The sequence below is a fragment of the Paenibacillus sp. EKM301P genome, from assembly GCF_011800295.1.
Classification (GTDB): Bacteria; Bacillota; Bacilli; order Paenibacillales; family Paenibacillaceae; genus Paenibacillus; species Paenibacillus polymyxa.
Genome location: NZ_JAALFM010000009.1, coordinates 1 through 57,671 on the forward strand (window position 1 = coordinate 1; position 57,671 = coordinate 57,671).

The window sequence follows — 57,671 nt, forward strand, 5'->3', positions numbered from 1 at the left end:
GCTCATTTTAACTATACCACATGATTTAGAATCACTTTACTGGTAATCTTGACAAGCTATTAGCTGGTATAGCTTAACGTCGCGGTTCAGCCTACAGTTTTCAGCAGGCGACCGTAGGATGCTGCTATGAAGGATCTGGAGATGAGACGGAGGGACTTGAGACCATTAAGGCATCTGCCTTGTACTTGTTGCCTCAATTATTTTCTTCTACCAAATCTTCTACCGAAATACGGATATCTGTAATACGTGATGGAACCCTATTTATTGTTGGACAGGCTATAGGAGCTTTGTAAAAACCCATCAAAACTCTATTTCAACGCACTCGTAATGCGTAGGCCGGGGGTTCAATTTCCTTCACCAGCATCAAACATGTATAGATAGACCCTATTTATTAACTCTAATTGATTTAAAGGTACCAGATAGATATTATCTGGTACCTTATTCTTTTATATATTAATTTAGTAAGAAAGGTGTTCCCCTTTTAATGAGAAGCACCTTTTCAAAATACTTTAAAACTTTTTAAATTTGTGGCTCTTCCAAACCGTTTTTATCAATCCGGAGGTTCAGCAGTGATTCCTTTATCAAGTGTCTCCTCAACAAAGGATAGAACAGCCTTTCACTTTATTTATTTACTAAAGCAGACAATTCACCTTCAAAGACTTTCTCTTCTTTGTCATTAAAAGTGGTCAGCAAAACAGTAACTATTCCTGTTTCACTTCGTTTTTCCCTAAGCTCAGTCACCTCCACAATTGTATGTAATTCATCTTCCGGGTACACGGGTTTTATAAATCTGATATTGTTAAAAGCAGTTCCCGCAATGACATCGTCACCATAAATACCTGTTTCAACCCAAAGCTTAAAAGAAACTGCTAGCGTTTGGATTCCTGAGGCGATGATTCCATTAAATCTTCCTTGCATTGCTTTATCTTCGTCCAAGTGCATGTATTGCGGGTCGAACTCAGCTGCAAATCTCGTGATATTCTCTTTAGTTATCTTTATGGACTTGGTTTTAAATGTTTGTCCGACAAAAAAATCATTAAATTTCATAAATGTACTCCTTTGCTGAGATTATGTGCTGGGTGGACTCCATTAAAATTTATGGCTTGATTATAACACTTGATAATAGTACTTAGTACTAATTATAAAAATATGCCCATTTAGAAAAAACACTAGAATATATTGTAGCGACATCAGCGACTAACGAAAACGAGAAGATATCAAATCTGCTCAATGTTATAATTGCCGTAAACCAATATAGCATAGATGTAGAGATATACTCCCCGATTTGAAGCGGAGATTAATTCGTTTTCTGAACAGCCTTTATGATTATCGCGGCTAGCTTTTTGTTGTGTATTGTAACTGTGCCTAATCAAGCCTTTAACCACCACCATCGTATCCAGCCTCAAGTTACCGTTGGAGGAGTTTAAACGTAAGCAAAGCAAATCCCCGCTAACCTGAACTGGTCGGCGGGGATTTTTGTTGAACAATCTAAGGACAGTATGTTGTACAGTACCCCTTGTACAAATTTATGATTTCCAGAAGTGAAAAATTTATGTGTAATTAAAAGCAATGCTGCATTACAAATAATACAAAATAAGCTGTCTGGTGCACTTCAATGATATGAAGGTCTTTTAGTTTTATTTTAGAACAGAAACAGCTACAATTATCGGCTGCTATCTCCTTGTGCTTATTGAGCATCGTTTCCCGCAAGCCCAATAGTTATGGTTATTAACCCCGCTTATTAACCTGCTTATTAACCAAAGGGAAAAATAAGTAACTTCTCGAAGTCTGGTCTTTAGTGCACTGATATGCTTGACCTCTGGTATAGGCATGCATGTTTCTATTTCTACTGACCACTTCTACCGTTGCGGCAAATTAACATGTTCGTAACTAGAACAGCTGCTAATTATAAGCCCTTTTCTTCTTCTTCCGGATTAGCATGGTCAGGAAAAGGAGGACAGGCAGTGCAATCTGAAAGATAGGCCAGATCTGAATCAAAGCTACATGGAGACCGAACCACAAAAATTCAGTTAACCTTGGGGAGAGAAACGTAAGAGCATATATGATGATGCTTAGCAACAGTAACGCAGGCTTATATCTAAAGGGGGTTATCGTTTGAAGCCCTATGACGGCACCAAACATAAAACCCGCCGTTTTGACTCCGATTCCAATAAATAGAATCATCGTAAACAGAACATCAGCTCTCTCAACGATTTTCGGAAGTTGAATTAGTTGAGTAACCTCAAACAAGGGATAAGTGCTTGATGCCGCCCATTCTGGACCTAGAACCAGGACTGATAGTTCATTCATTACGATAAGGAACACAGCAGTGAACCAGTAAGCAATGACGATCGACCGCTTTAATTTACGCTTATCCGTGACGATTTTGAAAAGCACAAGAAAAAGAACCGTCTGCCCGAAGGGAAAAGACACGATCTCGGGAATGGCAGCCTTCAATACGGGGGTTAAACCGTTCTCCAATACAGGAAACAAAAATTCAAAGTGAATGAGTCCTGTAAAAGGAGTAAGCACTAGTAGAATGCCGTAACCAAACGCCAACAGAAGCAGAAATAAATGACATAGAAGGAACCAGACTCTCGGTCCAAACCAAACTACATCAGCACAGACAGTTAACGCTATAAACGTAATGATTTCAGTAGGGGTTCTGTTCAGCAATGTCAATGCTCCGAGCTCACCCATGTCCCTGACACTCCTGGAAGCTTCGTAAGCAAAGTAACCGATGAACATAAGTCCCCCCAGACTACCTATCCATTTTCCCCAATAATGGCATAGGAGCTCGTACAAATCCCGGTGTGGGTCAAGCTTATGCATGTATAAGTACATCATAAGCAGTACGAAGCCTGCAAGTGCACCGATCAGCATGGCTAGCCATGCATCCTGCTTGGCTTTAGCTCCCAATAGGAATAACGTTGTACTGCCTACCTGAAACAAGGAAAAGGCGATAGCTAACCCGGATACCTTGGTGACGGTTTTATTCATACTGTTTAAGCCCCTTTATACAAATGGGTTAGGATTGACTTCCGATATGCTTCTGTAGGAGGCCAGGACGCTGAATCCGTGCATCCACTCGAATGTCCAGTTCTATCTTCTTGAATTCCTGATCCCAGTTGTTTTTCACCGTCTCCCACTCCCTTGGGAACCTCCGGTGAATCCGGTCAGCAAAACCAGTTGCGTCTACACCAAGTTCCTGAAGTTTAGCCCAGCCCCCATTTATCGTACTGGTCACTTCTTTTGCAATCTCTTCCTCCAGATCATGTATGGTCTTCGTCTTGGACATATCCTTAGTGCATGTAGTTTCATTTAAAGTCCCGTTAATTTTCACTCTAACCTGCATAGTGTAATGAGAACTCGTTTTTCTGGGTGTAAGCTTTACATTAGCAGAGTTTACTATTATGGAAGAGTACATTTCCCTGCCGGGTTGTTCGCTGCATGGGAACGAAATTTCGGTGTTGTTAACTTTTTGAGACAGATAAGATACACCCAGACTCTCTTCCTTGTTGAGAAACCCTTTGAGCTTTCCTTTTTGGAATACCGCCAATTTAGTCAGTGCCAGCTTGAGCGGGGCCGAGGTTTTTTTGAAGACATCCAGACTCTCTGCTTCCCTTTCATCCTGATAATCCCTTTCTCCGATCATCTCGGCGACAGGTACTCCAATAGATTTGGAATCCGAGTTCATGCTTAATACGAAATCATAAACCCTAACTTTCGGAAATACCGATAAAATATCGCTCTCTTTGTCGACCAATTCAGCCATGGCGGCGCCTTGAAGTTTATCAGGCGGCAACAATTTCTTTAATAGATCGGATGCTAGTCCGTCCGTTATAATCATATTTACCATCTCCCTCGCTTCTGTATTACGAAGATAAAAATCGATTAAACGGTCCATTCCTTTCTCAGCCGCTCTCTTACCGATAAATACAACACGATTATGTGCTAAGTAAATTTGTCTTGATGTTTTCAAATTGCTGTACGATAAGGCCTGGTTATAGGTTTTGGACTTTACTGAGAATACATGGGATGCCGGTTGAGAAGACCCTCCCGTTCCTCCTCCGGTACCACTTGCAAGGGAGGAGGGAATAATAATCTGATAGGACATCATCCACTGTCCGTCGTCCATCATATCTACTCCTGTAGCCGCAGTTACCCACAGCTCATTCAGTTCGACTCGGTTCCAGCAACCCGCCAAAATGAATAATATGACCAAAGCAAAAATAAACCTGCCTAATTGGGACATATCGGTTCCTCCTTACGCCATGGGATCTCGGCCGTGTTCCCCCGCCTGTTCTGCAAATGATTCCTGTTCCGTTGCCTGTCTTACTGGATTGACATCCCCAATCATTTCCGGCCGTTTCTTCATCTTCCACCAAGGTACACGCACAAACAGGTCTTTCATATTGCTCGTATAGAAAGGTGCGAGCGGCATCATATAAGGAATGCCGAACGAATTCACAGATACTAATCGAACGAGGATGGGAACCAAGCCCGCCAAAACACCGTATAATCCAAATAAACCCGCTAACAGCATGAGTCCAAACCTGAGCAAACGAACAGCTCCCGCCATATTGATCGCAGGTAGTACAAAGTTGCAGATAGCTGTGAATGAAACCACAATCACCATAGCTGCGGAAACCAATCCCGCCTGTACAGCAGCTTGTCCAAGAACCAATGCCCCAACGATAGAGATTGCAGGCCCTACGGCGCGCGGCATTCGTACTCCTGCTTCGCGAATAACCTCGAAGGTCAGCTCCATTAGCAATGCTTCAAGCAGGGCTGGCAATGGTGTATTCTCTCTCTGTGCAGCCAAAGTGATGAGCATTGTTGTAGGCAGCATTTCCTGGTGAAACGTAGTTGTTGCAATAAAGAATGAGGGTAATAGCAATGCCAAGAAAAAGGATGCCATCCGAACGATTCGAAGAAAAGATGCCAGATCATAACGTTGGTAGTAGTCTTCACTGGATGCGATGAACCGAAATAAGGTTACGGGAGCAATCAGTACAAATGGAGTCCCATCAACCAATATCGCTACTAACCCTTCGAGCAAGCTGCCTGCAACAGTATCCGGGCGCTCAGTGTTATATATGGTTGGAAAGGGTGTCCATACCCCATCTTGAATAAATTCCTCGATATATCCACTTTCGAGAATACTATCAGTGTTGATGGAATCTAATCGTCTGGAGATTTCCTTAACTACCTCTGGTTCTGCAATGCCTCGAATATATGCCACCGATACCTTCGTCTGCGTGTATGATCCGATAATTCGAGAATCAAAGTGGAGTTCAGTTGATTTGATCCTTCTCCGGAGGAGTGCAATATTGGTGGATATATCCTCCGTAAACCCCTCTTTAGGGCCGCGAATTACTGTCTGCGATGTTGGCTCCTCAACCGCTCTTTTAGCCCCCCCGCTGATAGAAGCAGCAAAGGCCTTGGTGCTGCCTTCGACGAGGAGAGCCACCTGTCCATAAAGAACGGCATGGATAAGCGATTGCTCATTGTCAAGACAAGTTATACCCCCAATAGGAATACGATCCATCAACCAACTTTCGACATTATGGTCAGAGACATCTCCATTACGAATACCTGCAGTGAGTTCCTCTAGCAGTGTCGTTAAAATTTGCTGATCAATCAGGCCTTGAAGAAAACCTACAGCGAGAACCGGATTGCCCTGCTTATCATTCAAACAACGAAGAATGAAATCCCCGCTATGCCCTATTTCCTGGTTCAGTATGGTCACATTTTCCTTAAGCGTGCCACTCAGCTCTTTGGATATTTTAGTCGATTTTTCGTCATCATTAACTGGTTCAGAGTTCATGCCATTTTTAGATCGTGAAGGCTGTTTAAACAGCCATTTTTTTAACTTGTCAACCATGCCATATAGTTCCCTTCTAGATATCGGTCAACTGTAATATGCTGCTATTCCACAGTTTATATGTACTGTTCTTGTCAAAAGATGGTCGCCTACCAATCCATTGCAACTATGTTTATATTGTGGAGAGGTCCATTAGCTTAACGTCGCCGTTCAGTCTACAAGCTTTCAGCAGACAGCCGTAAGATGCCATCTATTAAGGAGCTGGAGATAAAGAAGTGGAAGCGTACAGAGGACATAATAGTTAGGTTTATGGGGGCGGATAACTATACTACGGGATATCGTCATCTGGAGGGCTGGGATTACAATCAAAAGAACATCATGCTCGCAGGAGACGAGAAGGGGACTTTGGAGAGCATTAGGGCGAACGTAATTCAATAATTACAGACTTTGGGGGTATGTGGGTACTAATGGGAACTGTATCGGAACGCACTCGTAATGCCTAGGTCGGGGGTTCAATTCCCTTCACCAGCATCTTATAAAATTCAAGTACAGCGCGGCTTCCAGGCTTTTTGGAGGTCGCGCTTTTTTGTTGGAACGAGCATTTTTCTAACGTTCTCTTATGGTGGATGAATACCGAAAGCGGGTTGCACCAATGGCTGCCAAGTGGAATGAATAGCGCAAAAGCAAAGTCAATACGGTACCGCCGAAAGATGGGGAGCCAGTAAACGGTCCAAGAATAACAACAACATGACGACGGTGTCGCGATGAAGGAAAGACATGGATGCAGATAAGCATCGGCTTGAGCAGCGGCCAGATAAGGATTCCAAAGCTGGGCTAAAACACAAATATTAACTATGCATTAACGCCTAAGGGAAAATTGAATAGCATACACCGTAACGAAAAAATTCCTGAGGGAGTGGGTAAAATGAAGAATGCAAATCAGAATAGACAAAGTGGGAAACGTGGGTTAGGAGGACCGACGTATCTACTAAATCCAAATCAAGTGGCCTCGTTTATAAATCAAACGGTTGACTTTACACTTAATAGTGGGCAAAGAGTTTGTAGAGTCTTTATACATTCTGTATCACCCGAGACTAACCCTCAAAACTCAACTTATGGAGACTTCACTTATCTAGTTTTCCAAAATGGGAAGTTCTATATGATATCAAATAATGCAGCTAACATCTCGCAAATAGGATTGGCTGGTTCGATTTGTATGTAAAATAAAGTGAGCACTCTAAACGGAGTGCTTTTTCTTTTGCATTTATTCGACAGGATGTAAGCCATTTTGAGTGCTCTTTCCGTTACATGGGAATGCCGGAAGGAGTGCAGAAGAGAACAGAGAGAGGGCATGCACACGCTCTGACAGCCTATTAGCCACCCCCTCGAATAGTGGAAATCAACTCCAATAGCCTTTTGAACATTTACACTACCTCTTTCATAGTATATGGCAGTTGATAAAGAGAGGAGGCTACTGATGGAAATACCAATAACAGGTTTTGTTGTTCATTCCGGTGATTCCGGCTCTAACCATTCGCATAAGCTTTTTATTAGTTCGTGGGATGGTAGACCAGTTAATGTTCACGTACATCCTTTTAAAGGGAATACATCACTTGATGTGGGACACTACCATCATTACGCTGGGGTAACAGAACCAGCTCCAAGTGGTGTTCCGCATGTTCATAATTATTATGCAGAAACATCATTTAACGATCAACATACGCATTTAATTAGAGGAACTACAGGACCAGCCATTCCCTTGACTGGTGGTGGGCATTACCATCATTTTGAAGGGTATACAACAGTAAACGGTAGAATTCCTCATGCCCATAGGTACAGTGGAAATACTGGAGATGAGAAAGAATATCGATAGTAATCAATTAGAAAAACTCAACCCGCTACAAATAGTGGATTGATAGAGTTGGTGCTGACGCTTAGATAGCAATTTGGATGGGAGTTTCAATTTAGAAAGCACTAGAATTTTACCTGCAAGGACCTATTGATGAAATGAGTGTATATTTAGCTCCTGTAGTAGAGGCAGGTACGAACCAGCAAACAATTGTTGAAGTAATGCCCAAATATGGTGAAGTTGCGGCCGCTATACTGTAACGTCCCCCTGATTATCAGCGTATCCTCCGGCTGAATAGTGGCCCGCCACGCGTGGCATTTTTGCGGACTTCCGCTATTGCCGTGCCCCAGATGAACTTTAATTAAACCAAGCTATCAAACAAAGGAAGAAAGCTCCAACCTTTTCTGGTTCGGGGCTTTCTTTGTTTTGCCCAAAGGTCACATCATATTATTAAATAAACAAATAATTGTATTTACATTCGTTGGGGGGGATTGTGCAACATGGCGAGAGAACGGAGTCCTGAGCGGGACAAGGCAAAACAGATGTGGCTAGAGAGTGACGGAGCGAAGTTACCATTGGAGGAGCCTAAACATAAGCAAAGCAACTCCTCGCTAACTTAACTGGTGGCGGGATATTTTCTTTCTATTTACCTGCATGCCCAGTCACAGTGTGTATTCACACATATATTATGGTGACGACAAATAAAGGAGGGCTAAAGTTATGAGTGGATGCGCAGGTCCAGCTGTTTGCGGTGCATGGACTTCTACAACAGCAATCTTGGTGCTCTATATCCTTTTGGTTATCATCCTTAAATCATGTTGGGTGTGACTTTTTGAAAAGACTGTATACATCCCGCATTCATCAAGTTTCTTTCGAGATTTGCCCGAAATTAAATTAGATAGAGAGCTCTGCTAACCTTATGGTTAGCAGAGCTTTTTAATTAAAGAAATTGCTTACGTTACGGAGAATTTTAATTCACCTGGGTTCGTAGGCGCCGTTTGTTGGTCCCTGTGTTTATGGCAAAGAACGGGGAACGGGGTAAGAATTGAGAGAGGACAAGTTAGGGAATTATCTACGGGACAGACCCTATAATCCGAGGTCTAGGATACCCGTTACGGACTACTGCCGGTTAGTTTAACGGTGTACTTTACTTCCAAATTACAGGGCGATGGGCTATTTATTATTTAAGGCAGAACCAATATTGAATTCTATGTCACGCAGGTGACTGATATCTCTCATCGGTGGGCGTCCGAATAAGCGGGCGTATTCTCGGTTGAACTGGGAAGGGCTTTCGTAACCGACGCGAAATCCTGCCGTAGCAGCATCGTAGCCTTCCTTGAGCATCAGCCGACGTGCGCTCTGCAATCGAATGATCTTTTGATACTGAAGTGGGCTCATACCCGTTACTCTTTTAAAATGCTTGTGAAAGGTTGTTGGGTTCATGTTCACTTTTTTTGCTAACTCTTCAATGACTAGCTGTTCAGAATAGTCACGATTGATTATATGTATTGCATTTGAAATACCTTGTGCATAGCTTCCGATCACAACGAACTGCCTGAGTAACGCTCCTTGCTCTCCCTCCAGCACACGATAAAATATCTCCCGGATGTAGAGTGGGGCTAGTATCTCGATATCCGTGGGTGAATCTAAAAGATTGACGAGGCGTAGAATCGCATCTAACAGAAAGGAAGTGGACGGATTAACCAAAATGCCCCTTCCTGTGTCTCCCTTTTTCTGTGAACTAGATTTCTTGCTTATATCTATAATGACATCAGGGCTAAGTGTTAATTGTAAACTTAGGTACGGCAACTGCGGAGAAGCATGAGTAATTTTCCCAATCACTGGTAGATGTACGGATGCGACCATATAACTGGACGAATCGCATATGAAGCTTTCCCCAACAAATGTGACGGTTTTAGAGCCTTGGGCAATTACGTAAAGAGAGGGCATGTTGAGGGTATGCGTCGGTTCCGTTTCCGCGGATGTGCGCCTGAAACAAAGCTCTGGAATCGCAGTTTGGTGTAAACCGTCCGTAGACGTATGCCGTGCAATTTGCTTAGCTAACTCCGTAATGAGTTGGTTCAAACTTATTCACCAATCCTTTTTCATTTAAGCTGATATGAATATTGTAACTCAAACTAGACAGGATTAGGCAAGGAACGCGTATGAATCGTCTACCTGCTTTATTTTGATATTTCTTATAATTCAAGGCGAAAGACAAATTTCCAGATGAAAGAAGGATTCGGCTATGAGAATAATCCAGAATACAACCTTGTCCGGAATCAAAGATAAAGTTGTTGTTATTACGGGTGCAAGCAGTGGGATTGGTGAAGCGACTACGCTTTTACTGGCTGAGCATGGGGCAAAAGTCGTACTTGGGGCACGACGACTTGATCGCCTTGAAGCTCTTGCGGCCCGCATCGCGGAGGCTGGGGGTGAAGTCGTGTATGCTAGCACAGACGTCAGACGGCGGGAGGACGTAAACAAGCTCATCCATTTGGCATGTGAGCGATTCGGCACGATTGACGTTCTCGTGAACAATGCCGGCGTGATGCCGGTTTCTCCCCTTGACGACTTACGCGTAGAGGATTGGGAGAACATGATCGACGTCAACATTAAAGGTATTTTGTACGGTATCGCCGCAGCACTGCCTGTCTTTCGCAAGCTGGGTTCCGGACATTTCGTCAATATTGCTTCTACAGCGGGACATAAAACTGTACCGAACCAGTCTGTGTATTCTGCCACGAAATTCGCTGTCCGCGCCATCTCCGAGGGTTTGCGACAGGAAGCCGGTGATAAGGTGCGGGTAACGATCATTTCACCCGGTTTGGTTCGGACGAATTTCGCTGAAGGAGTGACGAATCTGGAGGTGAAGGCCAGGCTCGAAGAGTCTCGTGACCAGTTCGCATTACCACCGGAGGCGGTTGCCCGTGCCATTGCGTACACAATCGAGCAGCCGGTTGACGTTGATGTGAACGAGATCGTGATTCGCCCCACATCTCAAGTGTAAGGTATAAGGGGGATGATAAGTAAGCCAAACGAGCAAATGTACTCGTCGAGGCTTGCTTTTTTTTGCCCCTATAGGAGCTGAGCAACCCACATTAAGAACCGGCTGAATGGCTTTTATTTATTTTTAAAAAGGCATTGAAATCTTTGTAACCCTTAGTTATAATACAAGACATAACAAATTAAAGCGCTTACATGAGAGGGGGTGAAGCAAATGAAGATTGCGGGAATGAATATTACGTATAGGCATTTTCCTTTCGAGCACTTCCTGGATCACGTGACTGAACTCGGGATCGAGCACATCGAGTTGTGGGCGGGCGAGCCTCATTTATACGTCTACCGGAATGTTCTTGGCAACTTGAGGCACATAAGGCAGCAACTGAAATCCCGAGACATGAAGGTCGTCTGTTATACGCCGGAACAGTGTGTCTATCCCTTCAATATTGCTGCTTCCGATTCCCAACTGCGGCAGAAGAGTATCGTATACTTCATAGATAATCTGTACGCGGCTCTGGAGCTGGAGACCAACATGATGCTTGTGACTTCAGGAATAGGGGACTTCGCTGTATCACAATTGGAATCATGGAAATATGCAAGCGACTCCATCTATCAGATATCCAGGGTGGCGGAGAAGGAAGGGGTGACTTTAGCGTTGGAACCTCTGACCCGATTCGAATCGAATCTAATTATCGATGCTAAGGGAATCAAGAGGATGCTGGAGGAGATCCGTTCCCCGTCATTAAAAGGGATGATCGACACCGTTGCGATGCAGCTCGCTAGCGAGACACCCGAAGATTATTACTCCCTACTCCCGGAGATGGTCCATTTCCACCTGATCGACGGTGACGGCACGTCTGATGCGCATCTCGCTCTGGATGATGGGGTGCTGAATTGGCGGGAATATCTAACCAGTCTTCAGAGCCATCATTACGAGGGAGCTTGTACACTAGAGATTATGGGGTTCAATTATTATCAGAATCCACAGGAAGCACTTAGGGAATCAGTCAGGAAAATAAGGGGAATGGAAGTCTTATCACCTTGATTTGGAGGAACTCGTTATGAGTAATGACTCTCTTACACGAAAACTGGGCTTTTGGTCGGCCCTAGCCATCGCTGTTGGTACTACGGTAGGTTCCGGAATCTTCGTCTCTTCCGGTGATGTCGCAAAAGCTGCGGGTATGCCTTCGATCTCAATTCTAGCCTGGATTATTGGTGGAGTTATTGCGATTCCGCAGGTCATGGTGCTGGCCGAGTTGGCGACTGCCTACCCGCAAAATGGAAGCGGTTACGTATACTTGAATAAAGCAGGATGGAGGCCCTTGGCCTTTCTATACGGATGGGCAACCTTCTGGGCCCTCGATCCTCCGTCCATTTCAATTATGGCTCTGGCCATTGTTGCATACCTGGCGAGCTTCTTCCCTTTCTTCGTTGGAATTGCCGGTAAACTGCTAGGAGTAGCGATCATTCTGATCATCACGTCCATTCATTACCGGAGTGTCAAGGCAGGCGGTAGTTTTCAAGTCATTATTACAGCTGTCAAAATCATCCCTTTCCTGATTGTCATTGTGCTGGGCCTCATGTATATGAACTTTGACAACTTTGCTTACACGCCCGTCGCAGGAGCGACAAGTTCAAGCTTAATTGGTGGCGTATCTGCCACGACGTGGGCTTACACGGGAATGGCCGCCATTTGTTTTATGGCTGGAGAATTCAAAAATCCAGGGAAAGTTCTCCCTCGGGCCTTAATTAGTTCGGTACTGATTGTATTGGGTTTATATACGCTGCTTGCGGTATGCGTCACCGGCCTAATGCCGTTCGATAAACTGATGGCCTCCAGCTCCGCTGTGTCCGACGCCGTCAAGTACATTCCCGGATTATCCGGCATGGCCTCATCCTTTGTAGCTGTTACCGCGATTATTGTTATCCTGGGTTCCTTGAGTTCTTGCATTATGTTTCAGCCTCGCCTGGAGTATGCCATGGCAAAAGATGGGCTGTTCTTTCAGCGTTTTGCGAAAGTTCATCCCAAATTCGAAACACCAAGCTTTTCGATTATTGCTCAGGTTACGTTGGCCTGTATTCTTGTGTTCTTCAGCAATTTAACCGAACTGCTGGGTTATTTCACGCTGATTCAGCTGGTCATTAACATTCTGGATTTTGCCGCGGTCTATAAATGCCGTAAGAGAGAGGATTATAACCCGATTTACCGCATGCCAATGTGGAGAGTAACTACTATCCTGGCTATCCTTGGGGCAGGATGGCTGGCTTGGGGAACCTTTACGTGGGCTCCAGTGCAGGGCATGATTGCCGCGGCGATAGTCATCGCAACGGGGTTGCCTGTGTATTACTACTGGGAGAAGAAGTATGGATCTAAAAGCAGTCATGACAGTAGTAATATAGTGACTTAGTCCGGATGAACTGAAGGGGGCCGATGCTGACTCGCTGATTTCCTTCAGAGTTTACAAAAAGAGTTGTTATAATTGTAATGCCTGGTTATACTGCTTTATATAACAAATAAAATTGGATGATATTGGAGAGAAGCCGCTCCAGTATAGGGAGGAAACGTAAATGTTGAATTTTGACGAACAGTTATTCCTTAAGCTTGTGGAACAAGAGGGCCTGGCCTTTAGAGGACAAATTGAAGAAATTGTAGACGGGATTGCCAAGAAAGGGTACAGCAACATTTTTCTGATTGGTGCGGGTGGCACAATTGCGATGATGTATCCATATGAGTATATTCTGAAATCAAACTCAACCATTGATGTGCATGCTGAGATTGCCGCCGAGTTTATGGTGATGGACAACAGACATTTCAGTAAGGATTCCGTATGTATTTTCACATCTGTGTCGGGAACCACGCAGGAGACTGTTGCGGCAGCCGAGTTCTGTAAGGAACGGGGAGCGACTACGATTGCACTTGTGGCAGAAAGGGACACTCCATTAACCAAAATTGTAGATCACTGCATCACAACCGGCTCGGAGAAACATTCCTTTGATACATTCTTCATGCTCCTGTACATGGTTGTGTTCCGGTTCATGTATAACAACAATGAGTTCCCTCAATATGAACAGTTCACGAAGGAAGTTGCCTTATTGCCGCGTGCGATTCTGGACGCAGTCAAAACCTTTGACCCTAAAGCGGAAGCTTTTGCAAAAGAACATAAAGATACTGACTATCATATGATGGTTGGCTCCGGTAACCTGTGGGGGAACACGTACTCCTACGCGATGTGTATCCTGGAAGAAATGCAGTGGATTCATGCGAAGTCGATTCATGCGGCGGAATTCTTCCATGGCACGCTTGAGCTTGTGGTTGAAGATACCAGTGTTATTCTGCTGAAAGGCGAAGATGAGACAAGACCTCTGATGGACCGGGTGGAAAGATTCGCTGAGAAGATTACGAAGAAGCTGACCATTATTGATACCAAAGACTTTGCCATGGAAGGCATTAGCGAGGAGTTCAGAAAGCATTTTGCCGTAAGTATCAACTGGTCTGTACTAAGCCGTATCAGCGCCTACCTGGAGCGTGAGAGAAATCATCCGTTAACACTTAGAAGATACTATCGCCAAATGGAATATTAAGATACGTAGCCTTAGTTCATTCTATATTGATGCATTTGATTTGAGCACTACTTCGTAGTGCTCATTCTTTAATAGCAGGGAAGGCGGGAGCAAGATGAGAATCATTACAGTCGGGGATAATTGCATGGATGTCTATCAAGCAAGCGGCAAAGCCTATCCTGGAGGCAATCCGGTGAATGTGGCCGTCTATTTAACTGAAATGGGTGCAAAGACGGCCTATCTGGGCTGGGTGGGCACCGACATTTATGGGGAGATCATGATCCAGGCTATTCAGGACAAGGGTGTGGATACTTCCCGAATTTCAAAAAAGGACGGAAAAACAGCGGTAACCCACGTGGAGATGGTGGAGAATGACCGGAGGTTCGGCGAATACGACGAGGGAGTTATGGCACAGTTTTTCCTTACAGCAGAAGAGATCGATTTTGCTGTCAATTATCAGCTTGTCCACTCAGGGATATGGGGCCATGCCGATCCGTACTTTCCTCTCTTTAAGGAAAAGGGCCTGATCACTTCCTTTGATTTCTCGGATCAGTTGCAGGATGATCGGGTACAAACGTTAACGCCCTATGTAGACTATCCATTCTTTTCGTACACTCAGGATGATGATTATATCCGCCAACTTTTGGTAGAGGTCAAGCAAAGAGGAGCGCAGATTGCTGTAGCTACCTTGGGGGAGAACGGTTCGCTTGCTTACGATGGGGAACAATTCTTTCCGCACGGCGTGGGTAAGGTGAACGTCGTGGATACGATGGGAGCTGGGGATTCCTTCATTGCCGGGTTCCTTTACGGCCGATTGAAAGGGCTTTCAGCGGAGGACTGCCTGGAGCTTGGGACAATTACAGCTGGGAAGACGATAGGTTATTTCGGTGCATGGTGACTGGAGATGATCATCAATGTATAATACTTATTATAATCATTGATGGATAAGGATGAATTTACCATGAATTTGAATCCTTCAACCCCGCAGCCGCTGTACATGCAGATCAGGCAAATGTTGAAGAACGATATCCAGGACGGACGATACAAACCGGATGAACAGATTCCAACCGAAGCAGAACTCTGTGATACTTATAGTGTAAGCCGAATCACTATACGGAAAGCAATTGAGGAGCTCGTGCGGGAAGGAACCCTGACGCGAATTCCTCGTAGAGGCACCTTTGTAGCCTCCAATAAATTTCATAATGAACTGTTATCCGTAAGCGGTTTCTCAGAGTTCAGCCACCAGCTGGGCATGATTCCAAACTCACGGATATTAAGAAGCGAAGTAATCCCGGCATCTGAAGAGGTGGCTGGACATCTTCTTATTGAAGAAGGCAGCCCTGTGTTGGAGCTTGAACGCTTGATGTATGTAGATGACCGCCCGCTTTTCTATGATATAGCCCATTATTCACTCACCCGGTTTCCAGATTTAGAAAAAAAGATCGCAATGAAAGAATCGACTTACAAGATTCTGGCGGAGGATTATAACACCGAGATCGTGAGCAATGACAAGATCATTGATGTGATCGGTGCGACTAAAGATTATGCGAAATTTCTGGAATGTGATATCGGGGCGAACTTATTCCGGATATTGAAAATTGCTTTTGATGCAAACGATGAGCCCGTTCATCTCTCTACATTTATGTGTGAGACGAATCGGGTCAACCTGACGGTCCACCGGGCAAAATAGGTTATGCCCATCAGCATGGCTTATTTTCCAAAAAGGATTTAGCTTCGAAACGATTATACGGGTACTCCAGGACGTAGCTTTATTCATCAGAATTGCTTCTTTTACTTGGACCATGGAGTCATAGGCTCTGCTGGCTTACCACCGGCAGGCCTTTTTTGTGTGTTGAAATACGAAATCAAGTTTTTGTAAGATGATTGCAGGGGTGGTATAGAATTAGATACTTCAACCATAATAAGACAGCCTGTTTAATCCAAACGTAAGAGGAGCAGAAGAATGTGAAAAATAAATGGTTACTGGCATTGTCGTTAACCTTGGCGCTCGTTTTTAGCATGAATCCACTAGTTGTCGTGCAAGCGAAGGCGGGGGAGGATAAGGGGAACATTTACCTAAGTCCCAAAATGGTGCAACTGAAAGTCGATATGCAGAAGGTATGGATCGATCATACGATATGGACGAGAAGCTATATTGTCAGCGCCATATCTAATCGTCCAGACCAAAAGGATGTATTGGACCGACTTTTACGGAACCAACAGGATATAGGCAACGTGATTAAGCCTTATTATGGGGAAGCTGCTGGGAATAAGCTGGCTGATCTTCTGAGAGAGCATATTTTGATCGCAGGGAAAATCGTAGCGGCTGCCAAAGCGGGCAATCAGGCGGACGTGAAAAAGCTAGAGGCGGATTGGCATACAAACGCCGACGATATTGCTAAATTTTTAAGTGAAGCGAATCCGAACTGGCAGTTCAAAACGCTACAAGATATGCTGTATACGCACCTTCAGTTGATTACGGAAATAGTCCTTAACTGTATCAAAGGAGACTGGAAAGCAGATATTGCCGCAACCGATAAAAATGAGATCCATATGATTCATTTAGCGGATATCCTGACAGAAGGAATTGTCAAACAGTTTCCAGAAAAATTTTAAGCGAGCATTATAGACGCTGCAAAGCAGATTAGCTTTTTATAATCACCCCAAAGGTGGCTATGGAAAGCTTTTTTTTCTATCCAATTCTCTACCGAAATACGGACAAAGGAAGAAAGCCCATCTAGCTAACAGCGAGGCTCCAAACTTTTTGAAGATCGCATTTTTTGTATAAAATTGGGACGTAATATGGTGCTAAAAAAAATAAATATTTTATATTATTTGTTTGTGCTAATATATCTCTATTCCATTACAACTAGAAATGAGGATATTGTGTGCACCATGACAAGGAATTAAAGCTTGTAGAAACAAATATTGCGAAAGGGATTGCTGTAGTACTACTTTTGATTCATCATCTTTTTGCTTTTCCTGACAGACTAAAGTACGACTATGTTTCATTATTTAGTTTATTTCATGAAAGAGGGGAGTTCTATTTAGGGCATTTTGGCCAGATCGCAATATCTATTTTTCTATTTTTAAGTGGCTATGGCTTATATAAGAGCAATGTTCAGAATCCACAGCATTTAATGCAGAAAAGCTTTACAAGATTAAGCAAAATCATGATAAACTACTGGGTTGTTTTTTTGCTTTTTATTCCGGTGGGTTTATACTTCTTTGGAACTTCCGATAGATTTCAACATAATTCAATAATGGATTTTTTGCGGAATTTTATAGCGCTGTCCAGTTCATATAATGGTGAGTGGTGGTTTTTATATGACTATATTCTGCTGCTATTAATTTTTCCGGTCACCTTCCAAGCCTTCCAACGTAACGCATGGGTAACTCTTCTAATTGCTGGCCTAGTTTTTTATAATTCATATTCACAAGGAAACTATTACAGTATTATGTATTGGCAGCTGCCTTTTATGATAGGGCTGTTCTTTGCAAAATATAAATTGTACTCATGGATGAGTAAGATTTATGATTCCATTATTTTCAATAATATACTATTTGATGTTATTGTTCTTGTGCTATTATTCCGTTTTCGTACTACGAGTCAATGGTTTGAGAAGACAACGATTGATATGATAATAGCCCCTATAGTTATCCTCGTTAGTATTCATTTAATGAATAAATTAAAACTAACCAAACCTTTCGCTTACCTAGGTAAAAATTCAATGAATATTTGGTTAACCCATACCTTTTTTTGTTATTATTATTTTCAGAGCATTGTTTTCTTCCCCAAGGTATCTATCTTGATTTTGTTGTGGTTAATTCTGTTAACGATACTTACCTCAATTATTGTTAACAGCATCATCAGTCTCATTAATAGCAAGGTGTACACTAAAAATATGGATCTTAATCCAAACCAAGTTGGAAGCCAAGTCTAGGTTGGTTTTTTGCACTCATTCAAGAGCAGTTTAGTTAAATACAAGCGCAGCGTCCATGCTTTTTGGAAGCTGCGCTTTTTTATTGAAATGAGCAGGTTGCAAACCCTATATTTATTTGGTTGAATACTCACTTACTTCAAATGTGAGAATTTTGTTGAAGATTACGTAGTCTTTGCGATTGCTGAACGGACCTTTGTTATTATTATGCTTATCGATGGCAAAGAATGAAGCACCTCTACCCGCATCTTTTGCGTCGTACCAAGCGATGAAGGCATTCAATTCTTTTTTACTCAGATCGAATTCTTTATCAAATCCATTGTCCATCGTTACAGTTAGAATGACGCGGTCACCAGTTGGTTGCGATGATCCATCTGTATCCGATGGGTCAGGTGTTGTAGATGGATCAGGTGTTGTAGATGGGTCGGGCTTTGTTGATGGATCAGGCGTTGTAGATGGATCTGGCTTTGTTGATGGGGCGGGTTTTGTTGATGGGTCGGGTTTTGTTGATGGATCGGGTGTTGTAGATCCACCTGTAGCTTGATAAGGTAAAAACCCTTCAGGGATTGGATATTTAAACTCACTTGCTCCAAAATTAGCTTCGTAAGTCATTATTCCAGATGTACCATTCATGACCATCGGGAAAACCTGCGAACCTTCTAGTTCAGACGGTTTAACAGTGTTTGCTCCCAGGGAAACACCATTCTTGTACCAAACAATTTTGTCATTATCTAGATCGAGTGCAACACCGATAACATCATCTTTAGCAAATGTAGGACCATAAGCTGTTCGTACGTCTGATGTAATGTTATTTATAATTTGGCCACTATAACCGTAGTATGCTTGATATTTCGGTCCAGATTCACCTGTTATTCCTACTAATGAAATACTGTAGTTAACCTTTACTTCCCAGTACCATTTCCCTTTTGTTTTTCCCACTGTTGCTTTGTCGCTTTGCCCTACATTCCCAAGAGAAGTTACTAAAGACCCATTTGTCCAAGTTACATTTGTAGTCTCAGCTTTTGTAACGTTAGGGAACAATGAGAACACCGAAACTCCAATAAGTAGGGCTAACACTATTGTTCCAAGTTTTTTGAATATAATATTATTCATGACTTCCTCCTAAAATTATGTATTAACAGGTGAATTATAAAACTGAATTGGGATAATTGTCCAAACATTAAATGATATATATTCAAATATGAGTTATATTATGGAATTTAATTTTCATGAGGATCATGAGATAACATACGCAGAAATGCTTGTTGCAGAAGGAATCTATATATAATCTACCGAATGAAAATATTTGAGGTGATCGTTGTGAAACGTACATATAAAGTATTGAAGACAGATATGGAACTGTTCGGAGCCGCTTTGGTCCAGGCGCATGTATATGTGGTATCCGTTGATGAGGAATTACGCGTGACATTTGAGGATTATGGGGGAATAGTAGAGGAGATTAAGCCAGAATCGGTCAAGATAGCAGGTAAAATTTTTATGAGAGACCAGCTTGAATTTCGGGTAGACTTGGTAACGGAAGAAAACCCTGAATGATTTAATAACTCCGGCTCAATTTCGGAATTGGATTCGTATGAGACGTTGAACTTCGATATTCATAATGACCTGTCATATCCCATATGACTAAGTAAGTACTTTTTTGCTCATTTAGAGGAGGGATATCATTGGATGCATTTGTTTCACGCTCATTAGATGAAATACGTTTTTGGTCCAGGATTATGAAGGAGCATTCCTTTTTTCTGGGGTTAGGCTTTAGAGCGGAAGATACTCAACTTAAAACAGAAGCCAATCGGTTTTACGCTATCTTTGAGGATATTGAGAAAAGATCGTATGAATTTAATATCAATACAGATCCTTATACAATCAAAGAGTTTAATACGGAAGTACAGAATGCGGCGACAAATATTTGGGCATTTAAGAGGATGGTATTGGGGCTTATATTACAATGCAAACTTCCTGGACAAACCAATTTCCCCTTGCTGGTAGATCATGTAAGCCGGGAAGCGAATTATTTCAGAAATCGTTTAGGGGAACTCAATTCAGGAACGCTTGAACCCTTACCTGATGCTATTATTGATGAAAATATTTTTTTCTTAAAGATCATGGCTGATCACGCAAAATTCATAGGCCATTTGCTGGATCCATCCGAACGCAAACTGGTTGAACAAGCTAGGGAGTTTAGTAATGACTTTGATACACTAATGTTTCAAGCGATTGATTTAAGTTATATGCGCCCACAGTCGCAGACCGTTCCACTTCTGAGTCAATTTGTGGATGAAAACCGTATCTCTGTTAAGTCCTTGCGAGATTTTAAGAAAACAGCGCGTGATTTGATTGACGAGTGCCGAATAAAAAGCATTATTCACCCTTTATTAGCTGATCATGTATTTCGTGAAGCTGAGCGCTTCCTCTTTATTCTCGAAATGTTTGATCAGTCCTTATCCGGCGTTAAGGTGAATAAGAAAGAAATCATGCACTGAGATTCCCAGCAAAACGAATATAGTTTCTGTAAAATGTGCATTGGAAATAAAGTTTTAGATTGAGCAAAAATTCAAACAGCGGCAGAACAAGACTTAAAAAGTAAAGTCTTAGACTGTCGCTGTTGTCATTCAACTAACGCATTCTAATAGGTGGTCATAACTTTTCTTTTCCATTAACTTTCAAGACCAATATTCACTAAACTTAGATATCCTCTGATGGATTGATAATCGCCAGAACCTGATGGTCCTCCCACTTTCCATTAATTTTTACGTTGCTTCGAGAAATGCCTTCTTTGTGAAAGCCAGCCTTCTCAAGCACACGGATGGACCCTGGATTCCGAGGAGAGGCTTCTCCGACGATCCGATGAAATTTTAGTTCATCGAAAGCGTAGCGAACCACCTGCTTCACCGCCTCCGTCATATAACCCTTGCCGTTATAGGCTTGGTCTAGGCTGTATCCGATCATACAGCTCTGAAGTGGTCCCCTTACTACAAAAGATAGACCTATGCTGCCTATAATCTGATTGTCTTCCTTGTGGCACACCACGAAGGAATATTTCCGATCCTCTACCATGTCAGCCTTACTCTTAATAATCGTTTGGAGCTGGTGCTCCTCCGTATAGTGCTCTTCTTGGTGGTTTGGCGAAAACGTATCAAAGAATTCCCGATTGCGTTTGTACATTGCTGTCAATTCTGTGACGTCCACTTCTTCTGGGAACCGGACGTATACTTGCTGCTCCGACATCTGTATCCTCCTTCCATACGATAATACTGAGAGAATTATATCATAGGGTGAAGATGTAGAATTGATTGGATGAGTGGTGTATGCCAGGTAGCATTTCTCAAGATTTCATCTAAAAATATATAGCGAAATGATCATATTGGATATAGTATTTTCTAAAAAAGGGAGGTTAGGAAGTATGAATAATGCTTACGAAGTGCTCGAAGAGCGAATATTCGAATGGGGAACTTCTAATGATGAAATATAGCGATTTATATCGTAGGGTCCCGGGCAAGAGAGAATAAGCCCTTTGATGAGTTTTCTGACTCGATAAGACGGGAAATGGAAACCAAAATCATCCCTCAGACCACAACAATCGCAGGTACTCCTTCAATATCTGATGAGGCTTTTCTGCAGGTTGTTAATATAAGAGTATAAATATGCGTATCCGGTTGAATTGTTTTCCCATATTCAAACCTGGTTAGGGGGGCAACATGATAAGCATAGATAAGAAGTCGGACACCCTCATTGTCGTGCTGCATGAGATTTATGGAATTAACCAGCATATACAAAATTATTGCAGCTTATTATCGGATGAGAATTACGACGTCATTTGTCCAAATTTAATAGGCAAGGAAACGCCTTTTGACTATTCGCAAGAGGAAGCTGCCTATGCCCATTTCATAAAAAATATAGGATTCGAACGTGCTTCTTATCATATTGAAAGTTTATTGTTAAGTATTCAAGCTCGCTATAAAAAGGTATTTATCGTCGGGTTTAGCATCGGGGCAACGATTGCCTGGCTGTGTAGCAAAGAAAAATATGTTGATGGAATCGTAGGATACTATGGCTCTCGTATTCGAAATTATTTGGAAATAACTCCACATTGTCCAACACTACTTTTTTTCCCACAGGAAGAAATATCATTTAATGTGGATGAGCTCATTTCAGCTTTAGACAACCATAATATCCGGGTACATAAATTCAGCGGACAGCACGGATTCAGTGATCCGTACTCTCCCCGATATCACGTACATTCAGCTCAGCAATCATTTATCGAAATGGTAGAGTTCTTTAGGAAGACTGATCAATAAAAGCAGTCGTTTGCTTCCAGCCCACACCTTTTTCACTGTTCTGGGGAAACGCACAGTCATGATGTGCGGATTAGTCATATGTATATACATCATTGACTATGAAAAGGAGATGTATGTGGCTGTGGCTACCTTTTATCAAGCTTTCAAGCTGAAGAGTCGGATATGGCGAACGATGCTCAAACGGAACGGAGTAACAGGGATTGGAGTAGGTTATGCTGATCCCAATAGACCGGCAAAGGGCGCGGCGATTGTGGTATACACCTTGAGAAATCTTTCGGCTGTGACGCAAACCGAATTGCAGGCAGTAACCCATAATATAAGTCAGGCTTCTGCGGTACCTATCCGAATTTTAGGTGTGGGTTCCTTCAAAAGGGAAGCGGCGACTCCTACCCAAACGAACCCACGCCAAAGATGGCGCCCCGTGCCCGGTGCGGTCAGTGTAGGAACAACGGTTCCCACCACTGCAGGAGGAACCGGAGGACTCATTGTTATTAAGAATAATACTTTGTTTATTTTGAGTAATGCCCATGTCCTAGTCCCGACGAATACAAACCAATTTCACAATACCATTCAGCCTTCTCCGGCAGATGGCGGCAGAACGGCGGATCAGATCGGGAGAGCTTTTCAATTTGTCCCGCTTACTACGACAGGTGTTAACTTTCAGGACTCTGCCATAGCTATTGCCAATTCAAATAGTCTGCTTAATCCGAGGTATCTGATTAACCAAAGTGGTGGTCTTATTACCGTGCCTGGGCACTTATTGAGCTATCGTCTGGGAATGACGTTTAAAAGAATGGCTAAAACAAACGGCTTCGCCAGAGGAGTCGTGGAGGCGATTGGCGTGGAACAAAGAGTGAGGGGCGATTCGGGAATCGAGATTTTCCGTGATCAAACCGTCATTCGTTTTACCCAGGGACGAACTGGACCTGGAGATTCGGGTTCCGTATGGCTGAATGACAGTAACGATCGGCTGAACAATTATGCAGCCGCAGTTCATTTTGCCGGATCTACCGATGGAATGCGTTCTGTATCTTTCCCAATTGAACGGGCGATGAGAACCTATGGAACCTTGGTTGCCATTCCGGCTGCTGCTGGAGGATATAAAGCAGGTGTGGCAAAAGGAAAGGCCCCAAAAAACAATTATGCCTATGTCCGGCCATTGACGAGAAAACAAAGGTCCTTGTCTCCAGTCATAACATTCAATGCGAAACAAGAAAAGCATTAGAACTATGATTACTTAGCCGATCTCTATCGAAAATACCTCTTTAAAACCTCTTTTACCCTCGGCTGTAATGCGTATCGCTCGGGTTGTGGGCAGATGCTCGACCCAATGTAATTCGAATAATCTGTCTAGAAGAGCACTTCCTAAAGCACCAGCAAGATGATGGCGTCGTTCACTCCAATCCAGGCATTTATGTGAGAAGGAGCGACGCTTTTGTCTTGTATTCTTGAGGTTGATCTGAAAGTCAGCAAAGAAAATCTCTCCTTGTTGGGTGATATGAAGTCCGTCTTGATCCTCGGAAAGAATCCCCTTTTGCATGAAAAAACTCATGATCTGTACGCCTAAATGACCCGCAACATGGTCGTAGCAAGTTCTTGCCAACCGTATGGCCTCGTTTTCGGAGGCTTGCTTGAATGACTTGATTGGAACAGGTGGAGCTATGGACAAAAGTGACTCCATCACCTGGGCAACCTCGGGGTCTTGAATGCCATAGTAACGGTGCCGCCCTTGTTTTTCTACAGTAATGACTTGTGCTTCGGTCATTTTAGCCAGATGGAAGCTGGCGGTTTGCGGTTTGATACCTGCCATATGGGCTAATTCACTTGCCGTGTGGAATCTACCATCTAATAAAGCGGTGAGAATAGCTGCACGGGAAGGCTCGCTGACGAGAGAAGCAATCATGGCTACATTCGATTGGGTGCTCATGGCACGGTTATCCCCCTTTGTAATCTATACTTCGATGAAGGTTGAAATGTTTACATTTTACAATAAGGAGGCAGATCTGAACAGAAGGAGAATAAAACATGGACCCAATGAATCCAATAAATCAGATGAATCGTACCCCCAGCATAAAAACGATAAACACTAGCATTTTATATTACGGAACCCCTGTGATTTTACTCAACACGCTGAATGAGGATGGAACGACCAATATTAGCCCTATTTCCTCCTCGTGGGCATTAGGAGATTGTGTGGTGCTAGGTATTGGAACAGGTGGCAAAGCATTAGAAAATATAGAGCGTCATCCCGAATGTGTAATCAATGTTCCTGGGCCTTCCATGTGGGAAAATGTAGAGCGTTTGGCTCCTTTTACAGGCAAGAATCCCGTTCCAGCGGAAAAAGAGAAAAATGGATTTTCATATCAAAAAGATAAGCATGAGATCAGCGGACTGGCTGCGATTGAATCGAATAGAGTCAAGCCCACCCGAATCAGGGAGTGCCCTATTCAAATTGAAGCCAAGGTGAAGGAGATGCGGATTCCTGACCATTCTCCTTATTTTGCGATCGTCGAAACCCAAGCCATACAGGTGCATGTTCATCAGGATATGATCCTCGGAGAGAATCATATTGATCCAGCAAAGTGGAGTCCGCTCATCTATAATTTCCGCCATTATTTTGGTCTGGGCGAGCATTTGGGCAAAACCTTCCGATCCGAAACCTGATTATTCAATAAAATAATAATATCCTACCTGAATAATGAGAATTATCTTCCCAAATCGTTCTTTTTGTGCGAGAATAGTTGAAAAATCATCCAAGACTACGCATACAGGAAGAGACGATTCATACAGCACGTATAACAAGGGAGGCAATAATCATGTCAGAAGAACGCAAGCTGTCATTCGAAACCCTCGCTGTCCATGCCGGACAAGAGATTGATCCTAATACCTTTGCCCGCGCCGTTCCGTTGTACCAGACCACTTCATATGGATTTCGGGATGCCGAGCATGCGGCTGATTTGTTCTCGCTGAAAGAATTCGGCAACATTTATACGCGTCTGATGAATCCGACTACGGATGTATTCGAGCAACGAATTGCCGCACTGGAAGGCGGAGCTGGCGCGTTGGCCACAGCTTCGGGAATGGCGGCGATTTCCTTCTCCATTCTGAACATTGCAGGAGCTGGAGATGAAATTGTATCGGCCTCCAGCCTGTATGGCGGTACATATAATCTGTTTTCTACTACACTACCGAAATTGGGTATTCAAGTACATTTTGTCGATTCGGATGATCCGGAGAATTTCCGCCAAGCCATCACGGATAAAACGAAGGCCATATTTGCCGAAACGATTGGCAATCCACAGGGAAATGTGCTGGATGTAGAAGCTGTAGCAGCGATTGCACACGAATATGGTATTCCGCTGATTGTGGATAACACGTTCCCAAGCCCCTATTTATTACGCCCTATCGAACATGGAGCGGACATTGTGGTGCATTCGGCAACCAAGTTTATTGGCGGACACGGTACGTCTCTTGGCGGGGTAATCGTGGACAGTGGCAAGTTTGACTGGAAAGCGAGTGGTCGTTTCCCCGGACTGACTGAGCCGGACCCAAGCTACCATGGAGTTGTGTACACCGAGGCGGTGGGACCTATCGCGTACATTATCAAGGCACGGGTGCAATTGCTGCGTGACTTGGGAGCAGCCATTTCTCCGTTCAATTCATGGCTACTGCTTCAAGGCTTGGAAACATTGCATCTGCGGCTGGAAAGACATAGTCAGAATGCCCTGAAAGTAGCGCAATACCTCGAAAGTCACAAGGATGTGGAGTGGGTCAGCTACTCTGGATTGCCGAGCCATCCATCCTATGAGTTGGCCCAAAAATATTTGCCAAAAGGACAAGGGGCAATCTTGACCTTTGGTATCAAAGGCGGGAGTCAGGCGGGAAGCAAGCTGATTGCGAATGTAAAGCTGTTTTCTCATCTGGCGAATGTGGGCGATTCCAAGTCTTTGATTATTCATCCGGCAAGCACAACCCATCAGCAGCTGAGCGTAGAAGAACAGGTGGCTGCTGGAGTCAAACCGGAGCTGTTACGTTTATCTGTCGGGACCGAAGCGATAGACGATATTTTGTATGATCTGGAGCAGGCAATCGCGGCCAGTCAACAGTAATAAACAGTAGTTGGCGGCTAGTTAGCCCAGTGAGATAAGGCATTTTTGCAGCAGTCGCAAGTGATTTGTGATTCCAATCGGGTTTCGTTTAGGGTTTGAGCAGGCGGGGGGTAACCTCTGCCTTTTTTGTTTGTTGACATCATACCCCCATAGGTATATATTATACCCCATAGGGTATATGAGGAGGGGAAGAAATGGGTAAGAGGATAGTTATTATTGGCGGGGTAGCAGGTGGAGCTTCTGCTGCGGCGAGATTGCGTAGATGGAATGAGGAAGACGAGATTATTCTGTTTGAACGCGGTGAGCATGTTTCTTTTGCAAACTGTGGTCTTCCCTATTATATTGGGGGGACAATCCAGGCACGGGAGAAGCTGTTTCTCCAGACGCCTCAAGGCATTAGAGACCGATTTAATATAGATGTTCGGGTGCTGAAAGAAGTAATACAAATAGACCGCGAGCATAAGCTTGTCCGTTACTGCGATATGATCACAGGAGAGATGGATGAGCAGGCGTACGATATTGTGGTATTGTCGCCGGGAGCCAAACCGATGATACCAGACATTCCCGGACTACATGAAGCTACAAATGTATTTACGTTAAGAAACATTCATGACACCGACCTTATTAAGGCATATGTAGATGAAAGGCAACCCAAGCATGCCACGATAATTGGTGCTGGATTTGTTGGGCTGGAGATGGCTGAAAATTTGCGGGAGCGTGGACTTGCAGTAACCGTTATGGATAAAGGACAACAAGTGTTGAATCCGCTTGACCCTGAAATGGCCAAACTGGTGGAACAGCATATGCAGCTGAACGGGGTGGAGGTGCGTTTAGAGGAAGGAGTCGCAGCTTTTGAAGAACAGGGTACACGGCTACGTTTGACCTCTGAGGAGATGCTTCAGACGGATATGGTTATTTTGGCGATTGGCGTGGTGCCTGAAAATGAGTTGGCCAAGCAATGCGGATTGGAACTAGGTTTTCGCGGCGCTATTCAGGTGAATGCACAGCTGCAAACCAGTGATCCGTCCATTTATGCGGTAGGTGATGCCATCCAGGTCAAAGACCGCAATCATGGGTTTGTAACGATGGTATCGCTGGCCTGGGGAGCCAATCGGCAGGGGCGTTTGGCAGCGGATCATATTAATGGTCAGCCGATTTCCTATGATGGTGCGCTCGGAACATCCGTAATTAAGACCTTTGCATTGACCGCAGCTTCTACAGGTAACAATGAAAAAACATTGCAGCGGCTAGCTGTTCCTTATCAGGCTATTCATATTCATCCTGGTTCACATGCCGGTTATTATCCTGGCGCGTCACCCATTTCTATGAAGCTGCTCTTTCATCCGAAGACCGGGATGATCTACGGAGCGCAGGCTGTTGGGGCTGACGGAGCCGACAAAAGGATTGATGTTATTGCGACGGCGATTCGCGGCCATTTAACCGTCCGTGAGCTGGCAGATATCGAGCTTGCTTATGCACCTCCTTATTCTTCAGCTAAAGATCCAGTGAATATGGCGGGTTACGTAGCTTCGAACATCCTGGATGGGCTGGTCCAGACGATACAGTGCCATGAAGTTGACGATTTTTACCGCAATGGTGGTCTTGTTATTGATGTCCGGGATGCGATGGAGCTACAGGGAGGAGCGATTCCAGGTTCTATTCATATTCCACTGGCCGAGATCAGAGAGCGGATGTCGGAAATTCCTCTTGATCTGGAGATCGCGGTATCCTGCCAAGTCGGGCTACGCGGCTATCTAGCGGCCAGAATTCTAACCCAATCCGGATATCGGGTGAGAAACGTTGATGGCGGCTACAAGACGTATTCAGTTATGGCTAAACGTAATCATCTTTTGAAATAGTTCATCACCCATCCAATTTGATTCAGATGATCCGTTACTTCGCCGTGCAGCGCACCAAAGAAGGTATCTTGTAGTTCTACAGTGATGGTGCCTTTTTCGGATAGTGCATGGTAAGCCTGTTTAAGCTCATCCTCACTCTCACAGTCGAGAATGATTTGGACATGCTGTGCTTTCAGTGGTTTACCATAGGAATCGGAAAAATGGATATGGCTGCTGCCCAGGTGCAGTTCGGCATGTAAGAGCCTGCCGTCCTGCTTGTTCAGTACTTTGATTTTCCCGCCTAAAACAGATTGGTAGTAGTCAACCGACTGCTGCACATCGTTCACAATGACAAAAGGACTTGCACTTCTCATAAGATCAATTCCTTTCATTTCTTCTATGTAGGTTTGTCTGCTACTATACATTATTTACATTGTCGGCAGGGTTTAGCCCTTTTCTAATCAAATTATGGCTTGGTTCACTGTGTGACGTCTGTTACAATAGAAGAGGTATATATGATGGATAGAAAAGAGGTCGAACAGGTGGGCACTTCAGCGATTTGGGAAGCAGTTATCTATTGGGTGATCTTGGTGATTTCTGCTCTGTGTGTAATTGCAGTATCTGGTAGTCGTAAGACCGCAAGCACAATTATTTTGGCACCCGTTGTTTTGTTCTGTACCATATTTATGATGCAGGGCTCGGTGTTTACTGCTATGAAGCACCCGACCATGGGGGCTAATGTCGGCTTGGGTATGGCGTTTCTGACCACATGGGTAGTCAGCGGAATATTGTTTGCTATAGCGCTTGTGATTGCTTTTATTAAATATAGCAAAAAGAACAAGGCGTAGTTCAGCCTTAACCTCAGATGAACAAAGGCTTTCGGTGATGTACCGAAAGCCCTTTTTGTATTCTCAGTTAACCATAGAGGATGTCTTCGTTCATCTGCGTCTTCTCATGAGCAAAACAACGATCAGCGCAATGATGATCACGATCAATAGAAACTTCATATTCGATAACCTCCTTGATCTGTCTCCTATTTGATATTAACCATTTTTGATAAGTGTGCACCGATGCATCCTAAGCAAGTATCTATTGTCAAATGTTTGGCGAAAATGTGATTGTGGGATCAAAAAGAGGTTTACAGGCTTAGCTGGAAAGTGTATACATAAAGTAAGGAGGCGATTGCCATGAGTGATCGTACATTTCATTTGTTTTATATTATTTTCTTGACGGTTTTGGCGCTTGGAAGCGTTGGAGGAATCTCTTGGTGGTTGCGCTCTATCGGTCGTCAGGAAAAGGAAAAAAACTAAATTCAGCATGGGCATACAAGCCCGTATGCATCTTCCAGTAGGAGGGTGCATTTTTATGTGTTATAATGGGAACATATGTTCTTTGGGAGGGGTAACGATGTTGCCGGATTTGGAACGGAAGCTACTACGTATTTTGTATAATTATTTTGCCCAGCATCGCCATATGCCTACAATGGCTGAATTGTCAGCAAAAACGGGTAGGCGAGACTCTGAAATTACAGCTGCATTGCGACATATGGAACAAGAGCGCTATATCACATGGGAAACTAACACAGGTACCCAGCATATTGTTTTACTGGAAGGATGGGAGCGTCCTTCCAGCTACAAGCCTGCCCAAGTGGAAGCTGGACGCCCTACTACCCAAAAGATACAGTCCGGTAGTATGGAATATTGGACGAATTATTAGTAGCCATATAAAGCTGGAAAATTAATGAGTTTTTAAGGTGCATATCATTTTGTTTTAAGAAAGCAAGACTATAATGACCCTATTAACCCCTTTTTGATCAAGCTATAGGCCCTGTCGATGTATCGGCAGGGTCACTTTTTTGTTCATAGATGCGTTTTCCGTATATGAAAAATCCCCCGGGGATCATCCGGAGGATCTGCGCAGCTTGCGTATACTGCACGGCCTGCTCAAACTTCATCGTTTGACGGCATAATATATATTTAACCCCTGCTACCTTGTATTATATGGTCAGCATGTTCATAAGGGGCAGTCTGATTCCTCTGTTTATTTTCCAAACGACAAAAGCCCTACCTCTCTTTCGTCCTTGCGGCTCCGATGACCGCGCCAGTGTGAATGTGAAAATCTTCGGCAAAAGCTCAAAATTCTACATTAGGGTTATACATAAAATTTGGAGAAGCTCCATGCGGTGATAGGAGTATAGCTTCTTGCGTGGAATCCTATGGGGTTAATACATACTAATACAGTATAACAATAATGATTCTAAAACACAAGGGATTTTTGGTTTTTTTGATTGTAGACTGGAAATAATGCACTTTCTGCAATGGATTAGACTTATTTTCATTTGCAGAGAATAGAGGCTGTGATAAATTGCCCTGACAGAGCGTGCGAATTTTGAAATAGTGTAGTTACACGAAAGATGGAAGGAAACAAGAACTATGACTGCCTCAAGGAAAGACAAAAAAACATCACAGAATAACTCGCCCTCAGTCTGCACATGCATTAATCTGCGTCGTGCCTCGATGGCTGTAACAGGGCTGTATGACCAGTATCTGGCTCCAAGTGGACTCCATATCAGCCAGTTTTCGCTGCTCAAGCACTTAACGGTACTGGGACCCGTAAGCGTAAGCGAATTAGCATCGGAGATGCGACTCGACCGAACCACGCTTGTGCGCAATTTGAAGGCCCTGGAGCAAAGCGGGTATGTGGAGGATACATCCGCTGAGGGAAGCCGGAACCGCTGCCTTACCCTGACAGAGAGAGGAAAAGCGTTATATAACGATGCAGCAGAGCTCTGGGAGGAGGCGCAGTTATTTTTACAGGAGTCACTGGGAAGCGCCGATTTGCAGATATTGACCGCACTGTTATCCAAAATTGAAAAATTGAGACTGTGATTAGCCTTCGCCTAATAAGGGAGGCCATGCTGACCTATTCGTGTATATACACGAATAGGGGGTTCAGATATGTAACGCAGCCACTCATCGGTCACCGGGTATCCGCCAGGAATTCGAGAGAATCACAATAACTTAAGAAGAGGGATGTGGATAGGATGGTAACGCCCGTACCAGACATGAAAGAACTTATCGCAGCCGAGATGAAGGCCTATGTGAGCGAAGACAAGCGCAATTTCTGCGAAGAATTACAGAGCCCTTACTACGAGGAACCGATTATTCAATTTGCAGAGGCCAATGATCCTTTGTTTGAGGATTATAAAAGAGTGGTGGGCCTCGACCATGCTACGCCGCAGGAAGCCTTCGAACGGACCTTCGGCACAGGAAGTTTTGGTGGAGGCGCCGTTGTCAGTGTTGTGCTGCCGATCAGTGAGACGATTCGCAAGGCCAATCGTGCGCAAAAAGCAAGAGCCTCCAGAGAGTGGGCGCTACTACGGACCTTTGGCGATGAATATTTTGTGCGTTCGGCAAGGCACCATTTGGCGGGATATCTGACTGGACTTGGCTATCGAGCTGTGGCGCCGCTGGATACGGATTGGTACAACATCCACGGTGCCACAGGTGGTCCAGTCTCTAATTGGTCGGAACGGCATATCGCGTATGCAGCCGGTCTCGGCACCTTCAGTATCAACGATGGCTTCATCACCGAAAAAGGAATTGCCATCCGCCTGCTGTCTGTAGTAACGGATCTGCAGGTGCCGCCTGATGTCAGAGTATCCTCGAACCTGAGCCATACCGGTAACTGTCTGCTGTGCAGCAAAGGCATTTGTGGTGTGTGCATTACTCGCTGCCCTGTGCAGGCCATCAGCAAGGAAGGCGGTCATGACAAAATCGCCTGCATGAAATTTGTGTACGGCGAGGAATCTCGAAAGTGGGCAGTGTTAAACGGCGGTGAGGCTGAATCGGGTGCCGGTTGCGGACTTTGCCAGACCAAGGTGCCCTGCGAAAGCCAGAATCCGATGCGGACCGCTCGCTAGTGTTATTTTCCTAGGATTCATGCAAATTGCTCATGGAAGAAGGTTAACTTTTGACGGCTGGACTCCGATATTGAATACAAAGATATTTTATGAGCGTACGGATGAAAAGAGGGGTAGCATTTTGCCGATCTATAAGCGCTTTATTCAGCATGTTATCCTGAACTATATTATAGGTTCATTTATTGCTGTACTACTGGTATGTATGATTTTTGTATTTTCCACGTTAAATGTAGCCCACTATGAGCTTCTGGGTCTTGTCAAAATTGTTGCATTTTCCAGCGTCATTATGATTGTCTGTGAAACCATAGTGTTTCGAATGCACTTAAGACCCGTTCATCGTTTTTTCCAAGGCAATCAGGAGACGCTCAAGGATGTAGAAGCGGTGTATATCCGGGTTCATCATCTGCCTAATTTGTCCGTTTTACGTATTGTTGGACCGCATTTGCTAGGCTTCTCTATCCCGGCAGCCGTCATTGCACTATGGATGATACATACTGGACAACTTACCTTTCCCTTTTATTATGTAGGAATCGCCTGTATAGGAGCTTGTTTGGTCGCTTCCATGCATGCACTGGTTGAATTTTTTCTGACCATGAGAGCAATCAAACCGTTGCTGGAGGAGATTCGGGATCGAACCTATCAGCAATATGGATTGAACCTGTCCCTGCGAGGTCGAGTTCTGCTATCACTTCGGCATAAATTTCAGTTAAGTGCAACGTTAATTGGTGCTTTTCCTCTGTTTCTGTTTTGTTTAGCTACACAGATTCGGCTGGAACGTTTGGAGGCGACGGATTCCGGCTCCTATTGGGCATGGGCGGGTACGATTTTAATTTCTGGTGTAGCGTTTGCTTATTTGGGAGGCAGGCTGCTAACCCGTGAGATCGAACAGCCGATCCATCACTTGTTGGAAAAAATGAATGAAGTGAAGGAAGGCCGCCTGAATAGTAACGCCAGTGACTTGTATTCGGACGAATTTGCGGAGCTGGTCGAAGGATTTAACATGATGATCGAGGGCCTGAAGGAACGAGAGGAAAAGAACGGTCAGCTATTAGACAGTTACTTTGCCACTTTGGCTGCAGCGCTGGATGCGCGGGATGCCTATACCGCAGGACATTCGTTGCGCGTGGCTGAATACTCTGTACTCATTGGGCGAAAGGGCGGTTTGGGCGAGACGGACCTCGACTTGCTGCGTAAAACAGCCTTGCTGCATGATATCGGTAAAATCGGTGTGGCTGACGCTGTGTTGTTTAAGGATGGCAAGCTGACGGACGAGGAGTTTGACCAGATTAAAATGCACCCGGTTATGGGGGAGAGTATTCTTCGGCAAGTGGAGCCGGCTTATGCTATGGCCCCTTATCTGCCCGGCGTGCGCTCGCACCATGAGCGTTATGATGGCAAGGGATACCCTGACCAGCTCTCCGGGGAAGACATCCCACTATTTGGGCGCATCATAGCCGTAGCAGATGCCTATGATGCGATGACGTCGGATCGTCCCTATCGGAAAGGTATGAAGGAAGAGAAGGCGGTTATGATATTGGAAGAGGGTAAAGGAACCCAGTGGGATCCTTACTTTGCCGAATTATTTGTCAAGGAGTGGCGCCGGAACAAAGGCATTCCAAGCTGACTCTATAGATACTCCCACTAGGGCGAGCCGTTGCGGTTCGCTTTTTTTATACACACACGCAAGCCTCTTGGATATGTCGAAAGATGGGGCTTCATGTTATGATGTACGAGTAAGGCAAAATCGGCTAGCATAGGCCTGGCATCCAATTTCTCGCGCAATGGGAGTGTGAATCCATGCAATTTTCAACGATGTTTATAATGAATTTGGGGATGCTGATTGCCGTTGCCTATGTGGCGAACGTGATTTATAAATATGGCTTGAGTCGTACGTCTACGCGGTTCAAATATGTCAGCTCAGTGTTGCTGGTGGTATTTGGCGGATGGGTCAGTTCTTGCTTTGGCTTTAATTTCAATGAAACGGTTATTTTCGATCTGCGTTTTGTTCCGCTCATTATCGCAGCATTGGTGTATCCCCGTTCCTACACGCTGATTATTATTGGGGTAGCAATCGGTCTTACGAGATTTACTTTCGGCCTGAATATGGCGGCGTGGGTCGGTTTTCTGAATATGAGCATTTTGGGCGTATTATGCGCCGGTTTGAACTACTGGATGCGCCGCTCCACTTGGCGCTTGATTATTAAGGCATCTGTAACCATTTTAGCGGTTAATATTGTAAATACGTTAAATATTGCCTTCCTGGGCGTCATTCCCTGGCGCTATTATGTAGCAGAGGTCGTTCCTCTTACACTGCCTATCGGCGTTATCCTCAGCTTTTTATTTGCACTGATATTACGTGATTTTCAGATGGAGCAGCAGCGAAACTATCAGATTCAGCAGGCGAATGAGTTGTTGTCAGAGCAGCGTGATCAGCTGCAAAAGGCAAAGATTATTTTAGAGGAACGCGCCAAGCAGTTGATGATGGCTTCCCAGTATAAATCGGATTTTATGGCAACGATGTCGCATGAGTTACGTACACCTCTTAACAGCATCATTAACCTGGCACAGATTATCAATGAGCAGGGAAAAGAGCTGAATGAGGACGAGCTATACCAGTACAGTGATCTAATTTATGCCTCGGGCCATGATTTGCTCCAACTGATTAATGACATTCTGGACTTATCCAAGGTCGAGGCTGGACACATGGAAATCGTAAGTGAGCCAGTCAGTGTGCGTGAAATTGCGCAGGGGATGATGATGCATTTTGATGTCACAGCGAAGGATAAAAACCTGGAATTCAGCCTGAACGTGCATGAACATGTACCGGATGAAATCCGATCCGATTCCAAACGAGTACAGCAAATTTTACGCAATCTATTGTCCAATGCCTTTAAGTTTACTCATGAAGGACGTGTATTGCTGGAAATCAGCACACAGCATCTGGATCGAAAGGGTCAGGAGGGAGATTGGGTTGTATTTGCTGTAAAAGATACAGGCATCGGTATATCCAAGCTTCAGCAGCATGTTATTTTTGAGGCATTCCAGCAGGCGAACGGTTCGATTAATCGTAAATATGGTGGAACCGGACTGGGGTTGTCCATCAGCCGTGATTTTTCCCGCTTGTTAGGCGGATTTATCCGTCTGGAGAGTGAAGAAGGCAAGGGAAGTACTTTTTCCCTGTACCTGCCTATGTGTCCGTCCGACAGCAAGGAGGCGGACGAACAGCCGTTTAAATTAACCTGATCGCAATCATGGGACAAGGAGCGTTAGGAGGTATATCATGGAACGTAAAGCGGTCGTTGTGGGTGGCACAGGGCTTGTCGGGGGTTATGTTGTACGGGAGCTACTGGTGCAAAAAGAATACACCCGCGTCATGGTTTTGGGCAGGCGTCCATTGGACATCAAGCATCCCAAGCTAGAGCAGGCGCTCATCGACTGGGAACAACCACAGAAGTCGGCCTTCGCCCTCGAAGGGGTGGATGATGTGTTTTGCTGCCTTGGGACAACGATGAAAAAGGCTGGCTCCAAGGAGCAGTTTCGACAGGTGGATCTGGACTATCCGGTTCTGACAGCTCAGTTGGGTAAAGAGGCTGGAGCAGTACAAATGCTTGCGATCTCTGCGATGGGCGCTGATCCGGATTCACGTGTGTTTTATAACCGTACCAAGGGTGAGGCTGAAGAGGGGCTTGCCGCGATTGGATTGCCTGCACTGCATTTGTTCCGTCCGTCGCTCATTTTGGGAGCGAGATCTGAACGACGATTTGGCGAAGCCGCTACCACGATTGTCATGAAAGCGCTAGATGGCCTAATGACGGGCAGGTTCGCTTCCTATCGTGCCATTCCCGCTTCGTTCATCGCACGAGCTATGGTACGAATTGCTCTCGCGCAGGCGAGCGGTGTACATATTTATCCGAATGACATCATTCGGGTCATCGGTGCAGAACTAACCTCCGATGATGAGGAGCCTGGTACAGGAACAACTCCTGATGACAATGTCTAAAACCACGCTTAGGATTAGAAATGATAATAACGCCGCTGTTGCCCGATCATTCGGACAGCAGCGGCGTTATTCGTGTTTTATGGGTGGTTTGTATTTTGCGGCACATCGATCGTAATTTCTAATTCATCGATGTAATGGCGTGTCCAGTTACCTTTAGCATCGAGTAGGGCGCTACCTCCTGATTGGGTTGGCAAGATATATGGCTTGAAAATGATCTTCTGGGGAGTGTCCACAAAAGGAGTAAACAGTGTGATCATTTTGCTGTCACGTTCTTTGGTATGGGGAACTCCAGAACCGCTCAGCAATTGAAGTTCTCTTCCCTGCTCGTCGAATACAGCATAATCGAGTATATCCAATTCCTTTTTGGTGTACTGGATCGTGTGTCCATTCTTCATGTTATTGTACTCTCGTTCCACGGTGTACTCATCCGGCATATGTGCAATATCGGTCAGCATTTTGAACGATGTTGTAATCTTGGTCGTGATAGGGGTCATTTCTAACTTTTCTACCGTAAATGCAAGATAAGGATTAGATTTGCTCATTTGCGGCTGAAGTATCTTGTTATTTATTTTAGTTTTGTGAACCGTGGTTTGTATGCGGAACGGCTCGAATACACCTTTTAACTTTGCATATACCTCTAGCTCAAACTGATCTGGTAAGGCGGCTTTACCACTGGCAGGGTCACGCATATACGCAATCAGCATAGAATTATTGTCTTTGCCCGGACGACCATACATGAGATTAAAGGCGCTACTGTTGCTGTCGACCGACGTCCCATTGATGGACAGGTCTATCTTCTCCACCATATCCTCTTCCTGCCCTTGCGTATTGGTAGTTGGGTACAGCAATTGATGCTGTGAATCCCCACCGCTTTTTTCCAACGCGACGACCAAGCGTGTCCCATCAAATATGATTTGAGGTACCTTCAATGTAATACCGTCATGGGTAACGCTGAGATTCGATGAAGTTACCAATCCTTTCTGGTCAGCGGTTTGCAGCCCAAGATCCCCGGCTAGCTTGAACACGCTATCGACAAGGGGGACCTGTTTCAATGATTCCGCCATTGTAGGCGAAACATAGGCGCTGCCAATGATCATAACGCCAATGAGCGCTGCAGAAGCAGCGGTAATTGCAGTTCTCCGAAGAAACCTTTTAACGGGTCGATGAGAGGATGAATGGTTGGGTAGCAAGTCAGAATCTGATTCCATTTGTGCATAAAATGCGTCTAGGCGTTGCCTTACCAAATCAGGGATGTCTGCCATATCTGCTTCCAAGTTTTCTTTTTCCAATTGTAATTTCTCATCCAGCTTTTGTTCCTGATTCTCACACTCTGAAGGATTCATTGAAAGGTCACCTTCCTTTCTCCGCGATTTTGTAGCAGATCCATTAATGTTCTGCGAGCACGGTGCAATCGTGTTTTGACGGCACCCTCTGATAGGTCCAGTAGCTCTGAGATTTCCCTGATCGGCATATCACGCAAATAGTGCAGGGAAATCACGGTTCGCATGGATTCCTCCAAGTGGTCGATGGCCTCGCGCAGCTCGATTTTTTCGTATCCGCCCGAGGTGGACGGTTCCTTTATAAATTCCGCGACGGGTACAACCCGTTTTTGCTTACGGATCATGAGATGGCATTCATTAATGAGAATACGAAGCAGCCATGTTTTAAAATAGCGAGGTTCACGCAGCTCACCCAGAGACTTGTATGCTTTGAGCATCGCTTCTTGTATTGCGTCCGCGCAATCCTCATTGCTGCGAAGAATGGAACGTGCCATGCCATACATATCGGATTCCATCTGTTTCATCAAGACGACGAACGCCTTGCGATCCCCGTGCCTTGCTTGGTATACGTTTGTTTCGAGATTCAAAGGATGGTGCTCCTTTCCCGTCTATACTAGCTATGATCAATGTAATTGTACCTGTATTTGAATTTGTACAATCTATTGTGTAGCAGGTTACAAGAATTAGATGATACATGGGCTCTAAAGGTTACAGCGGAAATAAAAAAATATAGCACCATCGCAGTAAGGTATCTTTAGAGAAACCTAACGTGTCAAACCGTCGCACGGAATAGTGGCTTTGGACTTCACATGCTATAATACGGTGAACCAGTATCAGGAAGGAGAATCCAACCCATATGAAAAAAACAATTGCTACTGAAAAAGCCCCCGGCGCGATCGGGCCCTATAGCCAAGCGGTAGAGGCAGGCGGGTTTATTTACACCTCAGGACAGCTTGGGCTGAATCCGGCAACAGGTGAGTTCGGCAAGGATGTACAGGAGCAGGCTCGCCTGTCCTTGAGCAATGTACAGGCCATTCTGGAAGCGGCAGGCAGCAACATGAACCAGGTTGTGAAAGCGACTGTATTCCTGAAGGACATGAACGATTTTGTCAGTGTCAATGAGGTGTACAGTTCCTTCTTCGAGCAACCATACCCAGCACGGAGTGCGGTGGAGGTAGCTCGTCTGCCTAAGGACGCACTGGTGGAGATTGAAGTCATTGCATTGAAGGGCGAATAAGTTACCAGGGTTCGTTCATATAATAAATAGTTTGCATGGAACCGGGTGTCACTACTATAGTGGCATCCGGTTGTTTTGAATGTAATGAGTGCTGTTTGGAGTGTCCAATACATAGGCTCTGAACAAGGGATTGAAAGAAAACTGATCTCTGGATTAGAAGACGTGTGTTATTTTAGTGTCGCAACCGGGAAATTACGCAGATATTTTGACTGGAATAATGTTAAGGACCCTTTTAAAGTGCTTAAGGGAATTTCTCAAGCATACCGGATTATAAAGAAAGAAAAACCGAATATTATTTTTTCAAAAGGCGGGTTTGTTTCCGTTCCTGTGGTATTGGCTGGGTGGTTGAACAGAGTCCCCGTCATCATCCACGAATCCGATCTTACCCCTGGATTAGCGAATAAAATTTCCAGCATGTTTGCTACCGAAATTTGTACTACTTTTCCTGAAACAACTGAATATTTTCGCTCTAGGAATACCCGATACATTGGTGCTGTTGTGAGAGATGAGCTAAAAGAGGGGAAGGCGGCCAAAGGGTTAGCCTACTGCGGTTTTACTCGAAATAAGCCCATCATGCTCATCATGGGTGGGAGTTTAAGCTCCAAGAAGATCAATGAGCTGGTTTGGCTGAATTTAGAGGCTTTGCTCGCTCAATTTCAAATCGTGCATATTTGTGGTAAGAACCAAGTGAATGATTCTATTCATACGAATGGTTATCAGCAATTTGAATACATAAACGATGAACTGGCGGATGTAATGGCGATGGCAGATATGGTTGTTTCCAGGGCAGGTTCAAATTCCATTTTTGAATTCTTGACGTTGCGCAAGCCTATGCTGTTGATACCTCTTTCAAAGGCAGTCAGCAGGGGGGATCAGATTCTAAATGCAAAATCATTTAAAGCACAAGGATTGTGTGAATTTTTAGAAGAAGAAGAGCTGGAATCTGAACGCTTTGTCGATATGATTCTTCGTTTGTATGAAAAAAGGTTGGATTACATTCACAATATGGAGAAAATTAATACGGATCAATCGACAAGCAAGCTTTTAGATTTGATTAAAGTCTATGCCTGATCATATTTTAGAAAAAACAAAGCAAGCGAGCTTGGGCTAAAATGATTCAGACCCATGCTCGCTTGTGCTTGTTGCTAGGAGATGATATTCGTTTCCTTTAATCCCGGTCTCGATTACGGGCAAAGAATAGCCATAGCGCGTACACCAGGATGATTGCCGACAAGACCCATGCAGCCAGCCGTACATTTTCATTGTTTGGATGCTCGATGGCGATGGCGACATAGGCCCATACAAATACAAGTGGGTAGATGCTGTCACGATAAGGAAAGCTGACCAAGATGGCCAATACGGTGCCAATAAACAGGATGATGGTCGCCCATAGCGTATCGCTGAGACCCCAGCCACTCCATTCATTCTTTTCCAATGCTACTGCAATGTTGATGATGGTAGCCACAGATACCCAACCGAGATTCAGACTGAAAGGAAGCTTGACGAACCACATTTCTCCGCGAGTTGGCTGCGGTGTACGAGTACGTGTATATACGACGAATAGGGAGAGCAAGTATAAAATAATGACGATCACGCACAGTTCTACGTATACATACTGCCATAGGAAAATCCAGATGATGTTGAAGAGACAGCTCAAAATAAAGAAAATACCGATAGATTGAACGCTTGTCTTGGCTTGCCCTGTAGATGTAGCTTGGTACACGGCAAAACAGGCGAGTAGCACGTAGATGACCGACCAGATGGAAAAAGCGTAACCTGCTGGCGTAATTAAGGTAGGATACATGTTGGATACAGCAGCGGTGCTTCTTCCGCCAATAGGAAGTGTAGAAGCCAAAATATTAACGAGAACGACAGCGATGAATGCAATAATATTCCACCATTTATACGGATGGCTTCGTGACATAGGAATAACTCCTCCTCAACAAATGATGTTCAAAATGACCGACTGGTCACTATCTTCTACTATGAATATACCCACTTTGCTTTCAAATATGTCCGAACGGGGAAAAGTTTCTTGATCCCAATAAAATCATAAAAAGTAGTATGTATATGCATTCATATGTAGTACAATGGTAAAAATTTTAAGCACTATATAAGCTGAAGGAAGAGTTCACATGGCGTGCCAACTATGCAGCCAGAAGATGCTTCCGATGTGCATTTTCTTAAATCAGCTTATATAGAAGTAAGGGGATCAGTAGAATGAGAGGATTAGAGAAAGTAGGAAAATTTGTAGGTGGGACCTTTTCCGTCTGGGTGCTTTTATTTGCATGTTTGGGATTTTCCTTTCCTACGGCGTTTACAGGGTTGAAAGGATACATACAGTTATTTCTGGGCATTGTCATGTTCGGGATGGGGCTGACTTTATCTGCGGCCGACTTTCGTGAAGTGTTCCGGCGTCCAGTGGATGTGGCTATAGGAGTGGTAGGGCACTATCTGATCATGCCGTTTCTCGCCTTTGTATTGGCATTAGTATTGCAGCTTCCACCGGATATTGCGGTGGGTGTCATTTTGGTCGGCTGTTGTCCAAGTGGAACTGCATCCAACGTAATGACGCTCTTATCCAAAGGTGACGTGGCGCTTGGCGTATCGATCGCTTCAGTGTCGACGCTGATTGCTCCACTGGCAACCCCAGCGATGATTAGTCTGCTTGCCGGACGCTGGATGAATATTGATGCGAAGTCGCTGATCATGGATATCCTCATCGTGGTTATTGTCCCTATTGTGCTGGGTGTAATCGTCAAATCGCTATTCCGCAGACAAGCGGAAGCCAGTGTCAAGGCGCTGCCGCTCATTTCAACCATGGCGATTGTACTTATCGTGGCTATTGTGGTTGCAGGCAGCAAAGGCAAAATTTTGGAGACAGGTCCGATTATTTTTGCTGTGGTTATTTTGCATAACGGTATCGGCTTTCTGCTCGGATATTGGTTTGCCAAGCTATTCGGCATGGATCTTTCCAAGCGTAAAGCCGTTACGCTGGAAACAGGAATGCAGAATTCCGGGCTGGGCGCTGCGCTGGCAGCGGCTCATTTTAATCCGATTGCTGCTGTACCGAGTGCGATTTTTAGCGTGTGGCATAATATTTCCGGCTCGTTGCTCGCGACCTGGTTTTCCCGCCGGGAGGAGAAAGATAGCATAGCCGGAAGCAGATAAGCGACTGTCAATAGCTGATGTAAAGTGGCTAAATTTCGGACTTTTCGGACAGTTTAAGGGAGGTCAAAAAGGTTGGATTTGACTTTATAGGGGCGGATCATTATACTGTGGTTATTATAACCACTGTATTTAAGTAAGCAACAGCAAAGAGGCTTCGTCATGGAAGGAAAATGACATTGAATTCGTATTCGTTTCATGCTCAATAGCCCTATATGATCTGATCTGACTTAAACTGAAGGAGAGAGAACGAATGAACCCGAAATATAATCCTTTATTTGAAGCTTATACCCTGCCATCCGGTGTTACATTGAAGAACCGCATTACGATGGCCCCTATGACTAACTTTGCTTCCCACGAAAATGGCGAAGTCAGTGACCAGGAACTGGCATACTACCGTGAACGCTCCGGTGGTGTGGGCGCGGTTATTACCGCTTGTGTGTATGTAACTCCAGATGGCAAAGGATTTGTTAATGAGTTTGGTGCGGACAAGGATGAAATGATTCCTAGCCTGCGTCGTCTGGCGGATACGATTCATCAGGAGGGCGCGAAAGCGATTCTGCAAATTTATCATGGTGGCCGCCTGTGCCCACCGGATCAGATTCCAGACGGACAACCAATCAGTGCAAGCGCAGTAGCTGAGGAAAAAGAAGGCGCACCTGTGCCGCGTGAAATGACATCTGACGATATCCACCGCGTCATCCGCGCCTATGGCGAAGCAACTCGCCGCGCGATTGAAGCAGGCTATGATGGTGTAGAGCTTCACGGAGCGAACGGTTACCTGGTGCAGCAATTCTTCTCTCCGCATTCCAACATTCGTACCGATGAATGGGGAGGAAGTCTTGAGAAACGCTTGACCTTTCCGCTGGCAATTGTTCACGAAGTGAAGAAAGTAATCACAGAGCATGCGAAGCGTCCATTTATCTTCGGATACCGCTTGTCTCCTGAGGAAGGACACACGCCAGGCATCACGCTGGATGATACGATGGTGCTTGTAGACCGTCTGGCGGATGAAGGGCTGGATTACCTGCACATTTCCGTAAATCATTTCTTCGGCGGTTCGTTCCGCGACCGTAGTGACGAACGTTCACGTACGGTTCTGATTCATGAGAAGGTTGGGAACCGTGTACCAGTCATGGGAGTGGGTTCCCTGAATACACCAGACGAGGCGCTTGCAGCACTGGAGACAGGTGTACCGCTTGTTTCACTGGGACGTCCGTTGCTGATGGAGCCGCAATGGGTTCAGAAAGTGCAGAACGGTACAGAGGATACCATTCGCACGACATTGTCCAAGCAAGCCCAGCAGGAGCTGGTCATTCCTGACTACTTGTGGGGTGCGCTGACGACTATTCCTGGCTGGATGCCTGTTACGGACTAAATTTTAAATAATAATACCCTAGGCTGCTTTTATACGCCTGGGGTATTTTCTTGTCTCGTGACTGTGAATTACAATTACGTAGGAATAACACAGAGAGAAGGTAATGATAATGTCCCATGAAACGAATGGTGTGATTTCGATGAAGTCCACCCATCCAGGTCTACAGATTCGGCTTTTACAAGTAAAGGATGCAGAACGTTTATTAGAAATTAGACGCCAACATTTTGAGTTTTTCAAACCATTCGAGCCAGAACGACCTGAACATTACTTTACCCTGGAAGAACAGGTGCGTCTGATTTCCAACGGCTTGGAAGCTGCACAAGCCGGACAGGGATATACGTTTGGACTTTTTTTACCGAAAAATGATAAGCTGATCGGCAGAATGGAGCTGTCTGGTGTCGCTAGAGGTCCCTTCCAAAATGCCAATCTGGGCTACTTCGTAGATCCTGCATATCATGGACAAGGCTATGCTACCTCCGCAGTGAAGGATATTGTCCGCTACGCCCTGAATGAGTTGGAATTACACCGTATTCAAGCTGGAGTCATGCCAAGAAATTCGCCTTCCCATCGAGTGATGGAAAAGGCGGGATTTCGCCGCGAGGGGCTGGCTCTCAACTATTTGAAGATTAATGGTGTGTGGGAAGATCATGTGTTATATGCGATAACGGCTGAGGATTTGCAGAATGGCGCCTTCTGAATTCGCCAGGCGTAACTCCCTCAAGTTTTTTGAACACCTTGCCAAAGTATTTCTCATCCTGATATCCGACCATACCGGCAATATGGTGAAGGCGCAGCTTGTCATTCAGCAGTAACAGCTTTGCCTTGCTCATCCGGATCTGGCACAAATAATCGGACAGATTAACCCCGTACTCCTGCTTGAATTTACGAGAAATGTATTCCCGGCTGAGGTAAAAGCGGCTCGCTATATCCTGTAGGGAAATATCCTCGTCATAGTGAGCATCCAGATAGCGGGCAATATCACGGATCGTCGGGTTGTTTGGGCTATGGCTTGGCGTAAGTGCCTGACCGGCTGCCAGCAATCGATTTTCGATCTGTTTTTTCCATAAAGGTAGGGAAAGCACCCCACGGTTGTCGACTGGCAGGGCAGGTATGGAGTTGGACTCATCTGTCAGCTCCTCGCCTTCGGCATCTCCAGGTCTGTCATTCAGCCAGCGAGCCAGCATCCAATCCAGCTCTTGATTCCAGCCGGCTATCTGCTCTGCTGTAACCGAAGGCAATACGGCTACGGCTGCCATCCATCTACCTACCGCTATAGATACGCGACTGGCATTACAGCTGAGCGCACTAAGCCGTAGTTCCTCTTCCATCTCAGGCAACTGGGGAAGACGAAGGGTTTGCCGTGCCAGAGAACTCTGGTGCATCCAGTCGGTGGCCTGCAGCACATCCCGTTTCCACAACGCTTGCCGAGCTTCTTGGTAGGCTGAGGCTGCCCCCATCGGAAAGGTTCCGAAAGAACCAACCCCGATGTGCATATAGCAGCGCAGCGCCGTTCTAATCCCTGCGTGAATCTCCTGCAAGAGCACTGGCCAACGAGCCGGCTCGGCCCAATACAGCAGAATAATTTCGTCCGTACGCTCCAGATGACGGAATGCAATTCCGGTTTGAGAAGTACCCAGAAATTCGTTGCAGATGTTAATGAGGGAAAAGCTTAGAAGCGCGCGGCGCGTTTTATATTTGTCCAGTATATCGGCATCCAGTTGAGTGGTACTCATCACTGCTGCATTACAGATCTGAATAGCTGTGGGAAGACGCAGCTCCTCACGTAAGGGAGTGATGGATAGCGCCGTACCGGAAATGAGTTCGGTCAGGAGTTTATCAGCATAGTGCGGCCTCATCCGGTTGACCTCCATAGCCTGCATGGTCTGTCTGTTCCGGTCTTGCTCCGCTGTCCGCCAAGCTTGAGTGGCTTTACTGAGCGCCTCATTGATCTCTACCGGATCTACGGGCTTAAGGATATAGTCCATGCCTCCCCGGCGAATGGCCTGCCGAACCAATTCGAAATCATCATAGCCGCTGACCACCACGACTCTGGTAGCTGGAGAATTGGCTTGAATCCACTCCATCAAGGCTACTCCATCTCTACCAGGCATTCGCATATCTGTGAGTACCACAGGCGGGGAAAGTGCGGTAATGACCTCAATCGCCTGATCGCCCGATTCAGCCTCAATCACCTCGGTCACACCGTAAGCTTCCCAATGTACAAGCATCCGAATGGCGTGACGTACATGCCTTTCATCATCCACAATCAGGACCTTCATTGACAGATCACTCTCCCTTAATATGAATTTCTGTATGGGGCTCGGTGCGAATTTCAAGTGTGAAACGAACGCCATGAGGCAGAATATTGTCTACACACAGGGTATTAGAACCATCATCCGAGTGAAGCTGGATACGTAATAGAACATTACGAAGACCAATAGGGTTTTGCTCATCAGTGTCTGATTCTTCATGGGCTTTCAGCGGACGTTGCAGCATATACTGGAGCTGCTCCAATTCGTTCTCTGGAATTGATGCGCCGTTATTTTCCACTTCAATCCTCACAATGCCTTCCCGGATTCGGCAGGCTGTAATACGAATCTTACCGGGTCCCAGCCGGGGATCGGCACCGTGTTTAAAGTAGTTTTCCACCAACGGCTGGAGAATCATTTTAGGCACCCGATCATTCAGAACTTGATCATCCCATTGATAGGTGACCTCTAATTGCTCACCGAAGCGTTCCTTTTGCAAATCAAGATATTGTTTTACATGCTCAGCCTCTTCCTTGAGTGTAACAATCGTATGGTCCCGCATGTTATAGCGGAGCATTTTGGCAAGGGAAGAGAGCAGCGAATAGATTCGCGGCACCTCATGCTGTAGAGCCAGTGTTCCAATAGACTGTAGCGTATTATATAAAAAATGAGGATTAATCTGTGCCTGAAGCGCTTTCAATTGGTGTGTCTTGTTTGCCAGTTCCAGCTTGTATTCCCGCAAAATGAGGTTGTTGATGGTATCCATCATCTGTCTGAAACGACGCGACAGCACTCCAATCTCATCGTTGCTCATGGCCCGGATGTCTACATCCAGCTGACCAGACTGAATCTGGTTTATGTAGCGAGTCAGCCGCTTAATCGGTTCCGTAATTTTTATTGAAATCCATAACGTGGCGACAATAACGAGCAGCAATGCTGCGCCTGTAATGACCGCATTGATCTGGGTCAGTTGGGTAGCTCGCATATAAAGCGTCCGATGAGGGATTTTCTTGACGAGTGTCCAGCCTGACAGGTTGGCATCCAGTTTGCCATATACGTGCAGTGCTGTATCATCTTCAATTACACCGTGCTCGTCTTCTTTAGAAATTCGCTTGAGTAGGCCAGATTCCTTCCAGTGTGTTCCAATGGATGATTCTTTTCCACTATAGATGATCGTTCCGTTCCGATCAATTAAAAACAGCTCCTCTGTATCTGCATCATACAATTGACGGCAAATACTGCGCAGTGCCTCCAGATCAACGTCTATAGCCAGTACCCCAAGCGTTTCTGAAGACGGAATGTTCCGAATCGCCCGGTGGAGTGTAAATACCTGCCGCTCTGTGCTGTGCTCCGCATAGGAAACCGCCGAAAAGCCGTACAAATGCTTTATATGCGAGGGTTGTATGAACAGTCCGGAAGGGCCGTAATGGATAGAACCGGTAAAGGGCTCCAGCCGGAACTCCCGTAAAGGAACCGTGCTGGTAATCAGCGTAGATTGCCCAGCCTCAAACGAATGCAAGTACACCTGGTCAATACCTGAGGAAGCATTCATCATCGTTTGCAGCGTGGTGTAAATCTCGGCAACGGCCCGGTAATCATCTGGAATTTTAGCCAGGTTGCGCAGAAAATGAGGGTCATTATAGACTCCGATCGATGCGCGATTTAATCCCTGTAAATAGTTATCCAGATTCGTAATTCCCTGAAAAATAAGCCGCTCATTTTCTTGGGTGGCCTGCTCCCGTAAGGATTGCTTGGTGAGGATGAAGGTCATGGTCATTGAAAGCAGCAACGGAATGGTGACCGCAATGAGTAGAAACCAGATTAGGCGAGAACGAATGCTATGAAATTTCATGCAGGTAAGCTCCTTTCACAATTCAAGGCAGGCCTGAGGTCAATATTTTCCCCCTTAATGGTTCACGATCTTGCGTGTTCTCCAGAGCGCTAATTCGACATAATGAACATGTGAATCGCATATCCATACGGATTCAACGTCCACACTGCTTGCAAGGATGCCGTAGAGGAGCGTTCCAGACACCAAAGAGAACAAAGGGGGGATCGGTTTGAATCGCGCCAAGTCGTCGCAATGGCTCCAGCAATGGATTTTTGTAGGGCCATCGACGTTATTTTTCGTTATCATTATTGTAATCCCTTTCATGCTAGGAATGTACTATTCTTTTACAGAGTGGAATGGGGTAGCCAATCAGGCAAAGTGGGTCGGGCTGGATAATTTCAGTCACATTTTATTAAATGACGACAAATTCGGGACAGCGTTTTGGTTTACCGTCCGTTTTACGGTGATTGGAGTGGTGGCAGCCAATATCTTTGGTTTTCTGCTGGCGTATTTTCTAACCAAGCCGCTAAAAACAAAAAATGTGCTTCGAACTATTTTTTTCATGCCTAATGTGATCGGAGGTCTGTTGCTCGGTTTTATCTGGCAGTTTATTTTCGTCAAGGGATTTGCAGCGATCGGCGAGAGTACGGGGTTATCCTTCTTCAACCTGTCCTGGCTGGGAGATGAGATTACGGCCTTCTGGGGCATTGTGATCGTGTTTATCTGGCAAACAGCCGGTTATTTAATGGTGATTTATATCTCTTCCCTGACCAACGTGCCCCGGGATATGCTGGAGGCAGCCGAGATTGACGGAGCGAGCCGGATGCAAATCTTGCGGTCGATTATACTGCCTTTGATCATGCCCGCCATTACGGTATGTCTCTTCCTGGCGATATCATGGTCGTTTAAAATGTTCGATCTCAACCTGTCATTGACGAAGGGTGGTCCTTTTGGTTCAACAGAGTCAGTGGCGCTCAATATATACAATGAAGCGTTTGTCAATAATCGTTATGGGTTGGGAACGGCTAAAGCACTTATTTTCTTTATCATTGTTGCTCTCGTTACGAGCCTTCAGGTACGCCTGACGAAAAGCCGGGAGGTGGAATCGTAGATGGAAACAAACAATCGCTACCGCGTTGGAACCTGGGCGACTGAGTTGGTGATGATCCTCGTCGCATTGGTATTCCTCGTCCCGTTTTACTTTTTGTTCGTGAATTCGGTCAAAAGCTTTGGTGACCTGCTCACGGATTCTGCGGCCTGGCCACAAACATTTGTATGGAGCAACTATGCTAGAGCTTGGAGCATTACGCGTTTTCCTGAAGCGTTATGGAACTCATTCGTGGTTACGGTGGTCAGCAATCTGCTGCTCGTACTGATCAGCTCAATGGCTGCTTATCGAATGGTTAGGCATCCAACACGTTACAATCGGGTGCTGTTCAGCCTGTTCGTGGCCGCGATGGTCATTCCTTTTCAATCGGTGATGATCCCTTTGGTCAAGGTTGTAAGTACGCTGGATTTAATGAACAGTATTAGTGGTCTGGTAATCTGTTATCTGGGATTTGGGGCTCCTATGTCCATCTTTCTCTTTCACGGATTCGTCAAAGGTGTGCCAGTCGAGGTGGAAGAAGCAGCTACAGTAGACGGTTGCACGCCTTACGGGGTGTTTTTCCGGATTGTATATCCGTTGATGCTGCCCATGATGGTAACAGTTATTATTTTGAATACACTCTGGATTTGGAATGACTATCTACTGCCTTCTCTCGTGCTGCAAAAGGCTGAATTGCGCACCATTCCGATTGCAACCTATGCCTTTTTCGGACAATATACGAAGCAGTGGGATTTGGCATTACCTGCTCTGGTGCTGGGTATCTTGCCGGTCATCGCGTTCTTTCTGGCCATGCAAAAATATATTATACAAGGGATTATGGCAGGTTCGGTTAAAGGTTGAGTGTTGATTATGGTGCTATGAAACCTAGAATAGAAAGGAACATAAATATGAAAACGCATACTTTTAAAAAGAAAGCCCAAGCACTGATTTTGCTTTTTGCAGCTTTTGCTCTGGTTTTGGCGGGATGTAACAGCAGCGGGGGGCAAAATGCAAGCAATGAGGAAGTTAAGGAGAAAACCATTCACATTTTTCAGTTTAAAGTAGAGATTGCAGAAGCACTAAATCGCATGAAGGGGGAGTATGAAGCGACTCACCCGGGGATTAAGCTCGACATTCAGACCGTAGGTGGGGGTAGTGACTATGGGGCGGCGTTGAAGGCCAAGTTTGCTTCTGGTGAACAGCCGGATATTTTTAATGTCGGCGGATATCGTGAGCTGGATACGTGGATGGAATATTTGGAGGACCTATCCGACCAACCTTGGGTTGGTGATGTGGTCGATGTCGCCAAAGAACCGATGACCAAGGATGGCAAGCTGTACGGTCAGCCAATGAATCTGGAAGGATACGGCTTTATTTATAACAAGGATTTGTTCAAAAAGGCTGGAATCACCGAGCCTCCTAAAACGCTGTCTGAGCTGGAGGCTGCTGCGCAAAAGCTGCAAGCCGCAGGGATTACACCTTTCTCCAATGGATACCAGGAGTTTTGGGTGCTGGGCAATCATTTGCTGAACGTGGCATTTGCTAATCAGCCAGACCCGTCGGGCTTCGTCAAGGGACTGAATGATGGCACAGCCAAAATTCCGGGCAATGCTGTATTCGCCGAGTGGATTAAGCTGCTCGATCTGACGCTCAAGTATGGCAATTCGAAGCCGCTCACGACTGATTACAATACGCAGGTAACGAACTTTGCCACTGGCAAGGCTGCCATGATGCAGCAAGGGAACTGGACTCAGGTCCAAATTGACGGAATTAATCCGAAGCTGAATCTGGGTATTCTGCCTATGCCGATTGGTGAAGATGCAACAGCCGGAGATAAGCTGTTTGTAGGTGTCGCCAATAACTGGGTGGTTAATAAAAATTCGTCTGTCAAAGCTGAGGCCAAAGAGTTCTTAAATTGGATGGTGACATCCGAGCAAGGGAAAAAGTATATCACCAAGGAATTTAAGTTCATTCCAGCGTTCAAGAGCATCAAAGGAGAAGAGGCCGATATGGGCCAACTGGGTGCCGAAGTGGTGAAATACAGTCAGGAAAATAAACTGCTGGGCTGGTTCTTTAGCCGTTATCCTGAAGGAGCGCAGCAAGAATTCGGAAGTCAGATGCAAGCTTATGTGGCAGGTAAATCGGATGCTGGGAAGCTGTTCGAGGATTTCCAGAGAACATGGGATAATTTGAAGACCAAATAATTAAATAAAATACGCAGAAGAGCCTTCGTATGTCAGGGAGATTGCATGATCCTGAACATCCGAAGGCTTTTTTTGTTAACATAATTATACATTATAATAAAGCAGTACAATATCCCCGCGGCGTTCTATTTCTTGGAGTTCAAATGTACTTGGCAGTGTTCCTTCTGGAAATAACGGTATTCCTTGTCCAAGCACTTTAGGAATGATCGCAATGATCGCCTTTTCCAGCAGTCCAGCCTGCATGAAGGCCTGAGCTAACTGACCTCCACCTACTAGCCATACCAAACCTTCCGATTGTTTTTGCAGACGCGGAACTAGCTCAGACAGATCCTCGTCCGTAAATGTAACATGCGGTGCTTGCTCATGCTTCGCTAATGACCGGGTGAGTATATAACAAGGCTTGCCAGCATAGGGGAAATCATCGGAAAGCTTCAATACCTCTTCATACGTCAGCCTGCCCATCAGTACCGTGCCTACAGTGTCGTAAAAGTCGGCATATCCATTGTCGCCACCATCCCCTTTGACATCAAACAGCCAGTCCACCGAGCCATCCGGCAGTGCAATATACCCGTCAAGACTCACGGCAATATACAATACGACTTTGTTGGATTTTATAGCATCCATGGTTCATCACTCCTTTCTATCACCTATGTTACAATCTATTTATGACATACTTTGTCGTAGTAGAATAATCGTTTAAACTTTATTTTTATTAGAGGAGTACCTGATGAACGAACGCAGAATCGCACTTATGAGGATACTGGATTCCCGAAAAAAATATACGGCACGTGAGCTGGCCGAGCGGTTTGGTGTCTCCGTCAGGACGATTCAAAGAGATCTCGACTATTTGCAGCAGACCGGGTTACCCCTGTATACCGAAACCGGACCTCATGGCGGCTATCGGGCACTTCCCAATCGACTTCTTCCTCCCCTTCATCTTGCTCGTGATGAGGCTTTTGGTCTTTTTCTCATGCTGCAGCTGCTGGAAAATATCCCGGACATCCCCTTCGGGTCGGTGCGGGAGCATTTATCCGAGCACTATTATGCCGAGCTTCCTCAGGATGTGCGGGATAGCATTGATCAATTCAAGGACTATATCGCTTTTCGGATGATGCCGACTCACGCAGAGTCACCCTACACCTCGCTCATTTTGGAGGCTGCGTTGAATAAACGCCGGGTGAACATGCTTTACCGCTCCGCTTCTGGGGACAAGTGGACGAAAGTATATCCGGTGGGGCTCTATTTTGATCACGGATATTGGTACATGCCTGCGCAAAGCAGAGATCGGATCATTTTGTACCGCTCAGACAGAGTGATGACAATGTCCATACTGGAAGACACCTTATCCGGCCTTCCCACCCTTAAGGAATGGTTGACTGCGGAGGATTCGCGTACGGGAATTCCGTCCAAAATAAAATTTACACCATTAGGTGCTCGGCTGGTGGAATCAGACCCCCTCTTCCAAAATGTTTCTCATGAGAAATCGCGGGGTCAGGAATGGTACGGACATATCCCGGTCGAAGAGTTTAAATATGTATCCAGACTTCTGTTAAAATACGGGCCGGAGGCCGAGGTTATATATCCGAAAGAGCTGCGCATGCAAGTCAAACGGCTGCTGCAAGACAGCCTGAATCCTTATCTGAAGGATGATGAGGCCGATCAGGAAGGATAAGTCTCTTAATTGTTAATTACATGAATATTTAAGGTTATTAACGTATGACTTTCCAATTATTTTTGTGATAAAGTTTTGAAAAGAGCCCGTTTTCGTATATGATGAAGAGTAATAATTCAAAAGGCTGGACGGGAGACAGATATGAATCAACCGCTTTATGGAATATGGCTCGGAGATGTGTTTTTTTGCTTTTCTGGTGAGACGTCGGAACCACGTATTGATGCGTGGAGCAGTGTGATCCGCAGGCTGACGCTGAAGGGAGACCTTCGGCCGTTTCGGCAGGCTGCGTTGCGTCTTGCCGAGGTGCGGATACCTAACAATGCTCGCGTGGAAACCGCGGGCAGAGGTGGCAAAAGACGTTCCATGCTGGGGCGTACGCTGGAGGGTCTGGCACTGGAACCTCGCGAGACGATGGCTCTGCTGACTCGCTTGGACGAGAAGGGCTGTGCGGCTTCGGGCATTACGCTTGGCGAGGAAATGCAGTATTGGCAAAAGGCTGCTTATTTTGCACTGGAGCTGATGCAGCGGGGCGAAATCGTGCCATCACTTACAGAGGCGCGTCCCTCTGGACCGCGACGACGCGGTCCGGATGCAGCGGTAGGGGTGTGGATTCCTCGGCTTCGCGAAGAGGAGGACATCCGCCGCTTTCATGAGCTGGCAGCTGCGATGCCGGCTGTTTGTATGGCTGCTCCGGCCGTTTTTGCGGGCAAGGAGCCAGAAACACGTGAGGATGCAGCTGGAATGGTGCTGTATTCCTTCTTGTGTGCGGTCGTTCATGCAGAAACGACCGCGGTGCTGGCTGCGTCAGATCGTGAGCTGGGACGATATCGGGCAGATTATCGGCGCGGAGGATCACCGCTGGCGGAGCTGTGGTGGAACAGTCTGTTGACGGGTTCGCGTCAGGTTGCGATTCAGGGAACGCCTGCTGAGATGGAGGAGCTGGTTCTTCAGGCGTCCTCTCTTGAGGGAAGCACGATGCCTGTCACCGAACGGGAAGCCAAGGAACCCATTGAAGGGCAATTGCGTCTGTGCCTTCGTTTGGAGCCTTCTTTGGAAGAGAGTATCCAGGAATGGCGCATTACCTTTTGGGCAGAAAGCGATGCAGAGCCCGGATTACGACTGCCTGCTCTGGCATTGTGGGCATATCCTGAACGTGATCTGGTTCGCGGTGAAATTGTGTACCGTCAAGTGCAGGCGCAACTGCTGACGAGGCTCGGACAGGCGGCTGAAGCGGCACCTATATTGCAGGAAGCATTAAACCGCCCTTATCCCGAGGGGTTGACCCTGGAGCCGGAGATGTTCTTCCGCTTCCTGACGGAAGCCGTACCTTCTTTACAAAAGAACGGTATTACTGTGCAAATGCCTTCACGCTGGAGCCGGGAGGGGCGAAGACGTGCAGGCTTGCGGCTTAAAATGCGCTCGACAGAGCAGGGGACCAAGCCAGATGCTGTGATCGCCGATACATCGTCTGTTGGCATTAACCGCATGATTTCGTTTGATGCCGAGGCTGTGCTGGGGGATACGGCCTTGACGATGGAGGAACTGGAAAGCATCGTCGCGGCCAATTTGCCATACGTACGTCTCGGAGGGGAATGGATCGAGGTAGACCCCAAGGAAATTCGTCAGGTGCTGCGCTTTATCAAGCGTGGAGAAAACGGTGAAATGAGCTTGTCCGAATGGATGCATTTGGCTGCGGAAAATGAAAGTGCAGGCGAGGCCTCATGGAAGGGCTTGTCTATCTTTGGCGCGGAATCCGCCGGATTGCTTGCGTCGTTGGCTGAGGGAGGGGTACTCCGTTCCGTAGAGCCGCGTCCTGTGCCGGAGACGCTGCATGGTGCACTACGGCCGTATCAAGAGCGGGGTTTTCAATGGCTGGCTGCGATGCGCGGATTGGGCTTTGGTGTCTGCCTGGCGGACGACATGGGGCTGGGTAAAACGATTCAGGTTATTACCTGTCTGCTCGATGGTGGCATCGGAGCAGAGGATCAGCGTCCGGCGTTAATCATCTGTCCGACGTCCTTGCTTGGCAACTGGCAGCGGGAATTGAAGCGCTTTTCACCGGATTTGTCGCTTTATATTCATCATGGCAACCAGCGACTCCACGGGGAGCAGTTTCAGGAAAATGTACGCGAGTATGATATCGTCCTCACTACCTATCATTTGGCGGGCCGGGACGGCAGCGATTTATCTGCGGTCTACTGGTCTTCCATCGTGTTGGATGAGGCGCAATATATAAAAAATGCACGCACTAAGCAGGCACAAAGCGTCATGAAGTTGTCCGCACCACATCGGATTGCCATGACAGGTACTCCGGTAGAGAATCGCTTGAGCGAACTGTGGTCTATTTTCCAATTCCTGAATCCAGGGTATCTTGGTACAGCGTCTTCATTCCGCCAGCGGTACAGTCTGGCAGGAGAGGAACGGGGGTCCGCGTTGCGTGAGCTTCATCGTCTCGTCTCCCCGTTCATGCTGCGTCGGCTCAAAAGCGATCCGGATATCCGCAAGGATTTGCCAGAGAAGCTGGAGTTGAAGTCCTATTGCGTACTGACACCAGAGCAGGCCGGATTATACCGCGGTGTGGTGGATCAATTGTTGGGAACACTGGATGGACAGGTCGGTATGGCCCGCAAAGGGCTTGTCCTGTCGTCGCTGACCAAGTTGAAGCAAATCTGTGACCATCCGGGTTTAATTATTCCAGGCCGTGCTGACAGCAGTAAAGCCGAAAACTCGGGCAAAATGGAGCGACTGCTGGAATTGGTAGAAACCATTCGCGAGAACGATGAATCGGCGCTGATTTTCACCCAATATGTGTCGATGGGAGAACTACTGGTTTCCCGTTTGGCCAAAATTTTGGGAGAAGAGCCATATTTCCTGCATGGGGGACTGGCGAAAACCAGACGGGACGAAATGGTTCACAACTTCCAGCAGGGAAAAGGACCGAATATATTCGTACTTTCCTTGCGTGCAGGTGGCGTGGGTCTGAACCTGACGCGTGCCAGCCATGTCATTCACTATGATCGCTGGTGGAATCCTGCGGTGGAAAATCAGGCGACAGACCGGGTATTCCGTATTGGTCAAAGTCGCAATGTACAAGTGCACAAGTTGATTTGTCAGGGGACACTGGAGGAAAGAATCGATGAGCTGATCGAGAGCAAAAAGGCACTGTCCGAACAGGTTGTCGGCTCGGGTGAACATTGGCTCACCGAAATGTCTGATGATGAACTGCGTGGTCTGATTGCGTTGCAAAATGATGTATGGATCGAGTGAGCAGAGAAAGGATGAAGGCGATGACGAGACCGCGAGTGAAGCTGGACGTAACTGACGGTCGATGGATCGTGGGATTTGACGGAAATGGGCCGGAAGGTGAATCGACGGGTGTACCTTCCGCACAACCCGTCCAATGGACTGGCCCAGTGCCTGTACTGAACCTGGAAGAGCGAGAGGCATGGCTGGAGCAGCTAAAAGCGGAGCCTTTGGACATCTACCGCCTCCTGAAAGGAGAAGCCTGCCTGTCGCTGGATGAAATTATTCAACTCGCAGCTGAGACCGCCGTTTCCAGCAGAGAGAATGGAGTGGGGGCAGTCGAAGACGTGAAGGAAGCTCTTCAGGATGGACTGAAAAACGAGCCCCAACACTGTCCGGCGTTGATCGGAATGACGCCGGAAGAGCTGCTGGAGTACGTGTTTAGTGCTTGGGCTGGAGAGTTATCCCATGTGCAGAGAACCTCCCCCGCGCTTGAGCCTACCTCACGCGCGGAGGGCGGACGCAGCGGATCGGCAGCAATTAGCGAATGGATTGCAGAATCCGCAGCTGAAGGAGCATTGCATCGTCCCGGAGCAGGCTTTCATGCCATTGAAATCCATCTGCCACAGAAACTTGCTTTCAAGAAGGAAACTGATATTACGTCTTTGCTGCCGAGGTTACCCCGTGCTGAAGAAGCACTGAAACTCATACGTGAACGGGTAGCCGAGCAAGCTCGGGCTGCAATCCCGCAAAAACGTCATAATCCGTAACAATTCGGGGATATGCTTCCTTTTTCGAGACTGTTCACCTTCATTGGATAGGATAACAGCTTCGAAGTGTGTCCAAAGTTCAGTTACAATGGGGAAACGGAAAAGTCACTGCAAGTCATGTATCAATTGCAATATTGGAGGAGATACCAGCATGAAACGACATATACAACAGACGCGCACATCTCAGCGATGGACTAAAGCGCTTATTCCGGGGCTGATCCTGCCGGGCCTATTGCTAGCAGCGTGCCAGCAAGGAGGATCAGGTGGACAGGAAAGTGAGCCATTAAAATCGTCTACAGCGGTACAGGAGAATGTACAGCCTTCCACCCAGCCGGATGCGGGGAATGGCAGCGCTAGCGCTGAACAAGCCACCGCGGGTACTGGAAGCGGACAAGCCGACCCTGTAATGGCGTTGCGGAGCCAGAGTGCGCTGCAAGCTACGGTTAAGGAAGAGGATGGAACAGCGGTTGTCACCAATGCGACTTCAGATACAGTCGTTGTGAACAAAAAGCGCAGCTTGCCCGTGGGCTATGTCCCGGATGATCTGGTGGAGCCGCAGGTGCCTTTTTCCTTCGAGGGACCGCATGAGAAGCGGCATTTGCGTAAGGAAGCGGCAGAGGCACTGGAGAAGCTGTTCGACGGTGCGAAAAAGGACGGCATTGAGCTGCGTGCGGTATCGGGATACCGTTCCTATAAGCGTCAGGTGTCTATTTTCAACAACAATGTAAAGACAAAGGGGCAGGAATATGCCTCTAAAGTCAGCGCCGTACCAGGTACGAGTGAGCATCAGACGGGATTGTCCATTGACGTATCCAGCCCCAGCGTAGGCAATGAGCTGGAGCAATCCTTCGGTGCTTCTAAGGAAGGTGAATGGCTGGAACAACATGCACCGGAATACGGATTTATTATTCGTTATATGAAGGGTAAAGAAGATGTGACCGGCTATGTGTACGAGCCTTGGCATATCCGTTATGTGGGAGTAGACATTGCAGAGGATGTTGCCAAGCAGGGGCTGACACTTGAGGAGTATTTCGACGAAAGCAATATCAAACTATAACCGCTACAACCAAGCCGTAATCCTGAGGATTGCGGCTTTTTGTCGTATTTTTCTTCCAAATTGAACCTTTTCAAGGTAGAATCTCGTATAGTGAACGACGACAGATGCTTGGATTTATAGTAAACCTCATGA

Annotated in this window: 54 protein-coding genes; 39 read left to right on the forward strand and 15 right to left on the reverse strand. The window is 45.9% G+C overall.

From position 1 onward, the window contains the following. Positions 1 to 621 precede the first annotated feature (621 nt). The 4 genes from HFD99_RS19200 to HFD99_RS19215 form a co-directional block, all read right to left on the reverse strand. On the reverse strand, positions 622 to 1,047 hold the full coding sequence (locus tag HFD99_RS19200) for a MaoC family dehydratase (protein WP_123796738.1): 426 nt from the start codon (positions 1,045 to 1,047) through the stop codon (positions 622 to 624). Positions 1,048 to 1,902: 855 nt separating this feature from the next. Next, positions 1,903 to 3,000 (reverse strand): GerAB/ArcD/ProY family transporter, encoded by a 1,098-nt coding sequence (locus tag HFD99_RS19205; RefSeq protein WP_123796739.1) that lies wholly within the window; start codon positions 2,998 to 3,000, stop codon positions 1,903 to 1,905. 28 nt (positions 3,001 to 3,028) lie between these two features. Further along, a complete protein-coding gene (locus HFD99_RS19210) occupies positions 3,029 to 4,255 on the reverse strand; it encodes a Ger(x)C family spore germination protein (protein WP_123796740.1) in 1,227 nt (408 codons plus the stop codon). A 12-nt stretch (positions 4,256 to 4,267) separates the two neighbouring features. Further along, a complete protein-coding gene (locus HFD99_RS19215; protein WP_123796741.1) occupies positions 4,268 to 5,887 on the reverse strand; it encodes a spore germination protein in 1,620 nt (539 codons plus the stop codon). A gap of 183 nt (positions 5,888 to 6,070) precedes the next feature. On the opposite strand from HFD99_RS19215, the gene HFD99_RS19220 reads away from it, so the two are divergent. The 4 genes from HFD99_RS19220 to HFD99_RS25790 all read left to right on the forward strand — a co-directional run bounded on the left by HFD99_RS19220 (position 6,071) and on the right by HFD99_RS25790 (position 8,504). Then, the gene (locus HFD99_RS19220) at positions 6,071 to 6,265 is read left to right on the forward strand and encodes a hypothetical protein (protein ID WP_017428059.1); all 195 of its coding nucleotides are present in this window, start codon (positions 6,071 to 6,073) and stop codon (positions 6,263 to 6,265) included. 1,039 nt (positions 6,266 to 7,304) lie between these two features. Beyond that, entirely contained in the window at positions 7,305 to 7,700 is a 396-nt protein-coding gene (locus tag HFD99_RS19230; RefSeq protein WP_017428058.1) for a YmaF family protein, read from the forward strand. Positions 7,701 to 8,176: 476 nt separating this feature from the next. Next, on the forward strand, positions 8,177 to 8,296 hold the full coding sequence (locus tag HFD99_RS19235; RefSeq protein WP_103042134.1) for a phage terminase small subunit-related protein: 120 nt from the start codon (positions 8,177 to 8,179) through the stop codon (positions 8,294 to 8,296). A gap of 100 nt (positions 8,297 to 8,396) precedes the next feature. Next, on the forward strand, positions 8,397 to 8,504 hold the full coding sequence (locus HFD99_RS25790) for a hypothetical protein (protein ID WP_017428056.1): 108 nt from the start codon (positions 8,397 to 8,399) through the stop codon (positions 8,502 to 8,504). 345 nt (positions 8,505 to 8,849) lie between these two features. Here HFD99_RS25790 and HFD99_RS19240 read toward each other — a convergent pair whose 3' ends face one another. Continuing rightward, positions 8,850 to 9,761, reverse strand: coding sequence for an AraC family transcriptional regulator (locus HFD99_RS19240; RefSeq protein ID WP_045245080.1), 912 nt, complete (start codon positions 9,759 to 9,761; stop codon positions 8,850 to 8,852). A 163-nt stretch (positions 9,762 to 9,924) separates the two neighbouring features. Between HFD99_RS19240 and HFD99_RS19245 the strand changes: the two genes are divergently transcribed. The 8 genes from HFD99_RS19245 to HFD99_RS19280 all read left to right on the forward strand — a co-directional run bounded on the left by HFD99_RS19245 (position 9,925) and on the right by HFD99_RS19280 (position 18,184). After that, on the forward strand, positions 9,925 to 10,686 hold the full coding sequence (locus tag HFD99_RS19245; RefSeq protein ID WP_123796742.1) for an SDR family oxidoreductase: 762 nt from the start codon (positions 9,925 to 9,927) through the stop codon (positions 10,684 to 10,686). A 210-nt stretch (positions 10,687 to 10,896) separates the two neighbouring features. Further along, the gene (locus tag HFD99_RS19250) at positions 10,897 to 11,724 is read left to right on the forward strand and encodes a TIM barrel protein (RefSeq protein ID WP_016819458.1); all 828 of its coding nucleotides are present in this window, start codon (positions 10,897 to 10,899) and stop codon (positions 11,722 to 11,724) included. Between the two features lie 16 nt (positions 11,725 to 11,740). Next, on the forward strand, positions 11,741 to 13,087 hold the full coding sequence (locus HFD99_RS19255; protein ID WP_123796743.1) for an amino acid permease: 1,347 nt from the start codon (positions 11,741 to 11,743) through the stop codon (positions 13,085 to 13,087). Between the two features lie 160 nt (positions 13,088 to 13,247). Next, complete coding sequence (locus HFD99_RS19260) at positions 13,248 to 14,261, forward strand: SIS domain-containing protein (protein WP_123796744.1); 1,014 nt, start codon at positions 13,248 to 13,250, stop codon at positions 14,259 to 14,261. A 94-nt stretch (positions 14,262 to 14,355) separates the two neighbouring features. After that, positions 14,356 to 15,138: a fructoselysine 6-kinase gene (gene frlD, locus HFD99_RS19265; protein ID WP_123796745.1), complete on the forward strand. Its 783-nt coding sequence runs from the start codon at positions 14,356 to 14,358 to the stop codon at positions 15,136 to 15,138. Between the two features lie 63 nt (positions 15,139 to 15,201). Continuing rightward, positions 15,202 to 15,930: a GntR family transcriptional regulator gene (locus HFD99_RS19270; protein WP_016819462.1), complete on the forward strand. Its 729-nt coding sequence runs from the start codon at positions 15,202 to 15,204 to the stop codon at positions 15,928 to 15,930. 275 nt (positions 15,931 to 16,205) lie between these two features. Beyond that, entirely contained in the window at positions 16,206 to 16,856 is a 651-nt protein-coding gene (locus HFD99_RS19275; RefSeq protein WP_185157162.1) for a glycosyltransferase, read from the forward strand. Positions 16,857 to 17,128: 272 nt separating this feature from the next. Then, a complete protein-coding gene (locus HFD99_RS19280) occupies positions 17,129 to 18,184 on the forward strand; it encodes an acyltransferase family protein (protein ID WP_019685998.1) in 1,056 nt (351 codons plus the stop codon). Positions 18,185 to 18,295: 111 nt separating this feature from the next. Here HFD99_RS19280 and HFD99_RS19285 read toward each other — a convergent pair whose 3' ends face one another. Further along, positions 18,296 to 19,294 (reverse strand): SPRY domain-containing protein, encoded by a 999-nt coding sequence (locus HFD99_RS19285; protein WP_167440979.1) that lies wholly within the window; start codon positions 19,292 to 19,294, stop codon positions 18,296 to 18,298. A gap of 207 nt (positions 19,295 to 19,501) precedes the next feature. On the opposite strand from HFD99_RS19285, the gene HFD99_RS19290 reads away from it, so the two are divergent. Together HFD99_RS19290 and HFD99_RS19295 are read left to right on the forward strand one after the other, a co-directional pair. Beyond that, on the forward strand, positions 19,502 to 19,735 hold the full coding sequence (locus HFD99_RS19290; RefSeq protein WP_404823625.1) for a hypothetical protein: 234 nt from the start codon (positions 19,502 to 19,504) through the stop codon (positions 19,733 to 19,735). 128 nt (positions 19,736 to 19,863) lie between these two features. Beyond that, the gene (locus HFD99_RS19295; RefSeq protein WP_016819466.1) at positions 19,864 to 20,679 is read left to right on the forward strand and encodes a DUF2935 domain-containing protein; all 816 of its coding nucleotides are present in this window, start codon (positions 19,864 to 19,866) and stop codon (positions 20,677 to 20,679) included. A 202-nt stretch (positions 20,680 to 20,881) separates the two neighbouring features. Here HFD99_RS19295 and HFD99_RS19300 read toward each other — a convergent pair whose 3' ends face one another. Beyond that, positions 20,882 to 21,424 (reverse strand): GNAT family N-acetyltransferase, encoded by a 543-nt coding sequence (locus tag HFD99_RS19300; protein WP_016819467.1) that lies wholly within the window; start codon positions 21,422 to 21,424, stop codon positions 20,882 to 20,884. 470 nt (positions 21,425 to 21,894) lie between these two features. On the opposite strand from HFD99_RS19300, the gene HFD99_RS19305 reads away from it, so the two are divergent. Further along, the gene (locus HFD99_RS19305; RefSeq protein ID WP_123796748.1) at positions 21,895 to 22,494 is read left to right on the forward strand and encodes a dienelactone hydrolase family protein; all 600 of its coding nucleotides are present in this window, start codon (positions 21,895 to 21,897) and stop codon (positions 22,492 to 22,494) included. 58 nt (positions 22,495 to 22,552) lie between these two features. After that, on the forward strand, positions 22,553 to 23,719 hold the full coding sequence (locus HFD99_RS19310; RefSeq protein WP_123796749.1) for a hypothetical protein: 1,167 nt from the start codon (positions 22,553 to 22,555) through the stop codon (positions 23,717 to 23,719). Positions 23,720 to 23,731: 12 nt separating this feature from the next. Here the strand turns inward: HFD99_RS19310 and HFD99_RS19315 are convergent, their stop codons facing one another. After that, entirely contained in the window at positions 23,732 to 24,421 is a 690-nt protein-coding gene (locus tag HFD99_RS19315) for an ArsR/SmtB family transcription factor (protein WP_102998337.1), read from the reverse strand. 98 nt (positions 24,422 to 24,519) lie between these two features. Between HFD99_RS19315 and HFD99_RS19320 the strand changes: the two genes are divergently transcribed. The 3 genes from HFD99_RS19320 to HFD99_RS19330 all read left to right on the forward strand — a co-directional run bounded on the left by HFD99_RS19320 (position 24,520) and on the right by HFD99_RS19330 (position 28,462). Then, complete coding sequence (locus HFD99_RS19320; protein WP_123796750.1) at positions 24,520 to 25,158, forward strand: flavin reductase family protein; 639 nt, start codon at positions 24,520 to 24,522, stop codon at positions 25,156 to 25,158. Positions 25,159 to 25,310: 152 nt separating this feature from the next. After that, a complete protein-coding gene (locus HFD99_RS19325; RefSeq protein WP_123796751.1) occupies positions 25,311 to 26,603 on the forward strand; it encodes a homocysteine synthase in 1,293 nt (430 codons plus the stop codon). A gap of 194 nt (positions 26,604 to 26,797) precedes the next feature. Beyond that, the gene (locus HFD99_RS19330; RefSeq protein WP_123796752.1) at positions 26,798 to 28,462 is read left to right on the forward strand and encodes a CoA-disulfide reductase; all 1,665 of its coding nucleotides are present in this window, start codon (positions 26,798 to 26,800) and stop codon (positions 28,460 to 28,462) included. On the opposite strand, the gene HFD99_RS19335 is transcribed toward HFD99_RS19330, so the two are convergent. Then, a complete protein-coding gene (locus tag HFD99_RS19335; protein ID WP_016819474.1) occupies positions 28,447 to 28,815 on the reverse strand; it encodes a VOC family protein in 369 nt (122 codons plus the stop codon). The genes HFD99_RS19330 and HFD99_RS19335 overlap by 16 nt on opposite strands. Positions 28,816 to 28,956: 141 nt before the next feature. On the opposite strand from HFD99_RS19335, the gene HFD99_RS19340 reads away from it, so the two are divergent. The 8 genes from HFD99_RS19340 (at position 28,957) to HFD99_RS19370 (ending at position 36,363) form a co-directional block, all read left to right on the forward strand. Next, positions 28,957 to 29,289 (forward strand): hypothetical protein, encoded by a 333-nt coding sequence (locus tag HFD99_RS19340; RefSeq protein ID WP_016819475.1) that lies wholly within the window; start codon positions 28,957 to 28,959, stop codon positions 29,287 to 29,289. Between the two features lie 339 nt (positions 29,290 to 29,628). Continuing rightward, positions 29,629 to 29,751, forward strand: a complete 123-nt coding sequence (locus HFD99_RS25975) for a hypothetical protein (RefSeq protein WP_016819476.1) — start codon at positions 29,629 to 29,631, stop codon at positions 29,749 to 29,751. A gap of 97 nt (positions 29,752 to 29,848) precedes the next feature. Then, positions 29,849 to 30,157: a hypothetical protein gene (locus HFD99_RS19345; RefSeq protein WP_123796753.1), complete on the forward strand. Its 309-nt coding sequence runs from the start codon at positions 29,849 to 29,851 to the stop codon at positions 30,155 to 30,157. A gap of 716 nt (positions 30,158 to 30,873) precedes the next feature. Next, the gene (locus HFD99_RS19350) at positions 30,874 to 31,329 is read left to right on the forward strand and encodes a MarR family winged helix-turn-helix transcriptional regulator (RefSeq protein ID WP_017428040.1); all 456 of its coding nucleotides are present in this window, start codon (positions 30,874 to 30,876) and stop codon (positions 31,327 to 31,329) included. A gap of 155 nt (positions 31,330 to 31,484) precedes the next feature. Further along, entirely contained in the window at positions 31,485 to 32,363 is an 879-nt protein-coding gene (locus tag HFD99_RS19355; RefSeq protein WP_123796754.1) for a (Fe-S)-binding protein, read from the forward strand. A gap of 121 nt (positions 32,364 to 32,484) precedes the next feature. Further along, a complete protein-coding gene (locus HFD99_RS19360) occupies positions 32,485 to 33,987 on the forward strand; it encodes an HD-GYP domain-containing protein (RefSeq protein ID WP_029514330.1) in 1,503 nt (500 codons plus the stop codon). 173 nt (positions 33,988 to 34,160) lie between these two features. Next, on the forward strand, positions 34,161 to 35,606 hold the full coding sequence (locus tag HFD99_RS19365; protein WP_123796755.1) for an ATP-binding protein: 1,446 nt from the start codon (positions 34,161 to 34,163) through the stop codon (positions 35,604 to 35,606). A gap of 37 nt (positions 35,607 to 35,643) precedes the next feature. Continuing rightward, on the forward strand, positions 35,644 to 36,363 hold the full coding sequence (locus HFD99_RS19370) for an NAD(P)H-binding protein (protein ID WP_167440980.1): 720 nt from the start codon (positions 35,644 to 35,646) through the stop codon (positions 36,361 to 36,363). Positions 36,364 to 36,440: 77 nt separating this feature from the next. Here HFD99_RS19370 and HFD99_RS19375 read toward each other — a convergent pair whose 3' ends face one another. Beyond that, the gene (locus HFD99_RS19375) at positions 36,441 to 37,706 is read right to left on the reverse strand and encodes a DUF4179 domain-containing protein (RefSeq protein ID WP_090891074.1); all 1,266 of its coding nucleotides are present in this window, start codon (positions 37,704 to 37,706) and stop codon (positions 36,441 to 36,443) included. Then, a complete protein-coding gene (locus HFD99_RS19380) occupies positions 37,703 to 38,230 on the reverse strand; it encodes a sigma-70 family RNA polymerase sigma factor (RefSeq protein WP_123796757.1) in 528 nt (175 codons plus the stop codon). Before HFD99_RS19380 ends, HFD99_RS19375 begins: the two co-directional genes overlap by 4 nt. A gap of 269 nt (positions 38,231 to 38,499) precedes the next feature. Here HFD99_RS19380 and HFD99_RS19385 point away from each other — a divergent pair, with 269 nt between their 5' ends. Then, positions 38,500 to 38,880, forward strand: a complete 381-nt coding sequence (locus tag HFD99_RS19385) for a RidA family protein (protein ID WP_013308546.1) — start codon at positions 38,500 to 38,502, stop codon at positions 38,878 to 38,880. A gap of 84 nt (positions 38,881 to 38,964) precedes the next feature. Further along, positions 38,965 to 39,951 (forward strand): undecaprenyldiphospho-muramoylpentapeptide beta-N-acetylglucosaminyltransferase, encoded by a 987-nt coding sequence (locus HFD99_RS19390; RefSeq protein WP_123796758.1) that lies wholly within the window; start codon positions 38,965 to 38,967, stop codon positions 39,949 to 39,951. A 97-nt stretch (positions 39,952 to 40,048) separates the two neighbouring features. Here HFD99_RS19390 and HFD99_RS19395 read toward each other — a convergent pair whose 3' ends face one another. Then, positions 40,049 to 40,804, reverse strand: a complete 756-nt coding sequence (locus HFD99_RS19395) for a tryptophan-rich sensory protein (protein ID WP_123796759.1) — start codon at positions 40,802 to 40,804, stop codon at positions 40,049 to 40,051. 296 nt (positions 40,805 to 41,100) lie between these two features. Between HFD99_RS19395 and HFD99_RS19400 the strand changes: the two genes are divergently transcribed. From HFD99_RS19400 to HFD99_RS19410, 3 genes are all read left to right on the forward strand, one after another. After that, on the forward strand, positions 41,101 to 42,051 hold the full coding sequence (locus HFD99_RS19400) for a bile acid:sodium symporter family protein (protein WP_123796760.1): 951 nt from the start codon (positions 41,101 to 41,103) through the stop codon (positions 42,049 to 42,051). A 250-nt stretch (positions 42,052 to 42,301) separates the two neighbouring features. After that, complete coding sequence (locus tag HFD99_RS19405) at positions 42,302 to 43,426, forward strand: NADH-dependent flavin oxidoreductase (protein ID WP_016819487.1); 1,125 nt, start codon at positions 42,302 to 42,304, stop codon at positions 43,424 to 43,426. A gap of 109 nt (positions 43,427 to 43,535) precedes the next feature. Next, entirely contained in the window at positions 43,536 to 44,123 is a 588-nt protein-coding gene (locus tag HFD99_RS19410; protein WP_167440981.1) for a GNAT family N-acetyltransferase, read from the forward strand. Here the strand turns inward: HFD99_RS19410 and HFD99_RS19415 are convergent. Beyond that, positions 44,053 to 45,705: a response regulator gene (locus tag HFD99_RS19415; protein WP_167440982.1), complete on the reverse strand. Its 1,653-nt coding sequence runs from the start codon at positions 45,703 to 45,705 to the stop codon at positions 44,053 to 44,055. The two genes, HFD99_RS19410 and HFD99_RS19415, sit on opposite strands and share 71 nt — an antisense overlap. 7 nt (positions 45,706 to 45,712) lie before the next feature. Next, a complete protein-coding gene (locus HFD99_RS19420; protein ID WP_167440983.1) occupies positions 45,713 to 47,527 on the reverse strand; it encodes a sensor histidine kinase in 1,815 nt (604 codons plus the stop codon). 208 nt (positions 47,528 to 47,735) lie between these two features. Between HFD99_RS19420 and HFD99_RS19425 the strand changes: the two genes are divergently transcribed. From HFD99_RS19425 to HFD99_RS19435, 3 genes are read left to right on the forward strand one after another with little or no spacing between them, the layout of a single operon-like run. Beyond that, positions 47,736 to 48,617, forward strand: a complete 882-nt coding sequence (locus HFD99_RS19425) for a carbohydrate ABC transporter permease (RefSeq protein WP_016819491.1) — start codon at positions 47,736 to 47,738, stop codon at positions 48,615 to 48,617. Then, positions 48,618 to 49,454: a carbohydrate ABC transporter permease gene (locus HFD99_RS19430; protein ID WP_016819492.1), complete on the forward strand. Its 837-nt coding sequence runs from the start codon at positions 48,618 to 48,620 to the stop codon at positions 49,452 to 49,454. It abuts the gene before it with no gap. Positions 49,455 to 49,501: 47 nt separating this feature from the next. Then, complete coding sequence (locus tag HFD99_RS19435; protein WP_016819493.1) at positions 49,502 to 50,797, forward strand: ABC transporter substrate-binding protein; 1,296 nt, start codon at positions 49,502 to 49,504, stop codon at positions 50,795 to 50,797. Positions 50,798 to 50,881: 84 nt separating this feature from the next. Here HFD99_RS19435 and HFD99_RS19440 read toward each other — a convergent pair whose 3' ends face one another. After that, a complete protein-coding gene (locus tag HFD99_RS19440; RefSeq protein ID WP_167440984.1) occupies positions 50,882 to 51,421 on the reverse strand; it encodes a dihydrofolate reductase family protein in 540 nt (179 codons plus the stop codon). Positions 51,422 to 51,524: 103 nt separating this feature from the next. Between HFD99_RS19440 and HFD99_RS19445 the strand changes: the two genes are divergently transcribed. The 4 genes from HFD99_RS19445 to HFD99_RS19460 all read left to right on the forward strand — a co-directional run bounded on the left by HFD99_RS19445 (position 51,525) and on the right by HFD99_RS19460 (position 57,539). Further along, on the forward strand, positions 51,525 to 52,469 hold the full coding sequence (locus tag HFD99_RS19445; protein WP_167440985.1) for a helix-turn-helix transcriptional regulator: 945 nt from the start codon (positions 51,525 to 51,527) through the stop codon (positions 52,467 to 52,469). 141 nt (positions 52,470 to 52,610) lie between these two features. Further along, entirely contained in the window at positions 52,611 to 55,736 is a 3,126-nt protein-coding gene (locus HFD99_RS19450) for a DEAD/DEAH box helicase (RefSeq protein ID WP_167440986.1), read from the forward strand. A gap of 20 nt (positions 55,737 to 55,756) precedes the next feature. Continuing rightward, positions 55,757 to 56,482, forward strand: coding sequence for a hypothetical protein (locus tag HFD99_RS19455; RefSeq protein ID WP_031462772.1), 726 nt, complete (start codon positions 55,757 to 55,759; stop codon positions 56,480 to 56,482). Between the two features lie 151 nt (positions 56,483 to 56,633). Then, a complete protein-coding gene (locus HFD99_RS19460; protein WP_031462773.1) occupies positions 56,634 to 57,539 on the forward strand; it encodes a M15 family metallopeptidase in 906 nt (301 codons plus the stop codon). Positions 57,540 to 57,671 lie beyond the last annotated feature (132 nt).

Bases quoted from the DNA above. Each gene is read 5' to 3' on its own strand.
- HFD99_RS19200 (WP_123796738.1), bottom strand. From the start codon at position 1,047: ATGAAATTTAATGATTTTTTTGTCGGACAAACATTTAAAACCAAGTCC.
- HFD99_RS19205 (WP_123796739.1), bottom strand. From the start codon at position 3,000: ATGAATAAAACCGTCACCAAGGTATCCGGGTTAGCTATCGCCTTTTCC.
- HFD99_RS19210 (WP_123796740.1), bottom strand. From the start codon at position 4,255: ATGTCCCAATTAGGCAGGTTTATTTTTGCTTTGGTCATATTATTCATT.
- HFD99_RS19215 (WP_123796741.1), bottom strand. From the start codon at position 5,887: ATGGTTGACAAGTTAAAAAAATGGCTGTTTAAACAGCCTTCACGATCT.
- HFD99_RS19220 (WP_017428059.1), top strand. From the start codon at position 6,071: ATGCCATCTATTAAGGAGCTGGAGATAAAGAAGTGGAAGCGTACAGAG.
- HFD99_RS19230 (WP_017428058.1), top strand. From the start codon at position 7,305: ATGGAAATACCAATAACAGGTTTTGTTGTTCATTCCGGTGATTCCGGC.
- HFD99_RS19235 (WP_103042134.1), top strand. From the start codon at position 8,177: ATGGCGAGAGAACGGAGTCCTGAGCGGGACAAGGCAAAACAGATGTGG.
- HFD99_RS25790 (WP_017428056.1), top strand. From the start codon at position 8,397: ATGAGTGGATGCGCAGGTCCAGCTGTTTGCGGTGCATGGACTTCTACA.
- HFD99_RS19245 (WP_123796742.1), top strand. From the start codon at position 9,925: ATGAGAATAATCCAGAATACAACCTTGTCCGGAATCAAAGATAAAGTT.
- HFD99_RS19250 (WP_016819458.1), top strand. From the start codon at position 10,897: ATGAAGATTGCGGGAATGAATATTACGTATAGGCATTTTCCTTTCGAG.
- HFD99_RS19255 (WP_123796743.1), top strand. From the start codon at position 11,741: ATGAGTAATGACTCTCTTACACGAAAACTGGGCTTTTGGTCGGCCCTA.
- HFD99_RS19260 (WP_123796744.1), top strand. From the start codon at position 13,248: ATGTTGAATTTTGACGAACAGTTATTCCTTAAGCTTGTGGAACAAGAG.
- frlD (WP_123796745.1), top strand. From the start codon at position 14,356: ATGAGAATCATTACAGTCGGGGATAATTGCATGGATGTCTATCAAGCA.
- HFD99_RS19270 (WP_016819462.1), top strand. From the start codon at position 15,202: ATGAATTTGAATCCTTCAACCCCGCAGCCGCTGTACATGCAGATCAGG.
- HFD99_RS19285 (WP_167440979.1), bottom strand. From the start codon at position 19,294: ATGAATAATATTATATTCAAAAAACTTGGAACAATAGTGTTAGCCCTA.
- HFD99_RS19300 (WP_016819467.1), bottom strand. From the start codon at position 21,424: ATGTCGGAGCAGCAAGTATACGTCCGGTTCCCAGAAGAAGTGGACGTC.
- HFD99_RS19305 (WP_123796748.1), top strand. From the start codon at position 21,895: ATGATAAGCATAGATAAGAAGTCGGACACCCTCATTGTCGTGCTGCAT.
- HFD99_RS19310 (WP_123796749.1), top strand. From the start codon at position 22,553: ATGATGTGCGGATTAGTCATATGTATATACATCATTGACTATGAAAAG.
- HFD99_RS19315 (WP_102998337.1), bottom strand. From the start codon at position 24,421: ATGAGCACCCAATCGAATGTAGCCATGATTGCTTCTCTCGTCAGCGAG.
- HFD99_RS19320 (WP_123796750.1), top strand. From the start codon at position 24,520: ATGGACCCAATGAATCCAATAAATCAGATGAATCGTACCCCCAGCATA.
- HFD99_RS19325 (WP_123796751.1), top strand. From the start codon at position 25,311: ATGTCAGAAGAACGCAAGCTGTCATTCGAAACCCTCGCTGTCCATGCC.
- HFD99_RS19330 (WP_123796752.1), top strand. From the start codon at position 26,798: ATGGGTAAGAGGATAGTTATTATTGGCGGGGTAGCAGGTGGAGCTTCT.
- HFD99_RS19335 (WP_016819474.1), bottom strand. From the start codon at position 28,815: ATGAGAAGTGCAAGTCCTTTTGTCATTGTGAACGATGTGCAGCAGTCG.
- HFD99_RS19340 (WP_016819475.1), top strand. From the start codon at position 28,957: ATGATGGATAGAAAAGAGGTCGAACAGGTGGGCACTTCAGCGATTTGG.
- HFD99_RS25975 (WP_016819476.1), top strand. From the start codon at position 29,629: ATGAGTGATCGTACATTTCATTTGTTTTATATTATTTTCTTGACGGTT.
- HFD99_RS19345 (WP_123796753.1), top strand. From the start codon at position 29,849: ATGTTGCCGGATTTGGAACGGAAGCTACTACGTATTTTGTATAATTAT.
- HFD99_RS19350 (WP_017428040.1), top strand. From the start codon at position 30,874: ATGACTGCCTCAAGGAAAGACAAAAAAACATCACAGAATAACTCGCCC.
- HFD99_RS19355 (WP_123796754.1), top strand. From the start codon at position 31,485: ATGGTAACGCCCGTACCAGACATGAAAGAACTTATCGCAGCCGAGATG.
- HFD99_RS19365 (WP_123796755.1), top strand. From the start codon at position 34,161: ATGCAATTTTCAACGATGTTTATAATGAATTTGGGGATGCTGATTGCC.
- HFD99_RS19370 (WP_167440980.1), top strand. From the start codon at position 35,644: ATGGAACGTAAAGCGGTCGTTGTGGGTGGCACAGGGCTTGTCGGGGGT.
- HFD99_RS19375 (WP_090891074.1), bottom strand. From the start codon at position 37,706: ATGAATCCTTCAGAGTGTGAGAATCAGGAACAAAAGCTGGATGAGAAA.
- HFD99_RS19385 (WP_013308546.1), top strand. From the start codon at position 38,500: ATGAAAAAAACAATTGCTACTGAAAAAGCCCCCGGCGCGATCGGGCCC.
- HFD99_RS19390 (WP_123796758.1), top strand. From the start codon at position 38,965: ATGAGTGCTGTTTGGAGTGTCCAATACATAGGCTCTGAACAAGGGATT.
- HFD99_RS19395 (WP_123796759.1), bottom strand. From the start codon at position 40,804: ATGTCACGAAGCCATCCGTATAAATGGTGGAATATTATTGCATTCATC.
- HFD99_RS19400 (WP_123796760.1), top strand. From the start codon at position 41,101: ATGAGAGGATTAGAGAAAGTAGGAAAATTTGTAGGTGGGACCTTTTCC.
- HFD99_RS19405 (WP_016819487.1), top strand. From the start codon at position 42,302: ATGAACCCGAAATATAATCCTTTATTTGAAGCTTATACCCTGCCATCC.
- HFD99_RS19410 (WP_167440981.1), top strand. From the start codon at position 43,536: ATGTCCCATGAAACGAATGGTGTGATTTCGATGAAGTCCACCCATCCA.
- HFD99_RS19415 (WP_167440982.1), bottom strand. From the start codon at position 45,705: ATGAAGGTCCTGATTGTGGATGATGAAAGGCATGTACGTCACGCCATT.
- HFD99_RS19420 (WP_167440983.1), bottom strand. From the start codon at position 47,527: ATGAAATTTCATAGCATTCGTTCTCGCCTAATCTGGTTTCTACTCATT.
- HFD99_RS19430 (WP_016819492.1), top strand. From the start codon at position 48,618: ATGGAAACAAACAATCGCTACCGCGTTGGAACCTGGGCGACTGAGTTG.
- HFD99_RS19435 (WP_016819493.1), top strand. From the start codon at position 49,502: ATGAAAACGCATACTTTTAAAAAGAAAGCCCAAGCACTGATTTTGCTT.
- HFD99_RS19440 (WP_167440984.1), bottom strand. From the start codon at position 51,421: ATGGATGCTATAAAATCCAACAAAGTCGTATTGTATATTGCCGTGAGT.
- HFD99_RS19445 (WP_167440985.1), top strand. From the start codon at position 51,525: ATGAACGAACGCAGAATCGCACTTATGAGGATACTGGATTCCCGAAAA.
- HFD99_RS19450 (WP_167440986.1), top strand. From the start codon at position 52,611: ATGAATCAACCGCTTTATGGAATATGGCTCGGAGATGTGTTTTTTTGC.
- HFD99_RS19455 (WP_031462772.1), top strand. From the start codon at position 55,757: ATGACGAGACCGCGAGTGAAGCTGGACGTAACTGACGGTCGATGGATC.
- HFD99_RS19460 (WP_031462773.1), top strand. From the start codon at position 56,634: ATGAAACGACATATACAACAGACGCGCACATCTCAGCGATGGACTAAA.